The organism is Streptomyces sp. R33, from assembly GCF_041200175.1.
GTDB classification, from domain to species: domain Bacteria; phylum Actinomycetota; class Actinomycetes; order Streptomycetales; family Streptomycetaceae; genus Streptomyces; species Streptomyces katrae_B.
Genome location: NZ_CP165727.1, coordinates 4,777,501 through 4,832,908, shown reverse-complemented (window position 1 = coordinate 4,832,908; position 55,408 = coordinate 4,777,501). Strand labels below are relative to the sequence as shown.

Below are 55,408 nucleotides of genomic sequence, written 5' to 3'. Positions count from 1 at the left end.
GTCATGTCCCCTCGTGCCCGCGGCATCAGAACATCGTCGGGCACCACGGGCGGCGGGCCGTGCGGAACACCGCGTCCGCGAGCGCCAGCGCCCCCGGCCGCTCCTCCCTGATCCGCCCCAGGGCCCCGAGCCGCACCGCCGACTCGTCGCCGAGGTACAAGGAACCCAGCTCCGACACGTCGAGCCGCAGGTCCGCCGGCTCCTCGGTGACCGTGCACTCCCCCGTGCCCGCGTCGAGCCGGTAGCGGCCCGCGGCCGGCCCCGCCGCGTCCGTCACCTCGAGCACGAGGACCCCGGGCACGGCGTACGTCCGCGCGCCCAGGGCCCGTACGACGTCGATCACCCGCACCCACAGGAAGTCCGAGGCGGTCACGATCGTGGCCGCGCGCGGGTCGGGCAGCAGATGCGGGACGAGGTCGTCTGGGGCTCGGTAGCCGGTGCGGACCTTCAGCACCCAGTCGATGGAGCACAGGAAGTGCCACAGGGCGCGCTCCGCTTCCGGCGTGAGCGCGATCAGCTCCTTGACCTGCACGGTGTTGAGCGGGACCTTCGCGTCCGTCCAGTGGTCATCGGCCGTGTACACGGCGATGCCGGCCGGCTCGCCGTCCGCCGTCCGGTACACGGCGTGGAACTTGTCCTTGTACGGGCGCAGCGACGTCTCCTCCAGCCCGCAGGCCAGGCGCCACCAGCGCGCGTCCCGGCTGACCGCGCCCGGCGAGACCGCCCGCAGCCGCTCGTGCAGCCCGGGGCCGAGCGCGTGTGCCTCGGCCACGTCCACCAGCTCGATGCTCCCGCCGTCCGCGGGCCCGGACCAGCGCGGATCGAGCCCGGTGCGGCTCACGTCGATCTCCCACTCGGCGATCGAGGCCGCGGACCCGAAGCCGTACCGCCCGTAGATCGGGTACTCGGCGGAGATCAGCGTGGCCACCACGTCGCCGCGGGCCTGCGCGGCCGCCAGCTCGGCGGCCATCATCCGGGTCAGCAGGCCTTGGCGGCGGTGCGTGGGCAGTACGGCGACATTGGTGACGGCGCTCGCGGGCACGGCCGCGCCGCCCGGGACGGTCAGCTCCTGGGCGAAGGAGCGGAAGGTGGCCACGCAGCGGCCCGTGCCGGCGTCGAAGGCGCCCAGCGTGCGCTCCAGGTCGGTGTGCTCGGCCCGCTGGGCGACGTCGGACTCGGTGACGCGCTCGGGGCGCAGGAAGCCGGTGTTCACGGCTCGGAGCCACTCGGGGAGTTCGGATGCGGCGATCGGCCGGACGTCTGCACTCATAACCGGCCACGCTAACCGCAGCCCCGGGCCCAGTCGCCTGAATTTCCCTGCGCCCGGACCGCCTACACCAGCAGGTCGTCCACCTGCGCCTCGCCCTCCCGGTAGCGCCGGGTGATCTCCGTACTGCAGTCGTCCGCCGTGCGCTGCAGTTGCTGCCGGCGCCGCGAGACCTGCTGCTCGTACCGCACCAACCGGCCCATCGCTTCGTGCAGTTCGCCGTCGGTTCGGGCGTCCAGGTCCGACAGCTCCACGTCGGACAGCATCTCCGCGGCCAGCAGCCGGAACTCCTCGCTGTGCGGGGTGCCGAGCGTGACGTGCCGGGCGGAGGCGCTGCGGCTGGAGGGCGCGTCGGCGAGGATCTCCGAGAGCCGGTCGACCACCGGCGGCTCCGGGGTCACCGGCGCCTCCGGGTCGCTGCGCCGGGCCAGTTCGGCGCGCAGGATGTCGATCCGGCCCTGGAGGAGTCTGCGTACGTAGCTCAGATCGGCCTCGTCGCGCTGCGCGTCGCGGCGCAGCGTGCGCAGTTCCGGCAGCCCGAGCGCGGTGGCGGGCGTGGTCGGCGCCTGCTCCTCGCCCGTGCGCTGCGCGGGCGGTCGGACCGCGCCGGCCGCAGTGGCCGCAGATGATGCAGGTACGGGTGATGCAGGTACCGAGGTACCAGAAGTATTCATGTGAACGTGTCCGTCCCCTCGACCGGTGCATGGGGTCTCGCCCGGCCCGTGGGACCGGAGGGAAGCACCGCCTGCGTGCATCGTGCCACTCTCCGTGGTGCAGGTGCAGTCCCACTCCACCCGATCGGCCCCTGATGGGTGCACGCCTGATACACAGGTGGTATGCGAGCAGTGGTGCAGAGGGTGGACGGCGCGAGCGTCGTCGTGGCCGGCGAGACCGTGGGCGAGATCGTCGGCGAGGGGCTGTGCGTGCTGGTGGGGGTGACCCACGACGACACCCCGGAGAAGGCGGCGCAGCTGGCGCGCAAGCTGTGGTCCGTGCGGATCCTGGAGGCGGAGAAGTCCTGCAGCGACATCGGTGCGCCGCTTCTGGTGATCTCGCAGTTCACGCTCTACGGGGACGCCCGCAAGGGCCGGCGCCCCACGTGGAACGCGGCGGCGCCCGGCGAGGTCGCGGAGCCGCTGGTCGACGAGGTCGTCGCGCAGCTGCGCGCACTGGGGGCGACGGTGGAGACGGGCCGGTTCGGCGCGGACATGCGCGTCTCGCTGACCAACCACGGCCCGTTCACCATCGTCATCGACATCTAGACGCCGTTACGGCGCCACGACGACCTCCTGCGCGGCGGCCGTCTTCCCGGCCAGCAGCGGGGCGTCGACCGGCACGTTCCGCTTGACCAGCGCCAGGGCGATCGGGCCCAGCTCGTGGTGGCGGACCGCGGTGGTCACGAAGCCCAGCTGGCGGCCCTCCTCCCCGTCGGCGGCGAGCCGGATCGGGGTGCCGTGTGCCGGGAGCAGCACCTCGGAGCCGTCCAGGTGCAGGAAGACCAGGCGGCGCGGGGGCTTGCCCAGGTTGTGGACGCGGGCCACCGTCTCCTGGCCGCGGTAGCAGCCCTTCTGGAGGTGCACGGCGGTGCCGATCCAGCCGAGCTCGTGCGGGATGGTGCGGTGGTCGGTCTCCAGGCCGAGCCGCGGCCGGTGCGCCTCCACGCGCAGGGCCTCGTACGCGAGCAGCCCGGCGGCCGGGCCGTGCGCGGCGGCGAAGGCCTCCAGCTCGGCGCGGGGCAGGAAGACGTCGCGGCCGTGCGCGGTCTCCCGTACGGCGTACTCCTTGGCGACCTCGGCGATGGAGCCGGCCGGCAGGTGCACGACGGCGAAGTCGGCGGTGCGGTCGGCCACTTCGACGCGGTAGAAGAACTTCATCGACTCCAGGTAGGCGATCAGCGCCTCCTGGGTGCCGGGCTCCACGTGCGCCCACACGGTCTCGCCGTCGTCGACGAGGTAGAGCGCGTGCTCGATGTGGCCGTTGGCGGAGAGGATCAGCGCCTCGGTGGCCTGCCCGGGCGGGAGTTCGGTGAGGTGCTGGGTGAGCAGCAAGTGCAGCCAGCTCAGCCGCTCCGGTCCGGTGACGGTGACGACTCCGCGGTGCGAGAGGTCCACGAAACCGCGGCCGTCGGCGAGCGCGCGTTGTTCGCCGTACAGCTCTCCGTAGTGGGCGGCGACGCCCTCGTCGCGGCCTTCGGCCGGTACGGCGCCGGGGAGATGGAGCAAGGGGCTGCTGGTCATGCCACCAGCCTACGACCCGGCCCGGCCCGCTCCTATGCCGGAGCGTCGTGCTGCTTCGCGGCGCACTTCCTGCAGAGTCCGAAGATCGCGAAGTGCTTCATGTCGGTCTCGAAGCCGAAGGTGGCGCGCAGCTTCGCGGTGAACTCGGCGGCGATGTCCACGTCCGCCTCGATCACCTCGGTGCACTCGCGGCAGACCAGGTGGATGTGGTGGTGCCGGTCGGCGAGGTGGTACGTGGGGGCGCCGTGCCCGAGGTGGGCGTGCGAGACGAGCTTCAGCTCCTCGAGGAGCTCCAGCGTGCGGTAGACGGTGGAGATGTTCACTCCGGAGGCGGTCTTGCGCACGTGCGCGAGGATCTCGTCCGGGGTCGCGTGCTCCAGCGTGTCGACCGCTTCCAGCACGAGCTGGCGCTGCGGGGTCAGCCGGTATCCGCGCTGCCGCAGGTCGGTCTTCCAGTCAGCACTGCCGGTGTCTCCGATGGTCCCCACCCGGCCAGTGTAAGCGCGAGAAGGGGACCACGGGCCGGCCCGTGGTCCCCTTCTTGCACAGTCTGTGGAAAGCCGTTCGACGCGTCGCAGGCTCAGCGGCTCAGCGGAAGAAGGCGATGCCGTCGTCCGGCATGTCCGGCAGGTTGCGCGCCATCTCGGCGACCTCCTCGGGCGTGACGACCTTCTTGAGCTGGGCCGACATGTACGGACGCAGCTCGACGTCCGGCGTGGCCTTCTCGCCGACCCACATCAGGTCGCTCTTCACGTAGCCGTAGAGCCGCTTGCCGCCGCTGTACGGGCCGGAGGCCGCGGTGCGCGCGACGGCGTCCGTCACCAGGTCGATCTGCGGCTTCTGGTCGGCGAGCTCGCCGTACCAGACCTCGACGACGCCCTGGTCGCGGACCATGACGATCTCGACCTTGCGGTCCTTGTCGATGCGCCAGTAGCCGGACTCGGACTCCAGCGGCCGCACCTTGTTGCCGTCGGCGTCGAGGACCCAGCTGTGGGAGGTGTACTCCAGGAAGTCCCGGCCGTCGTGGCTGAAGACGACTTCCTGGCCGAAGTTGCACTTCTCCTCACCGGGGAAGTCGAAGACGCCCGCGCCCTCCCAGGTGCCGAGGAGGAAGGCGAGGGGGACGAGGCCCGGGTTCAGGTCGGACGGGATCTGGATCATGTGTGGCTGCTCAGGCGATCTGTGGGGAGGGGTTCCGGGTCCGGGAGGGCGGCCGATCGGAGATCAGCGCTGGCCCTGGTACAGCTTCTTCACTGCGAGGCCGGTGAAGGCGAGCACGCCGACGCAGACCAGGATCAGCAGGGAGGTGAAGAATGCCTCAAGCACGGGGTGCTCCTCGGAGTGATGGGGGCGTGTACGGGGCCGGTCCCCAAGCCTACTGGCCCGGGGACCGGCGCACTCCGTGAGGTAGGCCGCAGCCCCCTCCTGCGAGCGGTCAGCCCAGCAGCTGGTCCTGCAGGACCACCGTCTGGTGGAAGGGAACGGCGGCCACCTCGCCCTTGCGGGTCTGGAGGATCACGGCCTGGACGTCACCCGCCTGGAGGCATCCGAGCTTGGTCTGCTCGCCCCCGCCCGCGGACTTGGGCTCCTGGTACAGGCTGATGGCGCTGCTGGTGAGGGTGCCGGCGTAGCCGACCGCCTGCCCCTCCATGCTGGGCTGCGTGGACCTGACCTTGCTCCAGGTCAGGTCCATCTCCAGGACCGGGGCGCCGGCGAGCTGCGTGTTGATGTTGCAGCCGCGGAAGGCGTTCACGAAGCCCGAGGAGTGGAAGCGCAGCAGGTAGATGCGCGTGCGCGTGCCGTCGGGGGTGGTCCAGCCCCGGCCGGCGATCTGGCGCAGCCCCTCGTACTCCAGGCCCTCCTTCAGCTTCGCCCGGCTGTCGGGGGCGTACTCCTCGAGGAAGGCGTCGGTGGACACCAGCAGGTCCTTGTCCGCCTTGAGCCCGGCATCCGGCTCGGCGCCCTCGGGGGCGGGCAGGAGCAGACCGGTGAGCGGCGCGTAGTGCCTGTCGTCCTTGTTGTCCTTGCCCGCGGGCAGCGGGGCGCCGGCGGGCAGGGCGGGCTTGGCCAGAGCGGGGTAGACCCAGCGGCCGTCGTCCTTGGTGGACAGGCCGGGGAGGTCGGTGCGCTCGGCCCGGCTGATCCCGTACGTGACCCCGGTGCCGACGGCGGCGAAGACCACGACGGCGGCCGTCCACCGCAGGGCGGCGAAGAGCTTGCGACGGTCCTTGGGGGCGGTCGGCGCCGCTGCTTCGGCCGGTGCCGATGCCGGGGCCGGGGCCGGTGCCGGCGGCTCCGCCACGGCAGTGGTGTCGGCGGTGTTCTGCTCGGTCACACGGACTCCCCGGGGGACTTCAGGTGGTTCAGCTGCTGCTTGAACAGGCCGGCGGCGTCGTTCGCGGAGAAGGGCTTCGGCCCGTACATCCGGAAGCTCACCAGCACGTCTCCCTGGAGGGCTTCGCAGTCGATGGTGTCGATCTTTTGCTGCTCCTCCTTCTTCTCCTTGCCGAGGACCGAAAGGGAGCACTTGGCGTCGGGGAAGCCCTCGATCTTCGGCGCGTCGCGGTCACCGCCGAGCAGCTCGAGGATCTTCTTGCTGAACTCGGAGAACTTCGCGAGGGCCTGCGGGTCGGCCTGGGTGAGCTGGATCTCCATCACCTGCTGGTCGCGCAGATGGTGGTAGCTGCGGGCGGCCACGCCTTTGAGCTTCAGTCCGTCCAGCGCCTTGTCCCGTTGCGCCCGCTCCTCGCCGGAGAGCCCGGTGTCCGCGTCCTTGACGGTCTGGAGCGCCCGCTCGCCCGACACGTAGAAGTCGTTGCCCTCGGCGTCGAGGTCGGGACCGAGCTCGAAATCGGCGGACAGCGGCAGCAGCTTGCCCGTCAGGTCGTTCGGCGGCACGGTCGGGACCGGCTCCGGCGTACCGGTGGGCCTGGAATCGGCGCTCTCCGCGACCCAGTACCGGGTCGGCGCGGTGCGGTCGGCGTCGGCCATCCGCCCGGCGGCCCAGAGGGCGCCGCCGGCGAGGACGGCGATGCCGAGCCCGCCCGCGATCAGCGCCACGGTCCGGCGGCTCCGCGCCCGCGGCGCGCCGGCGGACGCCGCCTCGGGGGCGGTCACCTCGGCCGGTGCGGCCGGTGCGGTCGCCTCGGCCGGTGCCGTCGCCTCGGCCGGTGCGTCCGGCGCAGCCGTCCCGGTTGCTGCGACCGCCTCGGCGGCCTCAGCAGGCTCGGCCGCCTCCGCCGTCACGCCCTTGCTGTCCTGCGGGTCGCTCACAGCCGCTCCAACTGTCGCTTCGCGATCTCGACGATGTCCTTCTCGTCGAGGACACCGCGGTTGTTCATGTAGCTGACCTCCATGACGATGTCCCCGCGCCGTGCGAGGACCCGGGCCGCCTTCACCGGGAGGTAGCCCGGCTTCTCCCGCGGCGCGGAGTCCACCCACAGGTGGCCGAAGTCGGCGGGCACGCCGGGCAGGTCCTTGCCCGAGTTGCCCGTGTACCTCTCTTCCGCCAGGTAGTCGTGGGCGTGCTGGTACCAGTCGGCGCCGGAGCGCTCCCGGTACTGCAAGAGCCGGACGGTGACGAAGTTCCGGTCGTCCTGCGCCCATCGCAGTTCGGCGATCCGCCGTACGTCGTGCCGGAGCTGGCCTCCGAGGCCGCTGCCCGGCTTCTCGTAGTAGTCCGCCGAGAACTCGTCCGGGGACACCGTCCCCGAGGAGCGGACCTCCGCCCCGGCCGGGGCTTCGATCAGCAGCTTCGCCAGGTCGTCGTCCGTCTTGTGCCAGCGGCTGGCGTTGAGGGAGCGGGCGCTCGTCGACTCGTTCGGAGCCTGCGGCTTCGGCTGGTCGATCTTCTGCTGCGCCAGCGGCGGCAGCGGGGTGGGCTCGCGGTCGTACTGGATCGCGTAGCCGGTGACCGTGCCCGCGAGCACGCCGAGTACGGCGGCGCCGGCGATCAGGAGGACCGTACGGCTGCGGCCGCGGGGGCGGCGTGCTGCGGTCTCCTCCCCTTCCGGCTGCTCAGGAAGGGTCTGTTCGTGTTCCAAAGGAAGTCCCCCCACAGGACGTGAGGCACTGGGTGGGTACCCGTGCGTACCCATGACCCGTCCGTGGGGGGAGCGGTTGTACGAATGCTTGTCACGTTTTGATGTCTGGGGGTTTCAGTCCTCGTGACGCCGTTTTCCGTCCAGTTCGTCCCACCACTCGTCGGACTTCGGGTCGCCCGAGGGGTCGTCCCACCAGCGGTCGTCCGGCCCGCGCCGGTTCGCGATCATCGCGGCGACCGGCGGGATGACCATGGCGACCACGCACAGGGCCACGGCCGCCTCGACCGAGAACAGCCGCACGAAGGACCAGGCGGAGACGAACAGGAAGATGCATCCGCCCATGAGGAGGAAGTAGACGCGGCGCCGCCGGGCGTACATGCCTCAAGGGTAGGGCCGGAGGCGGGCGATGCGCAGGGCCGGGACGGCGCGAAGGGCCGCACCCCGTTCCAGTGGCGTCCAACCCCCTGGGGTGCGGCCCTTCGGCCGGTTCAGCTGCCGCTGCGTGCGCAGCGCGGTCGTCAGACCGCGATCGCCACGTCCGTCACGCCGCCGGCCTCGGCCACGACCACGGCGCGGTCCGCCTGGGCGCCGGGGACCAGCGCGCGCAGGGTCCACGTGCCGGTCGCCGCGTAGAAGCGGAACTGGCCGGTCGCCGAGGTCGGGACCTCGGCCGTGAACTCGCCGGTCGAGTCGAGCAGGCGCACGTACCCGCTGATGGGCTCGCCGTCCTTGGTCACCTGGCCCTGGATGGCGGTCTCACCGGGCTTGAGCGTCGCGAGGTCGGGCCCGCCGATCTGTGCTCCACACATGTTCTCTGTCCTGTCCTAGAGAGGTCGTACGGTCTACGGGGCGTCGCGTGCCCGGGAACTACTTGTTGGCGCCGAGCTCGATCGGCACGCCGACCAGGGAGCCGTACTCGGTCCAGGAGCCGTCGTAGTTCTTGACGTTCTCCTGGCCCAGGAGCTCGTGCAGCACGAACCAGGTCAGCGCGGAGCGCTCACCGATGCGGCAGTACGCGATGGTGTCCTTCGACAGGTCGACCTGCTCGGCCTCGTAGAGGGCGGTCAGCTCCTCGTCGGACTTGAACGTGCCGTCGTCGTTGGCGTTCTTCGACCACGGGATGTTGCGGGCGCTCGGCACGTGGCCGGGGCGCTGCGACTGCTCCTGCGGGAGGTGCGCCGGGGCGAGCAGCTTGCCGGAGAACTCGTCGGGCGAGCGGACGTCGACCAGGTTCTGGGCGCCGATCGCGGCCACGACGTCGTCGCGGAAGGCGCGGATCGAGGCGTCCTGCGGCTGGGCCTTGTACTGGGTGGCCGGGCGGTTCGGGACCTCGGTGCCGTCGACCAGGTCGCGGGAGTCGAGCTCCCACTTCTTGCGGCCGCCGTCGAGGAGGCGGACGTCCTGGTGGCCGTACAGCTTGAAGTACCAGTAGGCGTAGGACGCGAACCAGTTGTTGTTGCCGCCGTAGAGGACGACGGTGTCGTCGTTGGAGATGCCCTTGGCGGAGAGGAGCTTCTCGAAGCCCTCCTGGTCCACGAAGTCGCGGCGGACCGGGTCCTGGAGGTCCTGCTTCCAGTCGATCCGGACGGCGTTGGTGATGTGGTTCTTGTCGTACGCGGACGTGTCCTCGTCCACCTCGACGATCACGACGTTGGCGTCGTTCAGGTGGGCCTCGACCCAGTCGGCGTCTACGAGGACGTCGCTGCGGCTCATGGTGTTCTCCTCCGGGGCAGTGTGCGGCGGGGCGTGCTGTTGCAGGTGCAGTGCAGGTGCTGCGGAGCGGTCTGCAAGTGCTGGGTGCTGCGGGGGCGTGCCGCTGCGGGCGGCGCCCTCGGACACTGCGCGGGGAGGCGTCAGCGGGGAGGAGGGGGCGGCTGCGGTGCGGTCACGCGGGAAGGACGGTCGTCCGGCTGATGGAGCGGAAGCGCTCACAGGTCACATGGATCGACAGAGCATGGCGGCGACGCGACACAGGTCTACTGCCCGTCGCTTCGTGAGGTCCGCCTGCTGATGCTTCATAGCCATGGATCGTAGGGACGAATCGGCCGCCCTGTCACCGGCGTGTCATATTCCGAGACGGGATCGTCCGAATATTGGGATGCACATGCCCCCGGGTGGCTGCCGCACCGCCTCCGGGGGCCTTGGCAGGGCCCGTCCTTCTAAGGATCGGACCGCGCCGTCTCACGATCCGGCCAGCACCACGTCCGAGCCGCTCAGCGTGAGGTGGACACCGGCCTCGTCCGAGGTCAGCGTGGTCAGCTTGAGCCCGGACGGCAGTCCGCCGTCGAGCCGGCGGTCGAAGTCGGTCTTCTTGCGGACCGCGCTCTCGATCCCGGGCAGACCCTCGCCGGGCACCTCGTCGGCCCGGACCCGGACCATCTTGCCGCCGCCCGGCGCGTCCACGAGCGTGACGGTCGACACCACGCTGGGGGAGAGCCTGCGGCCGAGGACCTCCACCGCCGCCGTGACCTTCACCTTGCCCGGCGCCCCGCCGTAGGTGACCGTCACACCGGTCTGCGAGGCCTCGGTCAGGTCCCGGTACGTGACGAGGGCCGTGCCCTCGGCCCGCTCGGCGGTGCCCCCGCTGTAGTCCCCGTTCAGCTTCACGCTGCGGAAGCTGGCGTCGAGCTGCGAGAGCCGCGTCTTGCGGCCGTCCGAGACGGCCTCGACGCCCTTCAGCTTCACGTCGACGCGGTCGAGGTCGTGGCTGAGCGCCTGGGTCAGGAACGGGAACCCGTGGATGTCCACCTCCGTGCTCCCCGCCAGCCCCTGGCGGGCCTGGATGCGCTCGGCCAGCCGGTTCTCGGCATAGCTGACCGCCCAGCGGTCGGCGCCCGCGAACAGGGCGCCCAGCACCACTCCGATGATCACAACAACACGCAGGAACCGCACGTGCCCCTCCCCCTGTAGATCGGTACGTGCGTTCTAGTGGACCATGATCGGCCGTACGGAGGCCGTCAGCGGCGGTGTGATGCCCGCCGCGGCCGGCCGGCCTTGGGGAGGTCCGGCCTCAGCCCACCACCCGCCCGATCAGGTAGACGGCGGGAGCGGCGGCCGCCAGCGGCAGCGCGACACCGGCCGTCATGTGGACGAACTTGGACGGGTAGTCGTACGCGGCCACGCGCAGCCCGATCAGCGCGCACACCCCGGCGGCCAGCCCGACCAGCGCCCCGCCCACCCCGACGGAGGTCAGTCCGCCCACCGCGATCCCGGCGCCGGTGGCCGCGGCCAGCGAGACGCCGACGGAGGCCGGCGTCGGCAGCGGCAGCGCGCGGGTGAACACGGCGACCGCGACGGCCGCGGCGCCGACGCTGACGGCGGCGGAGTCGGCGGCGAGGTAGCCGGCGCAGACGATGGCCAGCGCGGCGGAGGCCACGGAGGCCATCAGCCCGTACATCCGCTCGTCGGGGTCGGCGTGGCTGCGCAGCTGGAGGACCAGCGTGAGCAGCACCCAGGCCCCGAGGGTGCCGATGATCGCGCCGGGGCCGTACGGGTCGTCCAGGGCGAGCACGGCGGCGTCGGCGACGAGCGCCCCGAGGAAGGCGAGGGCGATGCCCTGCCGGGCGGGCCACATGCCGTTGAGCCGGAACCAGCCGGCCGCGGTGAGCGCCTGGAGGGCGACCAGCGGGGCGAGCAGCGCGAGGTCGCCGAAGGCGGCGGCACCGGCCAGCAGCAGCCCGAGGGCGGCGGTCAGTATGGCCGGCTGCGGGCCGGGGTCGATGATCGGCGAGCGGCCCTCGGCCCGCGCCTGGGCGGGATCGACGGCGCGCAGGGTGTTGCCGGCGAGGGTGGGCGGGGAGTACGCGGGCTCCTCGCCCGGGATCTCGGAGCCGACGGGGCCCGCGGGCTGCTCCGCCGGAGCGGGGGCGGCCGTGGCGGCCGGCTCCTCGGCGCCCGGGCCGGGGCCGGGGCCGGGGTACGGCGGCAGGAAGGCGGTCTGCTCGGCGGCGTCGCCCGCGGGGGCGGCGGCCTGCGGCGGGAGATAGGCCGTCTGCTCGGCGGCGGAACCCTCGCCCCAGGCGGCACCCCCGCTCGGCGCCCAGTCGGGGGCGGGAGCCTGGGCCTGGGCCTGGGCTTCGGGAGCCTCGTCGCGGAACCAGCCCTCGGGCGCCATGGGCTGCGCCTGCGGCTGCGGGTCGGCCGCGGCCGGGCCGGGGTACGGCGGCAGGTACGCGGTCTCGGCGGCCGCCGGGGCCCCGGGGCCGGGGTACGGCGGGAGGTAGGCCGTCTGCTCGGCGGCACCGGCCGCCTGGGGCGGGAGGTAGGCCGTCTGCTCGGCGGCGGAACCCTCGGACCAGGCCGCGCCCGGGCCACCGCTCGGCGGCCACTCGGCCGCGGGCGCCTGGGCCTGCGCCTGGGCCTGGATCTGGGCCTGGGCCTGGGCGGCGGGGGCCTCGTCCCGGAACCAGCCCTCGGGAGCGACCGGCTGCGGGTCGGCCGCGGCCGGGCCCGGGTAGGGCGGCAGGTACGCGGTCTGCTCGGCCGCGGCGCCGGACCCGGCCGGCCACGACGTGCCGGCGCCGCCCTCGGACCAGCCCTCGGCGGTCTGGGGCTGGGCCTGGGCCTGGGGCTGTGCCTGCGCGGCCGGGGCCTCGTCGCGGAACCAGCCCTCGAGAGCCACGGGCTGGCCGGGCAGCGCCCCCAGCGGCGGCTGGACCGGCTGGACCGGCTGGACCGGCTGGACCGGCTGGTAGCCGGTGTCCCAGGTGTCCGACTGCCAGGTCTGGGTCCCGTACGGGTCCTGCCGGTCGTTGCGGGGCTGCTGCTGGTGCTGCTGCTGGTGCTGCTGTTGTTCCTCGGGAGTGCTCATCGGTTTCCGCTCACCCGCCCGCGAACGGCGGGAGCACCTCGACGGTGCCCCCCTCGGTCAGCGGAACGGCATCGTGCGGGCGCTTGCCCACGGGCTCTTCGTTCACGAGGAAGGAGCAGCGCTGCAGGACCCGGGTCAGCTCCCCGGGGTGGCGCTCCCGCACGGCGTCGAGCGCCTCGGCCAGTGTCTGCGCCGAGTACGGCTCCTCCGCCGTCTTGGCCGCGGCCTTGGCCGCCGCCCAGTAGCGGATGGTTCCGGTTGCCACTGCAGCTCCTATCGTCGGCTCTCTACCGTCGGCCTCCATCATGAACCCTCCGGAGCGCTGATCCGGTGTGCCTCCGCGCGCCCGGCGTGCGCCCGGGCGGCCCGCCGTACGTCCATCGATCCGGTGAAACCGGGGCATAAGCTGGGCGTAAGGGTGGCAGGAACCACAGCAGAGGCGGTGCCGAAGCCTCGGCCCCGCACCGGCGGGTGGGCTATTCTGCTGGCGAGAGGATCCGGGCAACGTTGCCCCCGGGTCCTTTTGTGCTTTCAGCACGTTGAACGGACCGAGAACAGTGGCGTCCGTCCGGACCTCAGGGCGCGGGGACCGGCAAGGCGCCGCACGCACCACGTACGAAGCAGTACCGCGAAAGTCCTCGACGGGACCGAGGAGGAACCGACGTGATGGACCAGCGAACCGTGCAGAACCGCCCGACCTGGGCAGGTGGTCGGGCATGAGCTCACTCCTGCTGCTGACCAATGCCCTGCAGCCGTCCACCGAGGTGCTGCCCGCCCTCGGCCTGCTGCTGCACAACGTCCGGGTGGCCCCCGCGGAGGGCCCCGCGCTCGTGGACACCCCCGGCGCGGACGTCATCCTCGTCGACGGCCGCCGCGATCTGCCGCAGGTGCGCTCGCTGTGCCAGCTGCTCCGCTCCACCGGCCCCGGCTGTCCGCTGATCCTCGTCGTCACCGAGGGCGGCCTCGCCGCCGTCACCGCCGACTGGGGCATCGACGACGTCCTCCTCGACACCGCGGGCCCGGCCGAGGTCGAGGCGCGGCTGCGCCTCGCCACCGGCCGCCAGCAGCTGGGCTCCGACGACTCCCCGATGGAGATCCGCAACGGCGACCTGTCGGTCGACGAGGCGACGTACTCGGCGAAGCTGAAGGGCCGGGTCCTCGACCTCACCTTCAAGGAGTTCGAGCTCCTCAAGTACCTCGCGCAGCACCCGGGCCGGGTCTTCACGCGGGCCCAGCTGCTCCAGGAGGTCTGGGGGTACGACTACTTCGGCGGCACCCGGACGGTGGACGTCCACGTACGGCGGCTGCGCGCGAAGCTCGGCCCCGAGCACGAGTCGCTGATCGGGACGGTCCGCAACGTCGGCTACCGCTTCGTCACGCCGGAGAAGGTCGAGCGGGCGGCCGCGGAGGCGGCTGCCCAGGCCGCGGCCAAGGCAGCGGCCCAGGCGGCGACCGGCGTCCCCCGTATGGAGGAACCTCCTGTGATCGTCCAGTCGGCAGGACGGCCTGCCCAGAGGTAGGTCACCCCGCGTAGACTCCCGAGCGTGGCCAAGGTGACGCGGGATGACGTTGCACGACTTGCGGGTACGTCTACCGCCGTCGTGAGCTACGTCATCAACAACGGACCCCGGCCGGTCGCCCCGGCCACGCGCGAGCGTGTACTCGCCGCGATCAAGGAGCTGGGCTACCGCCCGGACCGGGTCGCCCAGGCGATGGCGTCGCGGCGCACCGACCTCATAGGCATGATCGTCCCCGATGCGCGGCAGCCGTTCTTCGCGGAGATGGCGCACGCGGTCGAGCAGGCCGCCGCCGAGCGCGGAAAGATGGTCCTGGTCGGGAACTCCGACTACCGGGACGAGCGCGAGGTGCACTACCTGCGTGCCTTCCTCGGGATGCGGGTCTCCGGGCTGATCCTGGTCAGCCAGGGCATGAGCGAGCGGGCGGCCTCGGAGATCGAGGCGTGGGACGCGCGGGTCGTGCTGCTGCACGAGCGGCCGGAGGCGATCGACGACGTCGCCGTCGTCACGGACGACATCGGCGGCGCGCAGCTCGCCACCCGGCACCTGCTCGAGCACGGGCACGAGTACGTCGCCTGCATCGGCGGGGTGGAGAACACCCCGTCGGTCGGCGACCCCGTCGCCGACCACGTGGAGGGCTGGCGCCGGGCGATGCAGGAGTCGGGCCGCTCGACGGAAGGCCGCCTCTTCGAGGCGCCGTACAACCGGTACGACGCGTACCGGGTCGCGCTGGAGGTCCTGTCGGGCCCGGACCGCCCGCCGGCGATCTTCTGCGCCACGGACGACCAGGCGATCGGCGTCCTGCGCGCGGCGCGGGAACTGCGCATCGACGTGCCGGGAGAGCTGGCGGTGGCCGGCTTCGACGACGTCAAGGAGGCGGCCCTGACGGACCCGCCGCTGACGACGATCGCCTCGGACCGCCCGGCGATGGCGCGGGCCGCGGTGGATCTGGTCCTGGACGACGCCCTCCGGGTGGCCGGCTCCCGCCGGGAACGCCTGAAGCAGTTCCCGTCGGCCCTGGTGATCCGCCGCTCCTGCGGCTGCCACTAGCCCTTTTCAGGTACCCCTCGCACCGCTCGGGCCGGCCGGCTCATGTCGGGCATACGCGGTTCTGTCGGGGTTCTCAGGGGGGACTCAGGAAGCTCTCATGATCCGCGGACAGAGTCGTGGTCATGACCGAGAGCTTCCGCCGCGACGGCGAGTACCCGCAGGAGAACGGCCCGACCCAGAGCGCGCCCCTCGGCGGGGCCTACCCGCCGCCGCCCGCCTACCCGCCCCCGGCGGCACCCGGCTGGCACGAGGCGCACCAGCCCCCGGCAGCCCAGCCCCCGGCAGCTCCCGCACCCCTTGCGGGCCCCGCGCACGCGGCCCGGGCCCGGCGGCCCGTGGCACTGCTCGCCGCCGTGGCGCTGGCCGCCGCCGTCGTCGGGGGCGGCACCGCGGCCGCCGTGCAGCAGCTGCTCGGCAGCCAGGTCCGCAGCGGCGGCGTCAACGGCACCAACGTCTCGCAGTCCAGCAGCGGCACGGTCTCCGGAGTGGCCGAGCAGGTCAGCCCCTCCGTCGTGCGGATCGACACCCGCACCGGCTCCGGCCAGGGCACCGGCTCCGGCGTCGTGGTCACCGCCGACGGCGAGATCGTCACCAACAACCACGTGATCGACGGCGCCACCGAGATCCAGGTGACGATGAGCGACGGCAAGAAGTACACCGCCAAGACCGTCGGCACCGACCCCGACAAGGACCTCGCCCTCATCAAGCTCCAGGGCGCGACCGGCCTCAAGCCGGCCAGGCTCGGCGACTCCGACGGCCTCAAGGTCGGCGAGCAGGTCGTCGCCATCGGCTCCCCCGACCGCCTCACCGGCACGGTCACGAGCGGCATCGTCTCGGCCCTGAACCGCGAGGTCAACGTGCCCAAGTCCGAGCAGCAGGCACCCCAGCGGCAGCGCGGCAACGGCGGCGGCTGGCCGTTCTCGTACGACGGTCAGCAGTTCAACGGGAACACCGGGTCGAACACCACCTCGTACAAGGCCATCCAGACGGACGCCTCCCTCAACCCGGGCAACTCCGGCGGCGCCCTCGTCAACATGAACGGCGAGATCGTGGGCATGCCCTCCGCGATCTACTCCCCCTCGAGCGACAGCTCCACCGCCGGCAGCGTCGGCCTCGGCTTCGCCATCCCGGTGAACACGATCAAGGCCGACCTGGCCTCCCTCCGCAAGGGCGGCGCCGGTGGCAGTGACAGCGTCGGCGACGGCTTCGGGACCTCGTCCTAGGGCCGCCGTGCGAGCCTGGTACGACCGACCACGACCCCTGGGGGACCACAGATGATTCCGGCCGAAGGCGACCCGCACCGCATCCTCGTCGTCGACGACGAGCCCGCCGTGCGGGAGGCGCTGCGCCGCAGCCTCGCCTTCGAGGGGTACGCCGTGCAGACCGCCGTCGACGGGCTCGACGCCCTCGACAAGGCGGCCTCGTACGAGCCCGGCCTGATCGTCCTCGACATCCAGATGCCCCGTATGGACGGACTGACGGCGGCCCGCCGGCTGCGTGCCGCCGGCAGCACCACCCCGATCCTGATGCTCACCGCCCGCGACACCGTCGGCGACCGCGTCACGGGCCTCGACGCGGGCGCCGACGACTACCTCGTCAAGCCCTTCGAGCTCGACGAGCTCTTCGCCCGCGTCCGTGCCCTGCTGCGCCGCAGCGCGTACGCCGCCCCGCGGCCCGGCGGCGTCGAGGCCGAGGAGACGGACACGCTGGCGTTCGGCGACCTGCGCATGGACCTCGCCACCCGCGAGGTCACCCGCTCCGGGCGCCCGGTGGAGCTGACCCGCACCGAGTTCACGCTGCTGGAGATGTTCCTGGCGCACCCGCGCCAGGTGCTGACCCGCGAGCAGATCCTCAAGACCGTCTGGGGCTTCGACTTCGAGCCCAGTTCCAACTCCCTGGACGTGTACGTGATGTACCTGCGCCGCAAGACCGAGGCCGGCGGCGAGCCCCGCCTGGTGCACACCGTGCGCGGGGTGGGCTACGTCCTGCGCGCCGCGGGGGCCGGCGACTCCGGAGGGCACGAGTGAGCCCGGTCGCCCGGTTCCGTGCGCTGCCGCTGCGCTCTCGGCTCGCACTTCTGGTCACGGTCGCGGTGGCGGTCGCCGTCGCTGCCGTCGCCGTCGTCAGCTGGTTCATGGTGCGTACGCAGCTGAAGGGCCAGCTGGACAGTTCGCTGCGCTCCACCAACGCGAGCGCCCAGGCCAATCAGACGCTGCCCCAGCTCGGCTGCCGGGAGCAGGTGCCCGGCGCGATCGTGAACAACCTGAGCGCGCAGGTGCAGATCGTGCTGCCCACGGGCGGGCGCTGCTGGGTGGACGGCAAGAACACCCTCCCGGTGACGGGGTACGACCTCGAGGTCGCCCGGGGCGAGCGCGGCCCGGTGCTGTACGACGGCCACACCACGGACGGCACGCCCGTACGGGTCTACACCCAGCCGGTGAACGTCACCGGCCCGGTGGGCGGCAGCGTCGCCATCTCGGTCGCCAAACCGCTCGCCGACATCGAGAAGCCGCTGTCCACGCTGGCCTGGGTGCTGCTCTTCGTCTGCGGGGTCGGTGTCGTCGGCGCGGGCGCGGCCGGCCTGTGGGTGGCCCGTACGGGGCTGCGGCCGGTCGACGAACTCACGGGCGCCGTCGAGCACATCGCCCGGACCGAGGACCTCACCGTGCAGATCCCGCACGACGGCGACGACGAGATCGCCCGCCTGTCGCGCTCCTTCAACTCCATGACGGCGGCGCTCGCCTCCTCCCAGGAGCGGCAGGCCCAGCTGATCGCGGACGCCGGTCACGAGCTGCGCACGCCGCTGACCTCGCTGCGGACCAACATCGAGCTGCTCGCGCGCAGCGAGGAGACCGGCCGGGCCATCCCGCCCGAGGACCGCAGGGAGCTGCTGGCCTCGGTCAAGGCGCAGATGACGGAGCTGGCCGCGCTGATCGGCGACCTCCAGGAACTGTCCCGTCCGGACGCGGCCCCGCCCGCCAGGCTGGAGGTGGTGGCGCTGCAGGAGATCGTGCGGACCGCGCTGTCCCGGGCCCGGCTGCGCGGCCCCGAGCTGGACTTCACGTCCGATCTGGAGCCCTGGTACGTGCGGGGCGAGGCGGCGGCGCTGGAGCGGGCGGTCGTCAACGTCCTCGACAACGCGGTGAAGTTCAGCCCGCCCGGGGGCTCGGTGGAGGTCTCGCTGCGGGCGGGCGAGCTGACCGTACGCGACCACGGTCCCGGTGTCCCGGCCGAGGACCTCCCGCACGTGTTCGAGCGGTTCTGGCGGTCCCCGTCGGCCCGGGCCCTGCCGGGCAGCGGACTCGGGCTGTCGATCGTGGCCCGTACGGCGCAGCGCGCGGGCGGCAGCGCCGAGCTGCGCGCCCCCGCGGACGGCGGCCCGGGCACGGAGGCCCTCCTGCGCATCCCGGGGGCCCCGACCCCGCCGCCGGCCGACCGGCCGGACCCGGCCGCCTGACCGGGGCCGGCCCGCGGCGGCCCTGCCGGGGGCCGTCCCGGCCGGGTACCGGGCTCAGTTGTGCCGGATCAGGGAGGCGACCAGGCCTGACCGGGTGTTCGGGAAGTCCATCGGGACGATCCCCAGCCCGGTCCCGCCGGCCAGCTCCCCGCCGTCGACGAAGGCGTGCACCTGCGGGTTGAGCCGGTCGGAGTTCCAGCGCGGCGGCATGTAGGCGGCGGTGCTGACGTAGTTCACGAACAGCTTGCCGGGCTGCTGGACGGCCTTGCGGAAGTGGTTCTCGATCCGGCCGCGTTTGGCGAAGGGCTCGGTGTTGTAGTCGTCCTGGATGTCGAAGAGGTTGCCGTCGCCGTAGCGCAGTCCGGGCAGGCCGCCGTTGTCGGCGAGGAGCACGACCTTGCCGCGGGCCTGGCCGAGGGTGGGCAGGCTGTCGGCGATGCGGAAGAGCGGGCGCCAGCCGCGGTGGTCGAGGTAGTCGTCGAAGACGGCGCGGAAGGTGGCGTCGCTGTCCTCGGAGTACTCCTGCTTGAGCCGCATCAGCAGGGTCTCGGAGGGGTGCGCGGCAAGGAAGTTCGCGCAGGCGACGAGGACGTCGCCGAACATCAGATCCTGGAAGAAGGCCGCGTGGTGGATGGCGAACGAGCCGCCCGTGACGCGGCAGCGGACGTCGAGGAAGCGGATCCCGGAGTCGAGCTGCTGGGCGATCGAGGTGTTCTGGCAGGCGACGTAGAGCCCGCCCTTGGTGGCGCCGGAGTCGTGCGTGCCGGGGATGGTCATGCGCTGCAGGGCCGTGGAGTCGCCGAGTCCGGCCATCCAGTCCTGCGTGCCGAGGGCCGCGCGGGTGCCGAGCGTGCGGGCGGAGGCAGGGGCCGCCGCTCCGAGGCCCGCGGCCGCGCCCGCCGCCATCGCCCCGACCAGAAATGCCCGACGATCCAGTGCCATGTCCGCCCCTTTGCCGACCCGGTGATGGATTCCCAGCCACGGCTGGGTGCCCCCGGATTCTGGCGTGCGGGACCTGGCTTTACTACCCTTCGGTAGCACTCACCTTTCGAGCAACTCGGCCATGATGCGCAGCCCTTGGGCGAGCTCCCGCCCGTTCGGCGCCTGCTCCGGGTCGGTCAGGGTCTGCACCATCACCCCGGTCAGCAGGGCGATGTGCACCGACCCGAGGGCCCGTACGTCCTCCTCGGCGACCGCGTCCTCCGGGACCCCGCGCAGCTGCGCGGCCACCATGCGGCGGGAGCGGCGCTGACCCTCGGCGAGGGCCGCGAGCAGCTCGGGCGAGGACTGCGCGTGGACGAAGGCCTCGACGTTGGCGATCCAGAGCCAGCGCATGTCGCCGAAGTCCTGGATCTTGCGGTCCCAGGTGTCGGCGTACCGCTCCTCTGTGGTGTCGCCCTGGCCCGCGAGTCGGCCGGACCCGGCGGCCCATTCGTCCATGGCGGCGAACAGCGCGAGGTTGAGCAGGGCCTCGCGGGAGCCGAAGTGGTAGCCGATCGCGGCCATGCTCACCTTCGACGCCGCGGCGATGTCGCGCACGGTCGTGCGCGAGTACCCCTTCTCCTCCAGGCAACGGCGCGCTCCGGCCAGCAGGTCCTCGCGATTTCCCATGCCGGGATCGTAGCCGCGCAGCGACTTGGGCAAGCGCCCAAGACAAACGTATTGCACGCTTGCCCAAATCCTGGCAGTCTTCGTTGGGTCACCGCCACAGCAGGACACACAGGGGAGAGCGGAACCATGCGCCACACGATGACGATCGACGGCCGCACACTGTCGTACCGGGACTTCGGCGGCCCGGGCCGCCCGCTGCTCGCCCTGCACGGGGGCATGTCCGAAGGCCTCGCGTTCGCCGGCCTGGCCGGCGCCCTGGACGACGGCTGGCGGGTCATCGCCCCCGACCAGCGCGGCCACGGCGACTCCGACCGGGCCGCCGACTACGGCCGCGCCGGATACGTATCCGACGCCGTCGCGCTCCTCGACCACCTCGGCCTCGATGCCCCCGTCGCCCTCCTCGGCTACTCCCTCGGCGGGCTCAACGCCGTCCACCTGGCGGCCGCCCACCCGGACCGGATCTCGGCGCTCATCGCCGTGGATTCCACCGTGGAGGTCCACCCCGTCCCGCAGGGGGCGGTCTTCGACTTCCTCCACGGCATGCGGTACACCGCCCCCACCCGCGAGGAGCTCCTCGCCGCCGCCGGGCCGGTGGGCTCCCAGTTCGTCGAGCGGGTGCTGCGCCCGCTCCCGTCCGGCGAGGGCTGGCGGCTGCCGTTCCACCCGCAGGACATGCTCGACTCCATCGAAGGCTGCCGCGGCGACCACTGGGACGCCTGGCTCGCGAGCAGCTGCCCGGCCGTGCTGATCCACGGCACCGGCAGCCAGGCGCTCACCCGGGACACGGCCGACGCGATGGTCGCCCGGCGGCCCGGGACCTCGTACACGCCGCTGGACGGGGACCACTTCGTGCCGTTCACGGACCCGGCGGGCTTCAACGCGGCCGTGGGGAAGTTCCTCGCGACGCTCTGACGGCCGTGTCCGTCCCGTCACGGGGGTACGGGGCAGATGCCGAAGGGGCGGCGGGCCGCAGGGCCCGCCGCCCCTTCGGGCGTGGCTGTTGCGTACAGACCGTCGCCGGTGCTGTCCGCGGGTGTTACTTGACGACCGTGATGCGGTCCGCCGCCGGCGGGGCGATCGGGGCCGCCTGGGTCGACTTCGCCAGGTAGGCGTTGAACGCCTCCAGGTCGGGCACGCCGACCAGCTTGTTCTTGTGCTCCTTCAGGACGGTGAAGCCGTCACCGCCGCCCGCGAGGAACTCGTTCATCGCGACCCGGTAGGTCTTGGCGGGGTCGATCGCCGCGCCGTTCAGCTTCACCGAGTCCACGGCGATGCGGTCCACGCCCGTCTTCGTCATGTCCAGGGTGTAGGTGAAGCCCTTCGAGACCTGCAGGATCTTCGGGTTCGCACCGTTGACCGGGCCGCTGACCTGCTGCTGGAGCGCGGTGATCAGCTGCGCGCCCGTCAGGTCGACGATGTTCATCAGGTTGTTGAACGGCTGGACCGTGTAGGACTCGCCGTACGTCACGACGCCGTCGCCCTCGGCGCCCGCGGCCTTGTAGGCCAGGTCGGCGCGGATGCCGCCCGGGTTCATGATGGCCAGCTGCGCGCCGCCCTTGGCCGCCGGGGCCGTGGCCTCCAGCTGCGCGTCGGCGATCAGGTCACCGAGCGGCTTCTCGGGCGCCTCGGAGCCGCGGCCCGCGATGTCCGCCGAGATGTAGCCCATCGGACGGCTGGCGACCGGGGCCGCGAGCGCGTTCCAGCGGGTGATCAGCTCGGTCATGTCCGGTGCCTTGGGCTGGTCCCGGGTGACGACCTTGTTGACCGGCTTCGGCGCGAGTGCCGCCGTACGGACGATGTCCTTGGTCTGGCGGTCGTACGTCAGCGTGGTGTCCGTGAACAGGCGGCCGTAGGAGGCGGCCGAGGTCACCATGCGCGGGTTGCCCGCCGGATCCGGGATGTTGCAGGCGTACGCCTGGTGCGTGTGGCCGGTCACCAGCGCGTCGACCTTCGGGTCCACGTTCTTGGCGATGTCCACGATCGCGCCCGAGATGCCGGCGCCGGCGCCCGGGGTGTTGCAGTCGTAGTTGTACGCGCCGCTCGCGGGCAGGCCGCCCTCGTGGATGAGCGCGACGATCGACTTGACGCCCTGCTTGTTCAGCTCGGCGGCGTACTTGTTGATCGTCTCGACCTCGTCGCCGAACTTGAGGCCCTTGACCCCTTCGGCGGTGACGACGTCCGGCGTGCCCTCCAGGGTGACGCCGATGAAGCCGATCTTCACGTCCCCCTTCTGCCAGATGAACGTGGGGTTCATCATCGGACGCTTGGTCTTCTCGTCCGTGACGTTCGCCGCGAGGTACTTGAACTCGGCGCCCGTGAACTCCTTGCCGAACTCGAAGCAGCCCTCGACCGGGTGGCAGCCGCCGTACGCCATGCGGCGCAGCTCGGTCTTCCCCTCGTCGAACTCGTGGTTGCCGACGCTGCTGACGTCCAGCTTCAGCTTGTTCAGCGCCTCGACGGTGGGCTCGTCGTGGAAGAGACCGGACAGCATCGGGCTGCCGCCGATCATGTCGCCGGCCGCGGCCGTGACGGAGTACTCGTGGCCCTTGCGGGCCTCGCGCAGGCTGGTCGCCAGGTACTCGACACCACCGGCGGGTATCGCCTTGGTGGTGCCGTCCGGCTGACGCTCGCTCACGGTGCCGGAGGAGCCCTGCGGCGGCTCCAGCGTGCCGTGGAAGTCGTTGAACGACAGCATCTGCACATCGACGGTGCGGCTCTTGCCCGCACCGCCACCACTCGCGGCACCGGCCGGCAGTGCGGCCGCGACCATCGCTCCGGCGCCGGCCGTGACGGCGATGGCGGCGAAGGTCAACCGGCGGGTTCGGCGGTGCCGTTGTGGCGTCGCTGACATTTAGTCCCCTTTTGGACAGCGGTGAAACTCGGGAGGTCGGCGGCAGCCTATGGTCAACGCGCGTAGCACGACAGGGGGTACGGGTGTCAGCCTGGTTACACGCAGAAGACGGCTCACCGTCGGTCCGCTGCACGCACACCACCGCAGGCGCCTCCCGCGGTCGTACGCTCGACGCATGACTGACGACGCAGCAGCGGCCCTGGAGCCGGGACGCCAGATTGAGACCCTCGACGAGCTGACGGAAGAACAGGCAACGGCCGTGCTCGCCCTCATCGAGGACGCGGCGCGCACGGACGGCACGACCGCCGTGTCCGAGCAGGGCCGCCTCCAGCTGCGCGGCGGACGCCGCGAGGGGATCCGACACTTCCTGCTCACCGAGAAGGGCCGGCTCGCCGGATACGGGCAACTGGAGGACACCGACCCGGTGGAGGCCCCCGCCGCCGAGCTCGTCGTCCACCCCGCGCTGCGCGGGCGCGGGCACGGGCGGGCGCTGGGCTCGGCCCTGCTGGCCGCCTCCGGCAAGCGGATCCGGGTGTGGGCGCACGGCGGCAAGTCCGCCGCCCGCCACCTCGCACAGGTCCTCGGCCTGACCCTGTTCCGGGAGCTGCGCCAGCTGCGCCGCCCGCTCGGCCCGGAGGGGCCCCCGCTGCCCGAGGTGGTGCTGCCGGCAGGAGTGACCGTACGCACCTTCGTGCCCGGCCAGGACGACGCGGCCTGGCTCGCGGTCAACGCGGCCGCCTTCGCCCACCACCCCGAACAGGGCGCGCTGACCCAGCGGGACCTGAACGACCGCATCGCGCAGCCGTGGTTCGACCCCAAGGGCTTCTTCCTCGCCGAGCGGGACGGGGAGCTCGTCGGCTTCCACTGGACGAAGGTCCACGCCGAGGAGCGGCTCGGGGAGGTCTACGTGCTCGGCGTCCGCCCCGGCGCCCAGGGCGGCGGCCTCGGCAAGGCCCTCACCGCGATCGGCCTGCACCACCTCGCCGGGGCGGGACTGCCCACCGCGATGCTGTACGTGGACGCCGACAATCCGGCCGCCCTCGCCGTCTACGAGGGCCTCGGCTTCAGCACCCACGAGGTCGACCTGATGTACCGCACCGAGAGCTGATCCGCAGCCACGGGGGAAGCCCGTACGGGTGCGCCGGAGGCGCGCGGGGCCCGTACGGGTGTATACCGGGCGCGGAAAAGACGTACTCGTGCACCACCCGGAGCCTGGAAGCCATGCGCCATTCACCGGACCTTAAGACGCGCTTGCGACTCTCCCCGCATGCAGCCCCGACTCCGACTGACGGCGACCACTTCCGACGCGCCTGTCCTGCCGCTTGCGCGGAACAATGGAGTCATGAGCCACCAGCCCAGCGCAGGCCCCACCGAGGTCCCCGCCCAGCACCCGTCTCACACGTCCACCGCAGCCTCCGCCGGCCCGGCGCCCAAGCCTGCGCGGATCGGCTCCATAGCCGCGCACCGCCCGCATTCCGGCCAGGGGCCCGGGCTGGCACCCGATCTCGACGCCGATCTGGACGCCTACGACGACAAAGAGGGCGGCGAGCTCCCGCCGGGGCGGTTCCTCGACCGCGAACGCAGCTGGCTGGCCTTCAACGAGCGGGTCCTGGAGCTGGCCGAGGACCCGGCGACCCCGCTGCTGGAGCGCGCCAACTTCCTGGCGATCTTCGCGAGCAACCTCGACGAGTTCTTCATGGTCCGCGTCGCCGGCCTCAAGCGCCGCATCGCGACCGGCGTCGCCACCCGTTCGGCCTCCGGGCTGCAGCCCCGCGAGGTGCTCGACCTGATCTGGACGCGCTCGCGCGAGCTCATGGCGCGGCACGCCGCCTGCTTCCAGCAGGACATCTCCCCGCAGCTCGCCGAAGAGGGCATCCACCTCATCCGCTGGCCGGACCTCACCGAGAAGGAGCAGGCCCGCCTCTTCACGCTGTTCCGGAACCAGATCTTCCCGGTGCTCACCCCGCTGGCCGTGGACCCCGCGCACCCGTTCCCGTACATCTCCGGGCTCTCCCTGAACCTGGCCGTCGTCGTCCGCAACCCGGTCAGCGGCCACCGCCACTTCGCCCGCGTCAAGGTCCCGCCGCTGCTCTCCCGCTTCCTGGAGGCCTCCCCGCAGCGCTACGTCCCCCTCGAGGACGTCATCGCCGCGCACCTGGAGGAGCTCTTCCCCGGCATGGAGGTGCTCGCGCACCACATGTTCCGGGTGACCCGAAACGAGGACCTCGAGGTCGAGGAGGACGACGCCGAGAACCTGCTCCAGGCCCTGGAGAAGGAGCTCATGCGGCGCCGCTTCGGCCCGCCGGTGCGCCTGGAGGTCGAGGAGTCCATCGACCCCGGCATCCTGGACCTCCTCGTGCAGGAGCTGAACGTCTCCGCCGCCGAGGTCTACCCGCTGCCCGGCCCGCTGGACCTGACCGGCCTCTTCGGCATCGCCTCCCTGGACCGGCCCGAGCTGAAGTACCCCAAGTTCGTCGCCGGCACCCACCGCGACCTCGCCGAGGTCGAGTCCGCGTCCGCGCCCGACATCTTCGCCGCGCTGCGCGAGCGGGACGTGCTGCTGCACCACCCGTACGACTCCTTCTCCACCTCGGTGCAGGCCTTCCTGGAGCAGGCCGCCGCCGACCCGGACGTCCTCGCGATCAAGCAGACGCTGTACCGGACCTCCGGCGACTCCCCGATCGTGGACGCCCTGATCGACGCCGCCGAATCCGGCAAGCAGGTCCTGGTGCTCGTCGAGATCAAAGCCCGCTTCGACGAGCAGGCCAACATCAAGTGGGCCCGCAAGCTGGAGGAGTCGGGCTGCCACGTCGTGTACGGGCTGGTGGGCCTGAAGACCCACTGCAAGCTGTCGCTCGTCGTCCGCCAGGAGGGCGACACGCTGCGCCGCTACTCCCACGTCGGCACCGGCAACTACCACCCCAAGACCGCCCGCCTGTACGAGGACCTCGGCCTGCTCACCGCCGACCCGCAGGTCGGCGCGGACCTCTCCGACCTGTTCAACCGGCTGTCCGGGTACTCGCGCCGCGAGACCTACCGCCGGCTGATCGTCGCGCCGCGCTCGCTGCGCGACGGGCTGATCTCGCGCATCGACAAGGAGGCCGCCCACCACCGGGCGGGCCGCCCCGCGTACGTGCGGCTCAAGATGAACTCGATCGTCGACGAGGCCCTGATCGACTCGCTCTACCGGGCCTCCCAGGCGGGAGTGCCCGTCGACATCTGGGTCCGCGGCATCTGCGCCGTGCGCCCCGGGGTCCCCGGGCTCTCGGAGAACATCCGGGTCCGCTCGGTCCTCGGCCGCTTCCTGGAACACTCCCGGGTCTTCGCCTTCGGCAACGGCGGCGAGCCCGAGGTGTGGATCGGCAGCGCCGACATGATGCACCGCAATCTCGACCGCCGCATCGAGGCACTGGTCAGGGTCGCCGACCCGGCCCACCGCGCGGCACTGGACCGGATGCTGGAGACCGGGATGTCCGACTCCACCTCCTCCTGGCACCTGGGCCCGGACGGCGAATGGACCCGGCACAGCACGGACCACGAAGGCCAGCCGCTGCGGCACGTTCAGGAGATGCTCATAGACGCCCGGAGGCGCCGGCGTGGCTCTGCCAAACCATGACCTGACAGCGCGTGGAGAGGGCTCCGCGGGGGACGTGCTCGGCACGTACCTGCGGGCCCAGGCCACCGCCTTCCTACGCGGGCTCCGACTCCACGAGGAGAGCGGGGCCGACGCCGCGGAGGGCGGCGGTGCGGCGCGCAGCCTGCGGGGGGCTGCGCGCCGGATCAGCGGGTCCCTGACCACCTTCCGGGTGGTGACCGAGTCCTCCTGGGCCGACGGGCTGCGCACCGAACTGGTGTGGCTGTCCTCGACCCTCGCGGACGAGCACGCGTACGCCGCCCGGCTGACCCGGCTGCTGGACGCCCTGCACCGGCTGTCGGGCTCGCCGGAGGTGCCCGCGCCCCGCGGCGCCTCGGGTGCGCTGACGGTGGGCTCGGCGCGGGCGGCCGCCCTGCTGGAGCGGCAGCTGACGCTGGCCCGGACCCGCGCCCACTCGGCGACCCTGCAGGCGCTGGGCTCGTCCCGGTTCCACGCGGTCGCGGACGCGGTGGCGGTCCTGGCCTCCGAGGTGCCGCTGGACCCGGTCGCGGCCCGGGGGCGGGTCGACGAGGTCCTGGTCCCGCTGGCGGAGGTGGCCCGGACCCGGCTGGCGACGGCCGTCTCGGCGCTGCCGCACGCCGCCGAGGCCCACCCGTACAACCCCGACCAGGACGGCTGCTGGCACGAGGTGCGCCGGCTGCTGCGGGTCCACCGCTACGCCCGGGAGGCCCTGGGCGAGGACGTGGCCCGGCTGGCGGCGGCCGGCGACGCGCTGGACCGCCACCGCGACGCCGCCGAGGCCGCGGCCGCCTCGGCGACGGCGGCCCGCACCCCGCGGATCGCCCCGGCGACGGCGTACGCGCTGGGGGTGCTGCACGCGGACCAGCGCCACGAGGTGGAGGCGGCCCGGTTCACGTTCCAGGACCTGTGGCAGCCGGCGGCGGCCCCCGCCGGCTGACCGAAAGGAATCAGCCACCCCCGGCCGGTCACATAACGGTAACGGCGGGACAACGGCGGATGACGCTGCAGCGCAAACCGGCCCCTCCACACCAGGCCGTCCGCCATGGTTCACCGTCCGTTCATTTGCCCCGGTCGGCCACTTCACCTGATCTGCCTAATTTCATTGGTGCACGGAGCGCGTCGCCCACCGGGACGAGCGACACGTCGTGCACCTGACGTAGTCCTCTTCGCACGCCGCCCCGATACAGAAAGCGGCCGGCGGCTTCTGGAAGGAACACCCGAAAGTGAAGCTTCAGCGCAAGAACATGCTTCGTGCCTCCGCCCTCGGGGCGCTTGTCGTGTCCGGCGCCCTGGTCCTCACGGCGTGCGGCTCGGACGACAACACGAAGGACGGCGGCGCCGCCAGCGGCAAGCCGTCGGCCGCCGCTGCGGGCGACATCAAGTGCGACGACGCCAAGGGCAAGCTCCTGGCCTCCGGCTCCTCCGCCCAGAAGAACGCCGTCGACCTGTGGGTGAAGGCCTACATGGCCGCCTGCTCCGGCGTCGAGGTCAACTACAAGTCCTCCTCCTCCGGTGAGGGCATCGTCGCCTTCAACCAGGGCACCGTCGGTTTCGCCGGCTCGGACTCCGCGCTGAAGCCCGAGCAGGTCGAGGAGTCGAAGAAGATCTGCACCGGCGGCCAGGGCATCAACCTGCCCATGGTCGGCGGCCCCATCGCCATCGGCTTCAACGTCTCCGGCGTGGACAAGCTGACGCTGGACGCCCCCACCCTCGCCAACATCTTCAACGACAAGATCAAGAAGTGGGACGACGAGGCGATCAAGAAGCTGAACCCCGGCGTCACGCTTCCCTCCACCGCCATCCAGGCCTTCCACCGCTCCGAGGACTCGGGCACCACCGAGAACCTGGGCAAGTACCTCAAGGCCGCCGCTCCCGCTGAGTGGACCTACGACGCCGCCAAGAAGTGGCCGGCCCCCGGTGGCCAGGCCGCCTCCGGCTCCGCCGGTGTCGCCTCGCAGGTCAAGGCCGTTGACGGCGCGATCGGCTACTTCGAGCTGTCCTACGCCTCCGCGCAGAGCATCAAGACGGTCGACGTGAACACGGGCGCCGCCGCTCCGGTCAAGGCCTCCGCCGACAGCGCCTCCAAGGCCATCGCCGCCGCCAAGATCGCCGGGACCGGCTCGGACCTGGCTCTTAAGCTTGACTACACCACCAAGGCCGAGGGTGCCTACCCGATCGTCCTGGTGACGTACGAGGTCGTCTGCGACAAGGGCAACAAGCCCGAGACGCTCGCCACCGTCAAGTCCTTCCTCAACTACACCGCCTCGGACGCGGGCCAGAAGGTCCTCTCCGAGAACGGCTACGCGCCGATCCCGGCCGAGATCAACACCAAGGTCCGCGAAGTCATCAAGTCGCTGTCCTAATCACTGAATCCCAGGTGCCGGGCAGCTCCCGTCCGAGCTGTCCGGCCTCCGGGACCCTCCCCTCCACCCAGGGGATCCGGTGCACCGCCGCCAGGGGGCCTTCCCCCCACCCAGACCGGAAAGATCATGGCTTCCACCACACCCACCCAGATAGACCAGGCTCCGCCTGTCTCCAAGAGCGCGAGGTCCACCGGTCGTGCCGGTGACAAGATCTTCGCCGGGCTGTCCAAGGGCTCCGGCATCCTGCTCCTGGTGATCATGGCGTCGATCGCCATCTTCCTCACCTACCGTGCCTCGATCGCACTGTCGAAGAACGAGGGCAACTTCCTCACCACCTTCGACTGGAACGCGTCGGCCAACCCGCCCGTCTTCGGCATCGCCGTCCTGCTCTTCGGCACCGTCGTCAGCTCGATCATCGCGATGGCCATCGCGGTTCCGATCGCTGTCGGCATCGCCCTCTTCATCTCGCACTACGCGCCGCGCAAGCTGGCCGCCCCCCTCGCGTACGTGGTCGACCTGCTCGCCGCCGTGCCGTCGATCATCTACGGCATCTGGGGCGCGCTCTTCCTCGTCCCGCAGCTCGGGGGCCTGAACCTCTGGCTCGACGAGTACATGGGCTGGACCTACGTCTTCGACAAGACCCAGGTCGGCGTCGCGCGCTCGCTCTTCACCGTCGGCATCCTGCTCGCGATCATGATCCTCCCGATCGTGACCAGCGTCAGCCGCGAGGTCTTCCTGCAGGTCCCGCGCATGAACGAGGAGGCCGCCCTGGCCCTCGGCGCGACCCGCTGGGAGGTCATCCGCATGTCGGTGCTGCCCTTCGGCCGCTCCGGCGTCATCTCCGCCTCGATGCTCGGCCTCGGCCGCGCCCTCGGCGAGACCATGGCCGTCGCCACGGTCCTCTCCCCGAGCTTCCTGATCAACGGGCACATCCTGGACCCCGGCGGCGGCACGTTCGCGCAGAACATCGCCGCGAAGTTCGACGAGGCCAACGAGTTCGGCCGCGACGCGCTGATCGCCTCCGGTCTCGTGCTCTTCCTTCTCACCCTGCTGGTCAACGGCGCAGCCCGGCTGATCATCGCCCGTCGCAAGGACTTCTCGGGGGCGAACGCCTGATGAGCCACGCACTCCAGGACCAGCGCCCCACCGGGGCCCGCAAGTCCGTCGCCCCCGCCGGCCTCACCCGCGGCGGCCTGCCCCGCTGGGCCCCGGCCGCCATCGCGGCCCTCTCGATCGCACTCGGCTGCGGCATCGGCGTCGTCGCCGACCTCCACAGCAAGATCCAGTGGGGCCTGATCGCCTCGATCCTGTTCGTCGCGATCACGTACACCGCGAGCGCGATCGTCGAGAACCGCCGCCAGGCCAAGGACCGCGTCGCGACCTCCCTCGTGTGGGTCTGCTTCGTCCTCGCCGTCATCCCGCTGCTCTCGCTGATCTGGACCACCATCAGCCGCGGCATGGAAGCCCTCTCCGGGGACTTCCTCAGCCACTCGATGAACGGCGTCACCAGCTTCGAGGAGGGCGGCGGCGTCTACCACGCGCTGCTCGGCACCATCGAGCAGGTCGCCCTGGCCACCGCGATCGCCGCGCCGATCGGCCTGCTGACCGCCGTCTACCTCGTCGAGTACGGCAGGGGCCGACTCGCCAAGGCCGTGACGTTCTTCGTCGACGTCATGACCGGCATCCCGTCCATCGTCGCGGGTCTGTTCATCCTGACGACCTGGAACCTGGCGCTCGGCTTCGGCCCGTCCGGCTTCGCCGGCGCCATGGCCCTGTCGATCCTGATGATGCCCGTCGTGGTCCGCTCCACCGAGGAGATGCTCAAGCTCGTCCCGAACGAGCTGCGCGAGGCCGCCCTCGCCCTCGGTGTGCCGAAGTGGCGCATGATCCTCAAGGTCGTGCTCCCCACCGCCATCGGTGGCATCGCGACCGGCGTCATGCTGGCCGTCGCCCGCATCGCCGGTGAGACCGCGCCGATCATGCTGCTGGTCTTCGGTACCCAGCTGATCAACGGCAACCCCTTCGAAGGTGCTCAGTCCTCGCTCCCGCTGTACATCTGGGAGCAGTACAAGGTCGGCAGTGACGCCTCCTACGACCGGGCATGGGCCGCAGCGCTCGTCCTGATCGCCTTCGTCATGATCCTCAATCTGGTGGCCCGCGGCATCGCCCGCTGGAAGGCCCCGAAGACCGGTCGCTGACGCGACCAATGAAAGCGAAGTGACCCCTCATGGCGAAGCGAATCGACGTCAGCGGACTGTCCGCCTTCTACGGCGCCCACAAGGCCATCGATGACATCTCGATGACCGTGGAGCCCCGCTCCGTGACCGCCTTCATCGGCCCGTCCGGCTGCGGCAAGTCCACCTTCCTGCGCACCCTGAACCGCATGCACGAGGTCACCCCCGGCGGCCGCGTCGAGGGCAAGGTGCTGCTGGACGACGAGAACCTGTACGGCGCCGGCGTCGACCCGGTCGCGGTCCGCCGCACCGTCGGCATGGTCTTCCAGCGCCCGAACCCCTTCCCCACCATGTCGATCTTCGACAACGTGGCGGCGGGCCTGCGCCTCAACGGCAGCTTCAAGAAGTCCGAGCTCGCGGACATAGTGGAGCGGTCCCTGAAGGGCGCCAACCTCTGGAGCGAGGTCAAGGACCGCCTGAACAAGCCGGGCTCCGGCCTCTCCGGCGGCCAGCAGCAGCGTCTGTGCATCGCCCGCGCCATCGCGGTCGAGCCGCAGGTCCTGCTGATGGACGAGCCCTGCTCGGCCCTGGACCCGATCTCCACCCTCGCGATCGAGGACCTGATCGGCGAGCTCAAGGAGCGCTTCACGATCGTCATCGTGACGCACAACATGCAGCAGGCCGCCCGCGTCTCCGACCGGACCGCCTTCTTCAACCTCTCGGCGGTCGGCCAGCCCGGCAAGCTCGTCGAGATCGACGACACGGACCGGATCTTCTCGAACCCGTCCGTGCAGGCGACCGAGGACTACATCTCGGGCCGCTTCGGCTAAGCCGAAGCCCCTCGGATGTGAACACGTCCTGCGGTGCTGCATGGCGGTGCCACCGCAAGGCGAAAGAAAAGGGCCGGCTCCCCCTGGGTGGGGGGAGCCGGCCCGCTTTCGTTCTCCGGCCCACGGCCGTCGTACGACTAGCCGACGAAGGCCAGGTCGACGATCCAGAAGCTGAGCGCGGCGACCAGGGCCGCGGCCGGCATGGTGATGAACCAGCCCATGACGATGTTCTTGGCGACGCCCCAGCGGACCGCGTTGACCCGCTTGGTCGCGCCCACGCCCATGATCGCCGAGGTGATCACGTGGGTGGTGGAGATCGGCGCGTGGAACAGGAACGCCGAGCCGAACATGATCGAGGCGCCCGTGGTCTCGGCTGCGAAACCCTGCGGCGGGTCCAGCTCGATGATCTTGCGGCCGAGGGTGCGCATGATGCGCCAGCCGCCCGCGTACGTACCGAGCGACAGCATCACGGCGCACACGAGCTTGACCCAGACCGGGATCGCGTCACCGTTCTGCTGCACATCGGCGATGACCAGGGCCATCATCACGATGCCCATCGTCTTCTGCGCGTCCTGGAGGCCGTGGCCGAGGGCCATGCCGGCCGCCGAGACCGTCTGCGCGATACGGAAGCCACGCTTGGCCTTGTGCGGGTTGGCCCGGCGGAACATCCACAGGATGGCGACCATCACCAGGTAGCCGACGACCAGGCCGACGACCGGCGAGACGAACATCGGGATGACGACCTTGTCGAGGACTCCCGACCAGATGACCTGGGTGCCGCCGGCCAGCGCCGCACCCACCATGCCGCCGAACAGCGCGTGCGAGGAGGACGAGGGCAACCCGAAGTACCAGGTGACCAGGTTCCAGACGATCGCGCCGACCAGGGCCGCGAAGAGGATCCACATGCCCGTCTTGCCGGTGGGCGTCTCGATCAGGCCCTCACTGACCGTCTTGGCGACCCCGCTGCCCAGGAAGGCACCGGCGAGGTTCATCACCGCGGCCATCGCGAGGGCGGCGCGCGGGGTCAGCGCGCGGGTCGAGACCGAGGTCGCGATCGCGTTCGCCGAGTCGTGGAAACCGTTGGTGTACGTGAAACCGAGCGCGACACCGATGGTCACGATCAGAGCGAAGGTGTCCACGAGGTTCAGGACTCCTTGACCGCGATGGTCTCCACCGTGTTCGCGACGTGCTCGAACGCGTCGGCCGCCTCTTCGAGCACGTCGACGATCTGCTTGAGCTTCAGCACCTCGATGGCGTCGTACTTGCCGTTGAAGAGCTGGGCGAGCAGCTTGCGGTGGATCTGGTCGGCCTGGTTCTCGAGGCGGTTGACCTCGATCCAGTACTCGGTCAGGTTGTCCATCGTCCGCAGGTGCGGCATGGCCTCGGCGGTCAGCTCGGCCGCCCGCGCCAGCACCTCGATCTGCTGCTCGACACCCTTGGGGAGCTCCTCGACCTGGTAGAGGACGACCAGGTCGACGGCCTCCTCCATGAAGTCCATGATGTCGTCGAGCGACGACGCCAGGTTGTAGATGTCCTCGCGGTCGAACGGCGTGATGAAGGAGGAGTTCAGCTGGTGGAAGATCGCGTGAGTGGCGTCGTCCCCCGCGTGCTCGGCTGCCCGCATCCGCTCCGCGATCTCGGCCCGGGCGGAGGAGTCCGCTCCGAGGAGTTCCATAAGGAGCTTGGAGCCCGTGACGATGTTGTCCGCGGATGCGGCGAACATGTCGTAGAAGCTCGTCTCCCTGGGGGTCAGACGAAATCGCACGTGAGGTCCTCGGGGTGCATTGGATTCGGTCAGGCTGATGCTAGGCGCATCCCCCGGCCACGGCTAACCGGCGGTTCCGGGCGGTTCCCCAGTGTCCTCCATCAGGCAGAGTGAGGACCACGGGCCCCTGCCCCTTCGCCCGGGGCCCGGTACCCTATACCCATGAGGGGTATGCACACCCCTCAGGTCCGGACCACGGGAGGACGCATGACTGCCATCGAGGCGGAAGGCTCCGGAGCCGACGTCGCCGCCACCGCCGGCGCGGTGCACGGCTACCACCACCAGAAGGACGAGCACCTCAAGCGGCTGCGCCGGATCGAGGGTCAGATCCGGGGTCTGCAGCGGCTCGTCGACGAGGACGTCTACTGCATCGACATACTCACCCAGGTCTCGGCGAGCACGAAGGCCCTCCAGTCCTTCGCGCTCCAGCTGCTCGAGGAGCACCTGCGGCACTGCGTCGCCGACGCGGCCGTCAAGGGCGGGGACGAGATCGACGCCAAGGTCGAGGAAGCGACGAAGGCCATCGCGCGCCTGCTGCGCACCTGAGCCCGCCGGCCCGCGCTGCGGATGCGGCTACAGTCCGAGACCCATCAGGACCTCGTCGATCCGGTCCTGGCTGAGCCGCTCCTCGTCCGCCGCGGAGGCCGCGATGATCAGTTCGCCGCACAGCTCGATCTCGGCGAGCGCCACGTGGTCCTGCACCGTCGTACCGCCAGCGGGAGTCACGCGTGTCACCTCAATCTGCCGTCATCGGTCATCGGGCCATCGGTCGTCGGCGCTCGATTTCTCAGCGTAGGGAGGACGGGGCGCTGTGCGCATGACACGGATGGACCATTTCCGGATACCGGGCCATGGCCCGATCGCGCCGCCCCGGGACCGTCCGGCCGGCTATTCGGCGATCTTCCCGGCGTAAATGTCCCCGCTCGCGGGCAATACGACGGTCACCGGCGTCCCGAACCCGTAGAGCAGCGTGGTGGAGGAGACATCGATCACGCCATTGTTGACGTAGGTGAAACGGTGCCGGACCTTCCGCACCCGGCCCTCCTCGTCGAGATAGACGTCGAAGGGGACCGCGTCCTTGCTGAACCCTTTCGCTGCCGCCTCCAGCGCCCCGCGGACCGCCGGTGAGGCGCTCTTCGCGGCCTGCCCGATGTCGGTGGTCCCGCGGTAGTGCCGCACCTTCGTGCCCGCCACCTCGGTCTCGCCCACGTACGTCGCCTCCTGTACGCCGCGCAGCAGCTCGGCGGCGGCCAGCGGATCGGTGGCCCCGCCCGTGACGAGGTTGCCGTCGGCGAGGGTCGTCGTGTCGACGCGGACCCACTTGTCGGCGGGCACGCCCGCGCCCCGGTTCTTCATGTAGAGGGCGCCGGGTACGAGCAGCTCGGTGATGGGCCGGTGCTCGTCCTTGCCGGCCGCGTCGGCCGGGAGCATCACCAGGAGTTGGCCCATCCGATTCTTGAAGTCGACCCCGCCCTCGCCGCGGATCGTGACCCGGGTCCCGCCGGTGGCCATCTCCATCGCCGTACGGGCCTGCGCGCTGCCGGTCTTCGCCAGCACGTCGGCGGCTCCCCGGACGGTCGCGGCCGGGTCGGCGGCGGGCCGGTCGTCGGCCTGGTCCGGGCCACCGCACCCGCTCATCGCGGCCACGGTCAGGGCCATGCCGAAGGCGAGCACCGCCCCACCCGCACGCCCGCGCCGCCGCCTGTGCTGGTGCACCACCATCGCCTGCCAACCCCCAACGCGTGACCGCTGTTTGCCCGAGGCCCCCACCCGCTCCGGTTAACGAGGTCCGGGGTTTCCCGTCACGGGCCGCCGCGGTCCCGGGCCCGTGCCGGACCCAGGTACCGTGGTGGTGTGGATCCGCACACCAAGGCGTCGCTCGTCCCTCCGCTTGAAGCCGTGCCGCTCCCCCGCACCACCGAGCGGCCACCCGCCGGGCACACCACGAGCACCGCCGAGCGCGGTTCGTTCTGCCTGGCCCTCTGCACCTGCGGCTGGAGAGGCCCGGCCCGCCGCTCCCGCGACCTGGCCCGCAAGGACGCGGACCGGCACACCTCGGGCTAGGGGGTCGGGGGAAGGTCCGGGGGTCTTCGGGTCTTCTTGATCGCCCGTTCGGACGGCCCGGCTGGCCGAGGCCCGCGGGAGCGGATGCCCTGGAACCATGCCAGGACCCGCACCCCGCGTCGCCGCCCTCCTCTGGGCCCTGCTCATCACCCTCACGCCCGCCACCGTCGCCTCGGCACGCCCGACGGGCTCGTCCGACGGCCCGGCCGACGTGGCCCTGGCCATCGGGGCGACCACCACCGCGTCCGTGGCCACCGGCCTGTGGCTGCGCTCCCGCTACCGACGCGAGGGCGCCCCGGAGGGCCACGGCGCGGAGGGCGGCGACCCGTGACGCCCCGCCTCCGCCCGAGAGCGGTCCGGCTGTGCTTCGGCGGAGCGGGGCTGTGCCTGCTGGCGGCCGTACTGATCTCCCTATGGGACGCGTACGGCCGACCCTGAACAGCTACGCCGCGAGGTCCTTCTCGTGCGTGAGGCAGCCCGGCGGCGGGGTCTGGGGCTGGGCGAGGTCCACCGGGCGGGGCAGGGCGCGGCGCTTGGCGCGGACCAGCCGGCAGGCGCGCGGGGCGCGGGCCACCGCCCGCACGAGCGGGTTCAGCAGCGCCATCGCGAGCGGCGCGAGCACCAGCACGACGGCGGTGCCGAGCGCGAAGCCGCCGATGACGTCGGTCGGGTAGTGGACCCCGAGGTACACGCGGCAGACGCCCTCTGCGAGGGCCAGACCGATCCCGATGAGCCCGAGCCTGCGGTTCGCGATGAACAGGCCGACGCCCAGGGCCATCGCGAGGGCGGCGTGACCGCTGACGAAGGAGAAGTCGCCCGCGCCGGCGTACGGTGCGAGCACGTCCAGGCCGCTGTGCTCGGCGAACGGCCTCGGCCGCCCGACGAAGGCGCGCAGCGGGACGTTCACGAGGAGCGCGAGCGCGGCGGCGATCGGGGCCCACACCAGCGCGGCGAACGACTCGGCGGCCGTGGACTCTTCCTGCCGGCGCGCACCGTGCCAGCACCACAGGACGAGGAGCACCAGGGCCAGCGGGATCCCGTACGCGCTGACGAGACCGACGGCCCGGTCGACCCCGTCCGGGGCGTGCCGGGCCAGCCCGTTGATGTCGTACAGCAGGCTGACGTCCACGTTCGGCCCACTACTTGTGAGTCCAGCCATGGCGATGCGGCCCCTTGCCCTTGCTCGGTTCCCCTCGGGCGCACCCCTGTGTGCGCCCCTGAACCCCCCCGTTGATCAAGCCTGCGTCCATGGAACGCCCGTTCTGAACGCCACGTTCCACTCTCCACCGAATGATCACGGCAACGTTATCGAAGAGTGACTCATCGTCGCAGCTCAGGGCCTTGGGTTGACGCAGCGTGGCGAACGGGGCAGCTAGGGGGACTTGGCGTCGGCGGTGCGGTCGGGAAGGGCCTCGGCCCCGTCCTTGGTGACACGCGTCGCGCCGAAGTAGTCGGGGGTGTCGATCTTGTCGAAGCGGATCACAGCGCCCGTGTACGGGGCGTTGATCATGAATCCACCGCCCACGTAGAGGCCGACGTGCCGGATCTCCCGAGAGTTCGTCAGATCATCGGAGAAGAACACCAGGTCACCGGGCAGCAGTTCGCCGCGCGCGGGATGCGGCCCGGCGTTGTACTGGTCGTTGGCGACGCGCGGCAGCTCGATCCCCACCGATTCGTACGCCGCCTTGGTCAGCCCCGAGCAGTCGAACCGCCCGTCCTGGTCCGGCGTGCCGTTGCCGCCCCACAGGTACGGGGTCCCCAACTGCTTCTGCGCGAAGTAGATGGCCCCGGCGGCCTGCTGCGAGGGCGCGACCCGCCCGACCGGCCGCTCGAAGCTCTTCGCGAGGGTCGTGATGGTCTTCACGTACCCCTGGGTCTCCTTGTACGGGGGCACCCCGCCGTACTTGATGACCGCGTACGCCCCCGCGTTGTAGGCCGCGAGCATGTTGCCCGTCGGGTCCCCGGGCACCCCCGCCACGTCCTTGGCCAGCTCGCAGTCGTACGAAGCGGCCGAGGGGATCGCATCGTTGGGGTCCCAGATGTCGCGGTCGCCGTCACCGTCCCCGTCGATGCCGTGACCGGCCCACGTGCCCGGGATGAACTGCGCGATGCCGCGGGCGTCGGCCGGGCTGACGGCGCTCGGATTCCAGCCGCTCTCCGAGTACAGCTGGGCGGCCAGCAGCGCAGGCGTCATGGCCGGGCACAGCGCCCCCCACTTCTGCACCAGGTTCTGGTACTTCGCGGGTACGGCCCCCTTGGCCAGCCCGAGCACCCGGCCCCCGGCCCCGGCACCCACCATGCCGGCCGCGGCGGAGTACGTACCCACCACGATCAGCACGAGGAAGCTCAGACAGAGCCCGATCCCGATCCCACTCGCCATCCAGAATCTGCGCACCCGTCAACACTCCCCCATCCCCGTCGCTTTAACGTGTGAATCGCCCGTGTCGTCGGAAGCACTACCCCACTCGGAAGCCCGTGCAGAGGATGCTTGCGTACTTCGTAGGGTCATCCTCGACGTGGTAGAAGACCACCGTCCAGTCCCCCGGGTCGTTGGCCAGGGGCACGCCGGGGTACGTCTTGCCGTTCACGTGCTCCGCGAAGTCGTCCGGGTACTTGAGCGTCAGGAACTCGCCCGTCTTCCACTTGCCGTAGATGTCGACGGGCTTGCTGGTGAAGCCCACGGCCCGGTTGTCCATGGGGAAGGGCTTGCCGGTGGACGGGTCGAGGTCGTGCGGGGACCTGACCGCCACCGACACGTAGTACGGATCGGGTTTGGTCTCGCTGTTCTCCGCATACTTGATGCGCATGCTGATGTTCACGGACTTCCCCGAGACCTCGGCGCCGGCCTGCATGTCCGCACCGGGCGGCTTCTGCTCCGGCCCCAGGTTGCACGCGCCGGTGCCGTGCGCGGCGCGCTCCGGGTCGGTGGAGGGCAGCCAGAAGTAGTGCGAGATCCGGTTGCCCTCGATGTACTCGGCAGGGGGCTTGCCGGCGCTCTGGGACACCGAGGGCGCGGCGCCGCCCGCACCCGGCGTCTGCCCGGGCGTACCCGTGACACCCGCCGCACCGTCCTTGCCCCGGCTCCCCTCGCCGTTCCCGTCGAACGGGGCCAGCTTCCAGGCCGCCAGCGACAGGGCCGCGGCCACCGCCACGGCCGCCACCCACACGCCCGTCCGCCCACGCCGCGGCGGGATCCGGGCCGTGTGCTGCGTCGGCGTGTAGCCGTACGGCAGGCCCGGCCCCTGCGTCCGCATCTCGTGCACCGGTACGGCCTCGCCCAGCGCGCCCAGCCCCACGTACACGGGATCGTCGATCAGCGCGTCCCGTACCCCGCACCGGCCGATGACCTCGGGCAGGGCCGGCCGGGCCGCCGGGTCCTTCGCCACGCACGCCTCGATCAGGGCCGCCAGCCCCGGCTCCACCCCGGCCACGTCGACCGGCTCGTGCACCGCCCGGTAGCTCACGCTCGGCGCGGCGCCCGTGCCGAACGGCGGCCGCCCGGTCGCCGCGTACGCGAGCGTCGCGCCCAGCGCGAAGACGTCCGCTGCGGCCCCCGCCTCGGCCCCGAGCAGCACCTCGGGCGCGGTGTACCCCGGGGTCCCCGGGGCCTGGCCGTCCTGGGTGAGGGCCGTCTCGCCCACGCCGCGCGCGATGCCGAAGTCGATGAGCTGCGGGCCCTGCGCGCCCAGGATGACGTTCTGCGGTTTGAGGTCCCGGTGCGTCACCCCGTACGCATGGACGCTCGCCAGCCCCTCCGCGAGGGCCGCGAACAGCCGGCGGCAGGTGTCCGCGGGCAAACCGCCGCGCTCCGCCACGGCATGACCGAGCGTCGGACCCGCCACGTACTCCGTGGCCAGCCAGAACGGCGGCGCCGCCAGCGAGGCGTCGATCAGGTTCGCCGTGTACGCCGACCGCACCGCGCGCACGGTCTCGGCCTCACGCCGGAACCGGGCCAGGGCCTCGGGGTGGCCGGTGATCTCGTCCCGGATCACCTTCACGGCGACCAGACGCCCGCCCGGCGAGCGCCCGAGGTACACCTGCCCCATCCCTCCGGCACCGAGCCGGGCCAGCAGCGCGTGCGCCCCGATCCGGGCGGGGTCGAGGTCTCTCAGGGGCTCCATTGACCCGAGCCTGCCACACCGACTGCCGTGCCACGGAACCGGGTTGACCGGGAAGGCCGCCGCGCCCGCGCCACTCCGAGCGCGCCGCTGGGATCGCGGCGCCAGGAGCGCGGTGCCAGGAGCGCGGTGCTAGGAGCGCGGTGCGACGAACAGGCTCTGCGCGCTCCGCCCGATCGGCCCCTTCTCGTCGTGCAGCCGGGCGTCGGCGAGCCCGATCCCGCCCGCGTCCACACTCGTACGGGCCTCCACACAGGCCCACTCGCCCACCGGGTGGCGGTGCAGGTGCACGGTCAGGTCGCCGTTGATGAACACGTACCGCCCGAAGTCCATGACCGAGCTGATCCCGTTGCCCGAGTCGGCGGCGATCAGGACCCGGTCCAGCGGCCTGGTCTCCTCCCCGGCGACGAGCGGCACCTTCATCCGCATCCAGCACGTGCCGGGGCCCAGCTCCACGAACGCGCCCTCGGTGAACCGGGTCTCCATCGCCGAGTGGTAGCCGGTCTCCCACGGCACCGGGAAGAACGGCGTCACCTCCACCTCCCCGGGCGGCGGCAGCTGCGGCCCCGGGGCCACCCCGGGCACGGCCTCCTCGGCCACCCGGATCCGCAGCGCCCGCGCGAGCATCACCGGCGCGGCCCCGGCCGGGGCGAGGGCGGCCTCGACCACCTCCGTGCTGCGGCCGGCCCGGAGCACCGACGTGGTGATCTCCAGCGGGCCGATCGGCACCGGCCGCAGGATCTCGTACGTGATCCTCGCGATCCGCATGTCCGCGCGGGCGCCCTCCCGCTCCTCCACGGCCCGGCCGAGCAGCGCCGCCGGCGGCCCGGCATGCTGCGAGCCGGGGTCCCACGGCCCCCGCGTGTACTCGGTGGCCAGGAACCGCCCGGCATCGACCCGTTCGAAGAACGCCTCGGAGATCGCCATGCCCGGCACGCTACCGACAGGTAACCCGCCCCGCCAGGCCTTCACCGAACAACGGGCCCCGGCCGGAACACCGGCGCGGGACCTCAGCGGGCGAAGCCCAGCCCGACCCCGAGCCCCACCAGCACCGAGCCGATCGCCCGGTTCAGCTCCTTCTGCGCCTTCAGCATCCGGTCGCGCAGCCGGGAGTTCGAGAAGAACAGCGCGACCGCACCGAACCAGCCCAGGTGCGCCGCCGACATGAACAGCCCGTACCCGGCCTGCTGCCAGACCGGCGTGTCCGGGTTGACGACCTGCGTGAACGTCGACACCACGAACAGCGTGGTCTTCGGGTTGAGCACGTTGGTCAGGAACCCGGACCGCAGCGCACCCACCCGGGTCAGCTCCGGCTTGGACTCCAGGTCCACGCTCAGCTCGGCCCGCGCCCGGAAGGTCCGGATCCCGATCCACACCAGGTACGCGGCACCCGCCAGCTTGATCGCCGTGAACAGGGCCGTGGAGGAGGCGATCAGGAGACCGACCCCGAGCATCGTGTACGAGACGTGCACCAGCACGCCGGCCGCGACACCGGCCGCCGCGAAGAGCCCGGTGGGCCGCCCGTACAGATAGCTGTTCCGGACGACCATCGCGAAATCGGCGCCGGGACTGATCACGGCGAGGAGGGTGATGACGGCAACTGCGATCACTTCTGTCATGTACGGATGCTCACCGCACCGGCCCCCGCGATCAACCGGGTTCCGCACACGAATACTCGAGACATGAACACGACGCCTTCCTCACCCTCGGCGGCGCCCGCGCCCCTCTCGCTGCGCCCGTTCCGCCCCGCTGACGACGCCCCGGCCCTCCGCCGCTGGATCACCACCCGGGCCGAGCTCGTCACCTGGGCGGGGCCGGCCTTCACCTGGCCGCTGGACGACGCCCAGCTCACCGCCTACGCCGCCGAGCCGGACCGCCACACCTGGACCGCGGTCTCCCCCGACGGACGCCCCCTCGGCCACATCTCCGTACGCGGCACCCGCCTGGGCCGCGTACTGATCGCCCCCGAGGCACGCGGCCAGGGCCTCGGCGAGACCCTCCTCACACTCGCCGTCGCCCGCGCCTTCGACGAGCTGGGCCTGCCCTCGCTCGACCTCGGCGTCTACACCCACAACACCGCGGCCGTACGCCTCTACGAGAAGCTCGGCTTCCGCACCGAGCAGGTACTGAAGGACGTGGAGGAGGTCGACGGCGTCCTCTGGTCGGCCCTCCAGATGCGGCTCACCGCCCCCGACCGGTGACAATGAAGGGGTGTCCGCAACTCCCGCCACGCCCGCCACGCCCGCCGTCCCCGCCGGGGCCGCCCTCCCGGCCCTCCCCGTCCTGCAGGCAGACTGCTCGAACTGCTTCGCGCTCTGCTGCGTCGCCCTGCCCTTCGCCAAGTCCAACGACTTCGCGGTGAACAAGGCCGCCGGAACGCCCTGCAAGAACCTCCAGCAGGACTTCCGCTGCGGCATCCACACCCGGCTGCGCGACAAGGGCTTCCAGGGCTGCACCGTCTTCGACTGCTTCGGCGCGGGCCAGCAGGTCTCCCAGGTGACCTTCGGCGGCCGGGACTGGCGTACGCACCCCGGCACGGCCGCCCGGATGTACGAGGTCTTCCCCGTCCTGCGGCAGCTGCACGAACTGCTCTTCTACGTCACCGCGGCGCTCGCCCTCCCGGCTGCCGCCCCGGTCCACGCGGACCTGAACCGCGCGCTGGCCGAGACCACGCAGTGGACCGCCGCCGACGCGGACGCCCTCACCGCCCTGGACGTGGGCGACCTGCGCGGGCGCATCAACACGCTCCTCCTGCGCGCCAGCGAGCTGGCCCGCGCCAAGGCCCCGGCCCGCAAGAAGAACCACCGCGGCGCCGACCTGATGGGCGCCCGCCTCGCAGGCGCGGACCTCCGCGGCGCCAACCTCCGCGGCGCCTACCTCATCGCCGCGAACCTCAACGGCGCAGACCTCCGCCTGGCGGACCTGATCGGCGCGGACTTCCGCGACGCCGACCTGCGCGGGGCGGACCTCCGCGACACCCTCTTCCTGACCCAGCCCCAGCTCAGCGCAGCCCGCGGCGACGCCAGGACCAAGATCCCCCCGACGCTGGCCCGCCCCGCGCACTGGCCCGCGTAACCCGCCCCCGGGAACCCGGACTCACCCCCCGGGCTCCGCCGGCCCGGGGCTCAGCCGCCGATCGCCCCCAGCCTGGCCTCGACCCGCCCGCGCAGCAGTTGGTACTCCTCCCAGCGCCGCGGCAGCCGCCCCTGCGGCCGCGGCCCCATCAGCCGCCCCTCCGTCACCACCTGGCCCCGGCGGAACTGCTCCCGCGTCAGATCCACCTGTATCCCCCCGGGGAGCACGTTCCACGTATGGAACCCCTGCTGCTCCCCCTCGAGCCAGACCTCCCCGACCATCAGCCCTCCCCCCATCAGGTCCTGCACCACCAGCGAAGTGATGTCGCAGTGCCCCCAGGCAGGGTTGTCGGCCGTCCAGGGCGCCCGCTCGACGTCATCGGGCGAACAGGTCTCGGCCGACCAACCCGCCCGGATGGCCGCTTCGATGTCCTTCAGGGTCCACGGAGTCGCAGTCGTCATCAGTCCACTGTGCCGCGCCCCACTGACAACGGCCCTCAGGGCCTGATGATGGCCGTCCACCCCGACGGACAGGTGAGCGCGCCCGTCCCCGTGTACGTGCAGTGGTTCTCGAACACGTCGCCCTGGGTCGTCAGCACCTTCACGAACACCGTGGCTCCCACGGTGTTGACCGACACCCCGCACGCGTTCCGCGGATGCCCCGGGTTCAGCGCCGTGGTGAGGTCCCGCCAGGTGTACGCGCCGACCGGCGCCGTGTCGCGCACACCGAGGAACGTCCTGCCCCGGTGCAGGACGGCACTGAACTCCAGGTCGCTCACTCCCGGGGCCGTGTCGATGTCCTGGCAGGGTCCCTGCGGCCCGCGCGGCCCGGGCGGACCCGCCGGCCCTCGGTCACCCTTCGGCCCCCGGTCACCCTTCGGCCCCCGGTCACCCTTGGGCCCGTGGGGCCCCTGGGGCCCCCGATCGCCCTTGGCCCCGGCACACGAACTGGCAGGCGCCGCCCTGCCGGCCTGCGGGGCCGGCAGCGTTCTCGCATGCGGCTCCGGACACCTGCCGCCCCAGCCGGGCGCCACCACCACGGCCGTCCCCCCGGCAGCCGCCGCCGGGACCGAGGCGCCCATGAACGCGACCGCCAGCGAAACCGCGCATCCGCCGGCCAGCCACGCACGCCGAGCGGCCTTCACTGCGGAACCCATCCGTCACTCCTTGCGTCGTCCTGTCGAACGGCCTGGAGCATCTCCCGCAACACGCCGAAGCGATGGAACGACTGACGGAATGTCGGACGAACGTCAACGGCTCGGCCCAACGACACGCCCGCACACTGCGCCGAACGGCGGCCACCCGAGCGGCCCCCCGCAAGCCGAGAGGGCAATCATTGCCCGGGGTCACCCCCCGTGATACACAGAGTGACCATACGTTCTTTCGGATGCCCGCCGCCCGTGCCCAGGTCAGAGCGCGCGAGCGGGCCAAGGGCCGGGAGATCGGGTAAAGAGAGCCGTCAAGTCGACGTACGACGACGGTTTCATCAGCGAAGATAGTACGTGACCCCTGCCGTCGGGCACGGGCGACCGGAACTACCCATACAGGGGCGGTGAGTTACATGATCCTGGCAGCCGAAAAGGGCGACATCACCACCATCATCGGCGGAATCGCCCCGAACTGGGGGCCGTTCGGCAGTCTCGGCAACGAAGCGAAGGTCATGATCGAGGTGGTCATGGCCGTTGCGATCCTCCTCTGCCTCGGCATCGCCATCTGGGGCGCGGCCAAGCAGCGCATCGGCGCGACCGCCCTGCGCGACACGTTCAGCGCGGAACAAGGCAAGGGCCTGATCGTCGCCGGCCTCACCGGAGTCTTCATCATCGGCTCCCTCGGCACCCTCTTCACCATCGTCTACGGAATGGCCGTCTAGCCGGGCCGCCCACCGGCTGCCGGACCTGATGAGGACTCACCACACCACCGTCGTACGACGCAGAGGGGGCGGACACGGAATGAGCAACGAAGACCAGTACGGCGGTGGCGACGGCTACGGCGAGATCGGCGGCACGGGCCAGACCCGCACCCGCCTCCCCGACGCCCCCTCGGACCCGTACGGCACCCCCCGACGCACCCCCCGCGCCTCCCGGGGCCTGGTCACGGTGGTCGGCGTGGTGGTCCTCCTGATCGCCGCGATCGCGTTCGCGAACCAGTCGGGCGACACCCCCACCACCCCCTCGGCAGACACCCCCCCTGCCCCCGCCTCCACCCAGGCCACAGGCACCCGCCCGGTGGACGGCAAGAACGGCGGCATCCCGAAGGGCTTCGCGCACGACGAACAGGGAGCCCAATCGGCCGCCGCCAACTACGCGGTCGCGCTTGTTTCCGCGGACATCCTGAAACCACAGGTGCGGCGCCAGATCGTCCGCCAGGTCTTCGTAGCGGACAAGGTGTCCGAGCTCGAGACCAGACTTGATCAGGCCTACGGCAAGACGTTCCTGGACCAGGCCGGACTGGACGCCAACGGAAATGCGGCGCAGGGCCTGACATACATCTCTCGGACCGTTCCGGTCGGCACCAAGACGACCAAGTACTCCGACACGACCACGTCCATCGATGTGTGGTGCACAGGCGTATTCGGCACTGCAGGCGTCGGCTCCACCAACCCGGTCAGCAACGACTGGTTCACCATGACGCTGACTCTCCGCTGGGCGGAGAACGACTGGAAGGTCGAAAGCTTCGCCCAGAAGGACGGGCCGGCCCCGGTCCACACGGACCGCACGGCCTCCACGGCCGAGGAGATCGCAAAGGCTGCAACGGAGTTCGGAGGGTTCACCTATGCCCGGTAGCCGCACCCTCCGCGTCACCGGGGCCCTGGCCGCTGCACAGGCGACAGTTGTGCTCCTGTCGGCCCGCGCCTCCGCAGCCCCCACCCCACCGACGTCCCCGTCCCCGTCCCCATCGGCCTCGCAGCCCAATGACAACCGGTGCGACCTGATCGTGGGCCCGGCCAAGGACTACTGCGAGCGCGGCAGCGGCGCCACCGGCGGAGCCCCCCGCACGGGCTTGGCGCCCAGCGACCCGGCCGACGCCCTCAACCCCCTCGCCTCCCTGGCCAAGGGCTGCGCCGACGCCGCCGCCTGGATCGTCACCGAGCTCAGCAAAGCGATCAACGGCTCCGCCAACGTCGACTTCACCAACGGCGCCTTCCTCAAGCAGTACGCCATCGTCTTCGCCGCCTCCACCATCCTCACACTCGTCCTCTGGCTCTTCGCCGTCGCCAAGCGCGCCATCCGCGGCGTCCCCCTCACCACCGCCATCTCCGAAGCCGTCGGCTTCCTCTGGCTCACCGTCCTCGCCTCCGCCTTCACCCCCCTGATCCTCTACACCGTCGTCTCCGCCACCGACGGCGTCACAGAAGTCATCGCCTCGGCGAGCGGCGGCCAGACCGACGTCTTCTTCGGCTCCTTCATCGAGGCCCTCAAGAAGGGCGACTCCATCGGCGGCGGCCCGATCATGCTGATCGTCGTCTCCCTCGTCACCGTCCTCGCCGCCGGCGTCCTCTTCCTCGAGCTCTTCATCCGGGCCGCCCTCCTCTACGTCGGCGCCCTCCTCGGCGTCGTCGTCTACGCGGGGCTCGTCGACCGGAACCTCTGGGGCCACGTCCGCCGCTGGGCCGGCATCATGATCGCCGTCATCCTCGTGAAGCCGGTCATCGTCATCGTCCTCGGCCTCGCCGGAGCCCTCGCCGGCGAGAAGGGCCCCAATGCCTTCTCCGCCGTCGTCTCCGGCCTCGCCATCATCCTCCTGGCGATCTTCGCGTCCGCGATGATCTACCGCTTCGTCCCCGGCTTCGGCGACGAGATCGCCTCCGCCCGCGCGGGCCGCAGCAAGGCCACCGACGGCGCCCAGGCCGCCGCCGTCATCAGCTCCCCGGCCTCCCTCGTCTCCCAGGGCATCAAGACGCACAGCAGCCGCGGCGCCCACCGCGGAGGCGGTGACGGCGGCGGCTCCGGCGCCCCCCGCCCCGCCAACCCCCTCTCCGGAGGCGTGGCCGCCCACAGCAGCCGCCCCACCTCCGGCGGCGGGGCCGGCGGCGGATCCGTCCCCTCCGCCGCACCCCCGCCCCGCACGAGCTCGAGTACGAGGAACACAGGAGGTGACGGGCGTTGACGACCCAGTCACACCAGCTGCACCCGGTCACGCCCCGCCGCACGTATCTCATCGGCCGGGCCCGGCCGAACGCGATCGTCGGCAAGAACCGCGAAAGCGGCGAGATCGCCCTGATCATCGCCGGCGCGTTCCTCGGCATGATGAGCGGCCTGCTCGTCCCCGAACTCACCCTGCGCATCGTCACCCTCGCCGGGTTCCCCATGCTCGCGCTCGCCGCCGTGTACGTCCCGTACAAGGGCCGCACCTTCTACAAGTGGTTCGAGATCAACCGCAGCTACAAGCGCACCCTGCGCCGCGGTACGACCTACCGCTCCGGCGCCATGGAAGCCGGCGTCCGCGCCGCCGACGGCCGCGAGGTCGAGGTCGGCCCGCCCCCCGGCATCGGCCGGATCAACTGGCTCGCCGCCCCCTTCGGCCCCGACGAGATCGCCGTCCTCCTCCACGCCGACCGCAGAACCGTCACCGCTGCCATCGAGATCGAAGGCCCCGGCGTCGGCCTGCGCGACAGCGAGGACCAGGAAGCCCTCGTCGACCGCTTCGGCACCCTCCTCAAGCACGTGGCCAACGGCGACGGCTTCGTCACCCGCCTCCAGATGCTCGCCCGTACGCTCCCCGCGGACCCGGACGCCCACGCCAAGGACGTCGCCCAGCGCGGCGACACCCACGCCCCCGTCTGGCTGCGCGACTCGTACGACCAGCTCCAGTCGATGGTCTCCACCTCCTCCGAGCAGCACCGCGCGTACCTCGTCGCCTGCATGCACTACACGCGCGAACTCGCCGCCGAGGCCCACACCATCGCCCGCGCCGGCACCCCCCACAAGGGCCGCAAGCTCGACCGCGACGCCGGCCTCGCCATCGTCATGGCCCGCGAGCTCACCGACATCTGCGCCCGCCTCGCCGAGGCCGACATCCGCGTCCGCCAGCCCCTGGGCCAGGGCCGCCTCGCCTCCCTCGTGCACTCCATGTACGACCCGGACCACGCCATCGACCACATCCAGGCCATGACCAAGCGCAACGCCTGGCCGGCCGAACTCGACGCGGTGGAACCCACGTACCTGCAGGCCAAGACCCGCGAGTCCTCCACCCGCGCCCCCTGGTGCCACGCCACGGCCTGGGTGAAGGAATGGCCGATGACCCCGGTCGGCGTCAACTTCCTCGCGCCCCTCCTCGTCCACACCCCGGACGTGATCCGCACCGTCGCCGTCACCATGGATCTGGAGCCCACCGAGGTGGCCATCGAGCGCATGCTCACCGAGAAGACCAACGACGAGGCCGACGCCAGCCGCGCCGCCAAGATGAACCGGACCGTCGACCCCCGCGACATCGCCGCCCACGGCCGGCTAGACCAAAGAGGTGAAGATCTCGCCAGCGGTGCGGCAGGAGTCAACCTGGTCGGGTACATCACGGTGTCGTCGCGATCGCCGGAGGCCCTCGCCCGGGACAAGCGCACCATCCGCGCCTCGGCGGGCAAGTCGTACCTGAAGCTCGAATGGTGTGACCGCGAGCACCACCGCGCCTTCGTCAACACCCTGCCGTTCGCCACCGGCATCCGACGCTAGCTGGAGGGAAGTGCCGCCCATGCGAGATCCCATGTCCGCTCTGACGGACGCCTTCACCAGCTTCCTGTTCGGCAAGGTCGAGACCACGCGCCTGCCCGTACGCACCTCCACCGGGCAGGCGCAGGCCGTCTACCTGCCCACCGCCGCCCCCGGCCTCGGCGACTCCGGCGTCATCATCGGCCGCGAGGTCTACAGCGGCAAGGGCTACATCTACGACCCCTTCCAGCTGTACGGGCAGCAGCTCCCGGCCCCGCACTGGCTGGTCCTCGGCGAGTCCGGCAACGGCAAGTCCGCCCTGGAGAAGACGTACGTACTGCGCCAGCTCCGCTTCCGGGACCGCCAGGTCGTCGTCCTCGACGCCCAAGGCGAGGACGGCGTCGGCGAGTGGAACCTGATCGCCCAGCAGCTGGGGATAACCCCCATCCGCCTGGACCCCATCGCCGCCAACGACGACGGGATCCGCCTCAACCCCCTCGACCCGGCGATCACGACGACCGGCCAGCTCGCGCTGCTCCGGACCATCATCGAAGTCGCCATGGGCCACGGCCTCGACGAACGCTCCGGCTTCGCCCTCAAGGTCGCGCACGCGTACGTCGTCGACGCCATCCGCGACCGCCAGCCGGTCCTCACGGACATCGTGGAACAGCTCCGCCACCCGGAGGCCGAGTCCGCGGAGGCCATGAACGTCGACATAGACGATGTCCGCGCCTGGGGCCTCGACGTCGCCCTCGTCCTCGACCGCCTGGTCGACGGCGACCTCCGCGGCATGTTCGACGGCCCCACCACGGTGGGCATCGACCTCGACGCCCCCCTCATCGTCTTCGACCTGTCCCACATCGACCGCAACTCGATCGCCATGCCGATCCTGATGGCGATCGTGGGCGTCTGGCTGGAACACACCTGGATCCGCCCCGACCGCAAGAAGCGCATCTTCCTGGTCGAGGAAGCCTGGCACATCATCAACAGCCCGTTCGTGGCCCAGCTGTTCCAGCGCCTCCTCAAGTTCGGCCGCCGCCTCGGCCTGTCCTTCGTAGCCGTCGTCCACCACCTCTCGGACGTCGTCGACGGCGCGGCCGCCCGCGAGGCCGCGGCCATCCTCAAGATGGCCTCGACCCGCACGATCTACGCCCAGAAGGCGGACGAGGCCCGAGCGACGGGCCGGGTCCTGGGCCTGCCCCGCTGGGCGGTGGAGATCATCCCGACCCTCACTCCCGGCATCGCGGTCTGGGACGTCAACGGCAACGTCCAGGTGGTCAAACACCTGATCACCGAGGCGGAACGCCCCCTCGTCTACACGGACCGCGCCATGACGGAATCCTCACCCCAGCCCCAGCTCCCCGACGACCTGCTGGCAGCCGAACTGGAGGCGGAGGAAAGAGCCCTCCTGATGGAACGCCACCGCAACGGCGGCCCGGGCTCGGCAACAACGGTGGCGTAATGCACGACGAACGGAACGGAAAACCGGGCGGCATCCCGGACGCCCTCCTCCTCGCCCTCCTCGCCTTCCTCCTGGGGCTGGCGGCCCTCGTCTGGACCTCCACGGGCCTGGCCGCGCTCTTCTCGAAGGGCGCCTGGCCGTCCACGGTGACGTTCACCCGCACCCCCGGCGCGGTCCGCGCCCTGATAACCCAACCGCACGACGTCCCAGGAGCCTGGCCCGACACGGACCCCTCGGCCCTCTCCGGTTGGGGCCTGTTCTGGGGCCTCTTCATCAGCCAACTCCTGGTGCTCTTCGTCCTGACGGTCTTCGCCATGGGCATCATCGCCCGCACGAAATCCCGCCGAGCCAACCCGGCCGGGGCACCCGTCCCAGCCGGAGCACCCGTCCCAGCCGGGACGCCCATCCCAGCCGGGGGTCACCACCCGGCCCAGCAGCCCCTTCCGGCCGGGGCGGCCCATCCAGTCCCGCCGGCGTTCGAGGCGCACGGGTCCAGGGGCAGCGCCCCCGGCAACTCCCGCCCGGCGACCCCGACCCCGCTCCCCGACCCGACCCCGCTGCCCATCCAAGCCGGGCCGGCCGATCCGGCGCCGCCGGCGTTCGAGGCGCAGGGGCCCAGGGGCAGCGCCCCCGGCAACTCCCGCGCCACCCTGACCTACGCCGCTCCCCCGGAGCGCCACCACCTGGCCACCGAAGCCCTGGCTGCAGCCCCCGGCGCGGCCCTGGTCCTCACCTCCTCCCCCGCCCTCTGGGCAGAGACGAAGGACGCCCGCGCCAAACTCGGCCCGGTCCTCCTCTACGACCCCTCGCACCTCTGCGACACCCCGGCCCGCATGCACTGGAACCCCGCCGATGCCTGCGCCGACCGCGACACCGCCGCCGCCCGCGCCACCGCGCTCCTGTCCCCCGTACGCCCGCAGGCCCGCATGGACGCAGCCGTCGCCGACACCGCGGAAACGCTCCTGCGCAGCTGGCTCCAGGCCGCCGCCCTCGACGACCGCCCGTTCAAGCAGCTGCACCGCTGGGCCCAGGGCAACAACGCCCAGGACCCGGTCCGCATCCTCCGTACCCACCCCCAGGCCGCCCCCGGCTCCGCCGGCGAACTCGAGAGCGCCCTCACCGCGCACCCCGAACGCCGCGAGCAGGCCCAGAACCTGACGGCCCGTGCCCTCTCCTGCCTCACGTCCATCCACATCCGCGAGGCCTGCAACCCGAACCGAACAGATGCACTCACCCTCGCATCGTTCGTGAGCGAAGGGGGCACCCTCTACATGGTGGGAGAACCGCTGGAAGACCCCCGCACCCACCCGGGTGCGATGCCCCTGCTCACCGCACTCGCCGCGAGCGTGGTCGAGCACGGCCGCCGCATGGCCGCACGGTCATCCCACGGCCGGCTCGACCCACCACTCACGCTGGTCCTCGAGGACGTCGCGGCCGTGGCCCCGATCCCCCAGCTCCCCGAGCTGCTCCAGGACGGGACCCTCCCCCTGCTCGCCCTGTGCCGCAGCCGCGAACAGGCCCGCGCCCGCTGGCCGGAGGCAGCTGCGCTCCAGTACTAGGGGGTGTCGTCAAAGTCCCGTCTGGCCGGCGGCCCCGCCCTTACGGGCGGACGACGCTACTTTGACGACACCCCCTAGGGACGCGGCAGCACGTACTCGAACTCCTTGGCCCCCGGATCCGCCGGCACCGGCACGACCTCCCCGCTCGCCCGGAACCCGAACCGCCGGTAGAACGCCCCGGCCCGCTCGTTGTCCTCGTGCACGAAGAGCCGTACGCGCTCCAGCGCCGGCCCCTCCAGCGACCAGGCCCAGTCCAGCGCGGCCGCGAACAGGCCGTCGGTCACCCCGGTACCCCGCTGCTCCGGCCGTACGAACACACCCACGACATGCCCCTGGGTCTGCTCGACGACCCGCTCGAAGAAGTCGCTGGTCCCGCCCTCCTCGACCAGGACGGTCACCGACCCGACCCACCGCCCGTCCGGAGCCTCGGCCACGAACTGCCGCGCCCGCCGCCCGTGCGAAGCCCCCTGCGCCCGGTCCTGCCAGAACTCATCGGGCCTGGCCTCCGCTTCGGCCAGGGTCTCCAGGAAGGCCACCGGCGCCGCCGGATCCCGCAAAGCGGCGATCCGCAACTCCTTGACCTTCTCCCATTCGTCGCCCCGCACCGCGCGCATCACATACTGATCCATAATCGCGGATCCAATCACAGGACTGATGCACACTGCATCCATGAATCCACACGTCCGGGCCCTCCGCCACGTCACCGATCTCGCGTCGGGCCCCCCACTGGACCCGACCCTCACGGTGACGCTCAACTTCCACCCGGACCGCGTCTTCGGCGACCGCCCGATCCTCACCGCGCTCGCCGAGGACGGCGTGTACCGCTCGCAATTCGTCACGGGCACCAGCAACGGCGGCCTCACCGCCCATGCAGGCGGAGCCCGCTGGCACTGGGAGAGCCGCATCTTCGCAGGCGCCTACGACGACGCGCCGGCCGAATCCCGCCCCGTCTACGGCGCCTTGAACCACCGCCGCCGCCCGGTCGGCGCCGCACCCCGCTTCGGCTCCGCGCACTTCCGCCTCACGGCGGAGGTCCTGCCCCGGACCACGTTCTGCTACCCGGACAGCTACCTCGAGCCCGAATCCTTCGGCGTCGCGGACCGCATGTCCCTGATCGCCCTCGCGGAGGCCGACGACCAAGACGCCCTGGACGACTACGTCGAGGCCCAGATCCACGCCCCCGTCCGGCTCGACCGTGACGTCGCCGCGCTCGTACTGGACCCCAGCCATCGGGGCACCGAGGTCGAGGCGGCAGCCGAGAAGCTCCCCTGCGCGCTCGAATGGCACGCCGGCTTCCACCTCACCGTCGAAGAACTCCGCCGCCACCCCGACTACCGCGGCCAGGCGTACGTCGACCTCGGCGAGGCCATCGCCGTGGCGGGCAACCTGACCCCCCGCATCCTCGGCGAGGCGGCCCGCACCGGCCGGTACGACGAACAGGCGCTGAAGCGTGTCTGGCATTACCTGGCCCGTTTCGGCCAATGCCCGTAAACGCAGAAAAGCCCCGCACCATAAGGTGCGGGGCTTTCCCACAATGATTGTTCGGCGGCGTCCTACTCTCCCACAGGGTCCCCCCTGCAGTACCATCGGCGCTGAAAGGCTTAGCTTCCGGGTTCGGAATGTAACCGGGCGTTTCCCTAACGCTATGACCACCGAAACACTATGAAATTTGAACGCTGGCATGAACACAGCTGTTCGTTATTTCAGAACTAACACAGTGGACGCGAGCAACTGAGGACAAGCCCTCGGCCTATTAGTACCAGTCAGCTCCACCCGTTACCGGGCTTCCACATCTGGCCTATCAACCCAGTCGTCTACTGGGAGCCTTACCCTCTCAAGGAGGTGGGAATACTCATCTTGAAGCAGGCTTCCCGCTTAGATGCTTTCAGCGGTTATCCCTCCCGAACGTAGCCAACCAGCCATGCCCTTGGCAGGACAACTGGCACACCAGAGGTTCGTCCGTCCCGGTCCTCTCGTACTAGGGACAGCCCTTCTCAATATTCCTACGCGCACAGCGGATAGGGACCGAACTGTCTCACGACGTTCTAAACCCAGCTCGCGTACCGCTTTAATGGGCGAACAGCCCAACCCTTGGGACCGACTCCAGCCCCAGGATGCGACGAGCCGACATCGAGGTGCCAAACCATCCCGTCGATATGGACTCTTGGGGAAGATCAGCCTGTTATCCCCGGGGTACCTTTTATCCGTTGAGCGACGGCGCTTCCACAAGCCACCGCCGGATCACTAGTCCCGACTTTCGTCCCTGCTCGACCCGTCGGTCTCACAGTCAAGCTCCCTTGTGCACTTACACTCAACACCTGATTGCCAACCAGGCTGAGGGAACCTTTGGGCGCCTCCGTTACCCTTTGGGAGGCAACCGCCCCAGTTAAACTACCCATCAGACACTGTCCCTGATCCGGATCACGGACCGAGGTTAGACATCCAGCACGACCAGAGTGGTATTTCAACGGCGACTCCACCCCAACTGGCGTTGGGGTTTCAAAGTCTCCCACCTATCCTACACAAGCCGAACCGAACACCAATATCAAACTGTAGTAAAGGTCCCGGGGTCTTTCCGTCCTGCTGCGCGAAACGAGCATCTTTACTCGTAGTGCAATTTCACCGGGCCTATGGTTGAGACAGTCGAGAAGTCGTTACGCCATTCGTGCAGGTCGGAACTTACCCGACAAGGAATTTCGCTACCTTAGGATGGTTATAGTTACCACCGCCGTTTACTGGCGCTTAAGTTCTCAGCTTCGCACGCCCGAAAGCGCACTAACCGGTCCCCTTAACGTTCCAGCACCGGGCAGGCGTCAGTCCGTATACATCGCCTTACGGCTTCGCACGGACCTGTGTTTTTAGTAAACAGTCGCTTCTCGCTGGTCTCTGCGGCCACCCCCAGCTCACGGAGCAAGTCCGATCACCAGTGATGGCCCCCCTTCTCCCGAAGTTACGGGGGCATTTTGCCGAGTTCCTTAACCATAGTTCACCCGAACGCCTCGGTATTCTCTACCTGACCACCTGAGTCGGTTTAGGGTACGGGCCGCCATGAAACTCGCTAGAGGCTTTTCTCGACAGCATAGGATCATCCACTTCACCACAATCGGCTCGGCATCAGGTCTCAGCCTTATATGAGGGACGGATTTGCCTACCCCTCGGCCTACACCCTTACCCCGGGACAACCACCGCCCGGGCTGGACTACCTTCCTGCGTCACCCCATCGCTTACCTACTACAAGTCTGGTTCGTCGGCTCCACCACTTTCCTTTCCCCGAAGGGTCCGGAACGGCTTCACGGACTTAGCATCGCCTGATTCGATATTGGGCGTTTCAAAGCGGGTACCGGAATATCAACCGGTTGTCCATCGACTACGCCTGTCGGCCTCGCCTTAGGTCCCGACTTACCCTGGGCAGATCAGCTTGACCCAGGAACCCTTAGTCAATCGGCGCACACGTTTCTCACGTGTGTATCGCTACTCATGCCTGCATTCTCACTCGTGAACCGTCCACAACTAGCTTCCGCTGCTGCTTCACCCGGCACACGACGCTCCCCTACCCATCACAGCAGGCGTTGGCCCTATTGCTGCAATGACACGACTTCGGCGGTACGCTTGAGCCCCGCTACATTGTCGGCGCGGAATCACTTGACCAGTGAGCTATTACGCACTCTTTCAAGGGTGGCTGCTTCTAAGCCAACCTCCTGGTTGTCTCTGCGACTCCACATCCTTTCCCACTTAGCGTACGCTTAGGGGCCTTAGTCGATGCTCTGGGCTGTTTCCCTCTCGACCATGGAGCTTATCCCCCACAGTCTCACTGCCGTGCTCTCACTTACCGGCATTCGGAGTTTGGCTAAGGTCAGTAACCCGGTAGGGCCCATCGCCTATCCAGTGCTCTACCTCC

57 protein-coding genes and 2 rRNA genes (2 of these 59 running past the window's edge) are annotated in these 55,408 nt (G+C 71.0%); 26 read left to right on the top strand and 33 right to left on the bottom strand.

The window, feature by feature from the left end; genetic code table 11:
• The 3 genes from AB5J51_RS22175 to AB5J51_RS22165 form a co-directional block, all read right to left on the bottom strand.
• On the bottom strand, window positions 1-5 hold the 5' portion of the coding sequence (locus tag AB5J51_RS22175; RefSeq protein ID WP_053787892.1) for a putative protein N(5)-glutamine methyltransferase. The gene continues 814 nt to the left of window position 1, outside the view; the window shows 5 of its 819 coding nt (coding positions 1-5); the start codon lies at window positions 3-5; its stop codon lies beyond the left edge, outside the window.
• Window positions 6-25: 20 nt separating this feature from the next.
• Complete coding sequence (locus AB5J51_RS22170) at window positions 26-1,270, bottom strand: GNAT family N-acetyltransferase (protein ID WP_369778456.1); 1,245 nt, start codon at window positions 1,268-1,270, stop codon at window positions 26-28.
• 62 nt (window positions 1,271-1,332) lie between these two features.
• Window positions 1,333-1,941, bottom strand: coding sequence for an AmfC protein (locus tag AB5J51_RS22165; RefSeq protein WP_136225780.1), 609 nt, complete (start codon window positions 1,939-1,941; stop codon window positions 1,333-1,335).
• A gap of 162 nt (window positions 1,942-2,103) precedes the next feature.
• Between AB5J51_RS22165 and dtd the strand changes: the two genes are divergently transcribed.
• Window positions 2,104-2,529, top strand: a complete 426-nt coding sequence (gene dtd / locus AB5J51_RS22160) for a D-aminoacyl-tRNA deacylase (protein WP_053787895.1) — start codon at window positions 2,104-2,106, stop codon at window positions 2,527-2,529.
• Window positions 2,530-2,535: 6 nt separating this feature from the next.
• On the opposite strand, the gene AB5J51_RS22155 is transcribed toward dtd, so the two are convergent.
• The 13 genes from AB5J51_RS22155 to AB5J51_RS22095 form a co-directional block, all read right to left on the bottom strand.
• Window positions 2,536-3,504, bottom strand: coding sequence for a folate-binding protein YgfZ (locus tag AB5J51_RS22155; RefSeq protein ID WP_053787896.1), 969 nt, complete (start codon window positions 3,502-3,504; stop codon window positions 2,536-2,538).
• Window positions 3,505-3,536: 32 nt separating this feature from the next.
• On the bottom strand, window positions 3,537-3,992 hold the full coding sequence (locus AB5J51_RS22150; protein ID WP_369778454.1) for a Fur family transcriptional regulator: 456 nt from the start codon (window positions 3,990-3,992) through the stop codon (window positions 3,537-3,539).
• 100 nt (window positions 3,993-4,092) lie between these two features.
• Window positions 4,093-4,665: an FABP family protein gene (locus AB5J51_RS22145; RefSeq protein WP_030300838.1), complete on the bottom strand. Its 573-nt coding sequence runs from the start codon at window positions 4,663-4,665 to the stop codon at window positions 4,093-4,095.
• A 274-nt stretch (window positions 4,666-4,939) separates the two neighbouring features.
• The gene (locus AB5J51_RS22140) at window positions 4,940-5,839 is read right to left on the bottom strand and encodes a hypothetical protein (RefSeq protein WP_369778453.1); all 900 of its coding nucleotides are present in this window, start codon (window positions 5,837-5,839) and stop codon (window positions 4,940-4,942) included.
• On the bottom strand, window positions 5,836-6,777 hold the full coding sequence (locus AB5J51_RS22135; protein ID WP_369778451.1) for a hypothetical protein: 942 nt from the start codon (window positions 6,775-6,777) through the stop codon (window positions 5,836-5,838). The genes AB5J51_RS22140 and AB5J51_RS22135 overlap by 4 nt, the downstream gene beginning before the upstream one ends.
• On the bottom strand, window positions 6,774-7,547 hold the full coding sequence (locus AB5J51_RS22130; RefSeq protein ID WP_369778449.1) for a hypothetical protein: 774 nt from the start codon (window positions 7,545-7,547) through the stop codon (window positions 6,774-6,776). Before AB5J51_RS22130 ends, AB5J51_RS22135 begins: the two co-directional genes overlap by 4 nt.
• A 114-nt stretch (window positions 7,548-7,661) precedes the next feature.
• Entirely contained in the window at window positions 7,662-7,925 is a 264-nt protein-coding gene (locus AB5J51_RS22125; protein ID WP_030300849.1) for a DUF3099 domain-containing protein, read from the bottom strand.
• Window positions 7,926-8,065: 140 nt separating this feature from the next.
• Window positions 8,066-8,356: a DUF1416 domain-containing protein gene (locus AB5J51_RS22120; protein WP_030300852.1), complete on the bottom strand. Its 291-nt coding sequence runs from the start codon at window positions 8,354-8,356 to the stop codon at window positions 8,066-8,068.
• Between the two features lie 58 nt (window positions 8,357-8,414).
• Window positions 8,415-9,260: a sulfurtransferase gene (locus AB5J51_RS22115; protein ID WP_030300854.1), complete on the bottom strand. Its 846-nt coding sequence runs from the start codon at window positions 9,258-9,260 to the stop codon at window positions 8,415-8,417.
• Window positions 9,261-9,482: 222 nt separating this feature from the next.
• Window positions 9,483-9,566: a putative leader peptide gene (locus AB5J51_RS22110; RefSeq protein ID WP_350206375.1), complete on the bottom strand. Its 84-nt coding sequence runs from the start codon at window positions 9,564-9,566 to the stop codon at window positions 9,483-9,485.
• A gap of 162 nt (window positions 9,567-9,728) precedes the next feature.
• Window positions 9,729-10,439 (bottom strand): DUF2993 domain-containing protein, encoded by a 711-nt coding sequence (locus tag AB5J51_RS22105; protein ID WP_133897623.1) that lies wholly within the window; start codon window positions 10,437-10,439, stop codon window positions 9,729-9,731.
• Window positions 10,440-10,557: 118 nt separating this feature from the next.
• Window positions 10,558-11,715, bottom strand: coding sequence for a hypothetical protein (locus AB5J51_RS22100; protein WP_369780291.1), 1,158 nt, complete (start codon window positions 11,713-11,715; stop codon window positions 10,558-10,560).
• A 652-nt stretch (window positions 11,716-12,367) separates the two neighbouring features.
• On the bottom strand, window positions 12,368-12,622 hold the full coding sequence (locus AB5J51_RS22095; protein WP_030300859.1) for a MoaD/ThiS family protein: 255 nt from the start codon (window positions 12,620-12,622) through the stop codon (window positions 12,368-12,370).
• A 451-nt stretch (window positions 12,623-13,073) separates the two neighbouring features.
• Here AB5J51_RS22095 and AB5J51_RS22090 point away from each other — a divergent pair, with 451 nt between their 5' ends.
• The 5 genes from AB5J51_RS22090 (at window position 13,074) to AB5J51_RS22070 (ending at window position 18,381) form a co-directional block, all read left to right on the top strand.
• A complete protein-coding gene (locus tag AB5J51_RS22090; protein WP_053787900.1) occupies window positions 13,074-13,877 on the top strand; it encodes a response regulator transcription factor in 804 nt (267 codons plus the stop codon).
• Window positions 13,878-13,901: 24 nt separating this feature from the next.
• Complete coding sequence (locus AB5J51_RS22085) at window positions 13,902-14,924, top strand: LacI family DNA-binding transcriptional regulator (protein WP_030300863.1); 1,023 nt, start codon at window positions 13,902-13,904, stop codon at window positions 14,922-14,924.
• Between the two features lie 122 nt (window positions 14,925-15,046).
• Window positions 15,047-16,147 carry a S1C family serine protease gene (locus tag AB5J51_RS22080; protein WP_369778448.1) on the top strand — a complete coding sequence of 367 codons (1,101 nt, stop codon included), beginning with the start codon at window positions 15,047-15,049 and terminating at the stop codon, window positions 16,145-16,147.
• Window positions 16,148-16,198: 51 nt separating this feature from the next.
• Window positions 16,199-16,951: a response regulator transcription factor gene (locus tag AB5J51_RS22075; protein ID WP_053787902.1), complete on the top strand. Its 753-nt coding sequence runs from the start codon at window positions 16,199-16,201 to the stop codon at window positions 16,949-16,951.
• Window positions 16,948-18,381, top strand: a complete 1,434-nt coding sequence (locus tag AB5J51_RS22070; RefSeq protein ID WP_053787903.1) for a cell wall metabolism sensor histidine kinase WalK — start codon at window positions 16,948-16,950, stop codon at window positions 18,379-18,381. Before AB5J51_RS22075 ends, AB5J51_RS22070 begins: the two co-directional genes overlap by 4 nt.
• A gap of 54 nt (window positions 18,382-18,435) precedes the next feature.
• Here the strand turns inward: AB5J51_RS22070 and AB5J51_RS22065 are convergent, their stop codons facing one another.
• Both AB5J51_RS22065 and AB5J51_RS22060 read right to left on the bottom strand, forming a co-directional pair.
• Window positions 18,436-19,323, bottom strand: a complete 888-nt coding sequence (locus AB5J51_RS22065) for a phosphatidylinositol-specific phospholipase C (RefSeq protein WP_369778447.1) — start codon at window positions 19,321-19,323, stop codon at window positions 18,436-18,438.
• 99 nt (window positions 19,324-19,422) lie between these two features.
• Complete coding sequence (locus AB5J51_RS22060) at window positions 19,423-19,992, bottom strand: TetR/AcrR family transcriptional regulator (RefSeq protein ID WP_053787905.1); 570 nt, start codon at window positions 19,990-19,992, stop codon at window positions 19,423-19,425.
• A 126-nt stretch (window positions 19,993-20,118) separates the two neighbouring features.
• Between AB5J51_RS22060 and AB5J51_RS22055 the strand changes: the two genes are divergently transcribed.
• Window positions 20,119-20,904, top strand: coding sequence for an alpha/beta fold hydrolase (locus tag AB5J51_RS22055; RefSeq protein WP_369778445.1), 786 nt, complete (start codon window positions 20,119-20,121; stop codon window positions 20,902-20,904).
• 124 nt (window positions 20,905-21,028) lie between these two features.
• On the opposite strand, the gene AB5J51_RS22050 is transcribed toward AB5J51_RS22055, so the two are convergent.
• The gene (locus tag AB5J51_RS22050) at window positions 21,029-22,843 is read right to left on the bottom strand and encodes a bifunctional UDP-sugar hydrolase/5'-nucleotidase (protein WP_369778444.1); all 1,815 of its coding nucleotides are present in this window, start codon (window positions 22,841-22,843) and stop codon (window positions 21,029-21,031) included.
• 175 nt (window positions 22,844-23,018) lie between these two features.
• Here AB5J51_RS22050 and mshD point away from each other — a divergent pair, with 175 nt between their 5' ends.
• The 7 genes from mshD (at window position 23,019) to pstB (ending at window position 31,826) form a co-directional block, all read left to right on the top strand.
• Complete coding sequence (mshD, locus tag AB5J51_RS22045; RefSeq protein WP_053787908.1) at window positions 23,019-23,951, top strand: mycothiol synthase; 933 nt, start codon at window positions 23,019-23,021, stop codon at window positions 23,949-23,951.
• A gap of 234 nt (window positions 23,952-24,185) precedes the next feature.
• On the top strand, window positions 24,186-26,459 hold the full coding sequence (locus AB5J51_RS22040; RefSeq protein WP_369778442.1) for an RNA degradosome polyphosphate kinase: 2,274 nt from the start codon (window positions 24,186-24,188) through the stop codon (window positions 26,457-26,459).
• On the top strand, window positions 26,440-27,396 hold the full coding sequence (locus AB5J51_RS22035) for a CHAD domain-containing protein (protein WP_136225788.1): 957 nt from the start codon (window positions 26,440-26,442) through the stop codon (window positions 27,394-27,396). Before AB5J51_RS22040 ends, AB5J51_RS22035 begins: the two co-directional genes overlap by 20 nt.
• A gap of 286 nt (window positions 27,397-27,682) precedes the next feature.
• Window positions 27,683-28,822, top strand: a complete 1,140-nt coding sequence (pstS, locus tag AB5J51_RS22030) for a phosphate ABC transporter substrate-binding protein PstS (RefSeq protein ID WP_136225789.1) — start codon at window positions 27,683-27,685, stop codon at window positions 28,820-28,822.
• A 126-nt stretch (window positions 28,823-28,948) separates the two neighbouring features.
• Window positions 28,949-29,938, top strand: a complete 990-nt coding sequence (gene pstC / locus AB5J51_RS22025) for a phosphate ABC transporter permease subunit PstC (protein ID WP_136225790.1) — start codon at window positions 28,949-28,951, stop codon at window positions 29,936-29,938.
• Window positions 29,938-31,020: a phosphate ABC transporter permease PstA gene (gene pstA / locus AB5J51_RS22020; protein ID WP_053787912.1), complete on the top strand. Its 1,083-nt coding sequence runs from the start codon at window positions 29,938-29,940 to the stop codon at window positions 31,018-31,020. Before pstC ends, pstA begins: the two co-directional genes overlap by 1 nt.
• Window positions 31,021-31,049: 29 nt before the next feature.
• Entirely contained in the window at window positions 31,050-31,826 is a 777-nt protein-coding gene (gene pstB, locus AB5J51_RS22015; RefSeq protein ID WP_369778440.1) for a phosphate ABC transporter ATP-binding protein PstB, read from the top strand.
• Between the two features lie 137 nt (window positions 31,827-31,963).
• Here pstB and AB5J51_RS22010 read toward each other — a convergent pair whose 3' ends face one another.
• Together AB5J51_RS22010 and AB5J51_RS22005 are read right to left on the bottom strand one after the other, a co-directional pair.
• Complete coding sequence (locus tag AB5J51_RS22010; protein ID WP_053787913.1) at window positions 31,964-32,965, bottom strand: inorganic phosphate transporter; 1,002 nt, start codon at window positions 32,963-32,965, stop codon at window positions 31,964-31,966.
• 5 nt (window positions 32,966-32,970) lie between these two features.
• Window positions 32,971-33,591 (bottom strand): DUF47 domain-containing protein, encoded by a 621-nt coding sequence (locus AB5J51_RS22005; RefSeq protein ID WP_030157116.1) that lies wholly within the window; start codon window positions 33,589-33,591, stop codon window positions 32,971-32,973.
• Between the two features lie 207 nt (window positions 33,592-33,798).
• Here AB5J51_RS22005 and AB5J51_RS22000 point away from each other — a divergent pair, with 207 nt between their 5' ends.
• On the top strand, window positions 33,799-34,137 hold the full coding sequence (locus tag AB5J51_RS22000) for a metal-sensitive transcriptional regulator (RefSeq protein ID WP_030300899.1): 339 nt from the start codon (window positions 33,799-33,801) through the stop codon (window positions 34,135-34,137).
• Between the two features lie 27 nt (window positions 34,138-34,164).
• Here the strand turns inward: AB5J51_RS22000 and AB5J51_RS21995 are convergent, their stop codons facing one another.
• Both AB5J51_RS21995 and AB5J51_RS21990 read right to left on the bottom strand, forming a co-directional pair.
• Window positions 34,165-34,317 carry a hypothetical protein gene (locus tag AB5J51_RS21995; RefSeq protein WP_165937309.1) on the bottom strand — a complete coding sequence of 51 codons (153 nt, stop codon included), beginning with the start codon at window positions 34,315-34,317 and terminating at the stop codon, window positions 34,165-34,167.
• Between the two features lie 162 nt (window positions 34,318-34,479).
• Window positions 34,480-35,313: a hypothetical protein gene (locus tag AB5J51_RS21990; RefSeq protein WP_053787914.1), complete on the bottom strand. Its 834-nt coding sequence runs from the start codon at window positions 35,311-35,313 to the stop codon at window positions 34,480-34,482.
• 132 nt (window positions 35,314-35,445) lie between these two features.
• On the opposite strand from AB5J51_RS21990, the gene AB5J51_RS21985 reads away from it, so the two are divergent.
• Both AB5J51_RS21985 and AB5J51_RS21980 read left to right on the top strand, forming a co-directional pair.
• Window positions 35,446-35,655 carry a hypothetical protein gene (locus AB5J51_RS21985; protein ID WP_053787915.1) on the top strand — a complete coding sequence of 70 codons (210 nt, stop codon included), beginning with the start codon at window positions 35,446-35,448 and terminating at the stop codon, window positions 35,653-35,655.
• Between the two features lie 97 nt (window positions 35,656-35,752).
• Window positions 35,753-35,986, top strand: a complete 234-nt coding sequence (locus tag AB5J51_RS21980) for a hypothetical protein (RefSeq protein WP_369778438.1) — start codon at window positions 35,753-35,755, stop codon at window positions 35,984-35,986.
• 111 nt (window positions 35,987-36,097) lie between these two features.
• On the opposite strand, the gene AB5J51_RS21975 is transcribed toward AB5J51_RS21980, so the two are convergent.
• The 5 genes from AB5J51_RS21975 to AB5J51_RS21955 all read right to left on the bottom strand — a co-directional run bounded on the left by AB5J51_RS21975 (window position 36,098) and on the right by AB5J51_RS21955 (window position 41,392).
• Entirely contained in the window at window positions 36,098-36,814 is a 717-nt protein-coding gene (locus AB5J51_RS21975) for a phosphatase PAP2 family protein (RefSeq protein ID WP_053787917.1), read from the bottom strand.
• 213 nt (window positions 36,815-37,027) lie between these two features.
• Entirely contained in the window at window positions 37,028-38,035 is a 1,008-nt protein-coding gene (locus AB5J51_RS21970) for a bifunctional lytic transglycosylase/C40 family peptidase (RefSeq protein ID WP_136225808.1), read from the bottom strand.
• A gap of 76 nt (window positions 38,036-38,111) precedes the next feature.
• A complete protein-coding gene (locus AB5J51_RS21965) occupies window positions 38,112-39,776 on the bottom strand; it encodes a serine/threonine-protein kinase (protein WP_369778436.1) in 1,665 nt (554 codons plus the stop codon).
• A gap of 129 nt (window positions 39,777-39,905) precedes the next feature.
• Window positions 39,906-40,700: a thioesterase family protein gene (locus AB5J51_RS21960; RefSeq protein WP_053787930.1), complete on the bottom strand. Its 795-nt coding sequence runs from the start codon at window positions 40,698-40,700 to the stop codon at window positions 39,906-39,908.
• Window positions 40,701-40,783: 83 nt separating this feature from the next.
• Window positions 40,784-41,392, bottom strand: coding sequence for a LysE family translocator (locus AB5J51_RS21955; RefSeq protein ID WP_369778434.1), 609 nt, complete (start codon window positions 41,390-41,392; stop codon window positions 40,784-40,786).
• A 63-nt stretch (window positions 41,393-41,455) separates the two neighbouring features.
• Here AB5J51_RS21955 and AB5J51_RS21950 point away from each other — a divergent pair, with 63 nt between their 5' ends.
• Both AB5J51_RS21950 and AB5J51_RS21945 read left to right on the top strand, forming a co-directional pair.
• Window positions 41,456-41,974 (top strand): GNAT family N-acetyltransferase, encoded by a 519-nt coding sequence (locus tag AB5J51_RS21950; protein ID WP_369778433.1) that lies wholly within the window; start codon window positions 41,456-41,458, stop codon window positions 41,972-41,974.
• Window positions 41,975-41,984: 10 nt separating this feature from the next.
• Window positions 41,985-42,848, top strand: a complete 864-nt coding sequence (locus AB5J51_RS21945) for a pentapeptide repeat-containing protein (RefSeq protein ID WP_369778431.1) — start codon at window positions 41,985-41,987, stop codon at window positions 42,846-42,848.
• A gap of 50 nt (window positions 42,849-42,898) precedes the next feature.
• On the opposite strand, the gene AB5J51_RS21940 is transcribed toward AB5J51_RS21945, so the two are convergent.
• Together AB5J51_RS21940 and AB5J51_RS21935 are read right to left on the bottom strand one after the other, a co-directional pair.
• On the bottom strand, window positions 42,899-43,309 hold the full coding sequence (locus AB5J51_RS21940) for a hypothetical protein (protein ID WP_030300919.1): 411 nt from the start codon (window positions 43,307-43,309) through the stop codon (window positions 42,899-42,901).
• A 35-nt stretch (window positions 43,310-43,344) separates the two neighbouring features.
• Window positions 43,345-43,626, bottom strand: a complete 282-nt coding sequence (locus AB5J51_RS21935) for a hypothetical protein (protein ID WP_369778430.1) — start codon at window positions 43,624-43,626, stop codon at window positions 43,345-43,347.
• Window positions 43,627-44,408: 782 nt separating this feature from the next.
• On the opposite strand from AB5J51_RS21935, the gene AB5J51_RS21930 reads away from it, so the two are divergent.
• The 6 genes from AB5J51_RS21930 (at window position 44,409) to AB5J51_RS21905 (ending at window position 51,510) form a co-directional block, all read left to right on the top strand.
• The gene (locus AB5J51_RS21930; RefSeq protein WP_008742356.1) at window positions 44,409-44,717 is read left to right on the top strand and encodes a hypothetical protein; all 309 of its coding nucleotides are present in this window, start codon (window positions 44,409-44,411) and stop codon (window positions 44,715-44,717) included.
• A gap of 79 nt (window positions 44,718-44,796) precedes the next feature.
• A complete protein-coding gene (locus AB5J51_RS21925; RefSeq protein ID WP_369778429.1) occupies window positions 44,797-45,630 on the top strand; it encodes a hypothetical protein in 834 nt (277 codons plus the stop codon).
• On the top strand, window positions 45,620-46,954 hold the full coding sequence (locus tag AB5J51_RS21920) for a hypothetical protein (protein WP_369778428.1): 1,335 nt from the start codon (window positions 45,620-45,622) through the stop codon (window positions 46,952-46,954). The genes AB5J51_RS21925 and AB5J51_RS21920 overlap by 11 nt, the downstream gene beginning before the upstream one ends.
• A complete protein-coding gene (locus AB5J51_RS21915; RefSeq protein ID WP_369778427.1) occupies window positions 46,951-48,513 on the top strand; it encodes an SCO6880 family protein in 1,563 nt (520 codons plus the stop codon). Before AB5J51_RS21920 ends, AB5J51_RS21915 begins: the two co-directional genes overlap by 4 nt.
• A 19-nt stretch (window positions 48,514-48,532) precedes the next feature.
• Window positions 48,533-49,951, top strand: coding sequence for an ATP-binding protein (locus AB5J51_RS21910; RefSeq protein ID WP_053784974.1), 1,419 nt, complete (start codon window positions 48,533-48,535; stop codon window positions 49,949-49,951).
• A complete protein-coding gene (locus AB5J51_RS21905; protein ID WP_369778426.1) occupies window positions 49,951-51,510 on the top strand; it encodes a type VI secretion protein in 1,560 nt (519 codons plus the stop codon). Before AB5J51_RS21910 ends, AB5J51_RS21905 begins: the two co-directional genes overlap by 1 nt.
• A 74-nt stretch (window positions 51,511-51,584) precedes the next feature.
• Here the strand turns inward: AB5J51_RS21905 and AB5J51_RS21900 are convergent, their stop codons facing one another.
• Window positions 51,585-52,139, bottom strand: coding sequence for a GNAT family N-acetyltransferase (locus tag AB5J51_RS21900; protein ID WP_133897604.1), 555 nt, complete (start codon window positions 52,137-52,139; stop codon window positions 51,585-51,587).
• A gap of 40 nt (window positions 52,140-52,179) precedes the next feature.
• Here AB5J51_RS21900 and AB5J51_RS21895 point away from each other — a divergent pair, with 40 nt between their 5' ends.
• Window positions 52,180-53,001 (top strand): DUF3626 domain-containing protein, encoded by an 822-nt coding sequence (locus tag AB5J51_RS21895; protein WP_053784977.1) that lies wholly within the window; start codon window positions 52,180-52,182, stop codon window positions 52,999-53,001.
• A gap of 49 nt (window positions 53,002-53,050) precedes the next feature.
• Here AB5J51_RS21895 and rrf read toward each other — a convergent pair.
• Window positions 53,051-53,167: ribosomal RNA gene (gene rrf, locus AB5J51_RS21890) — 5S ribosomal RNA — on the bottom strand.
• A 76-nt stretch (window positions 53,168-53,243) separates the two neighbouring features.
• A 23S ribosomal RNA gene (locus AB5J51_RS21885) occupies window positions 53,244-55,408 on the bottom strand; it runs 959 nt beyond the window's last position.

Excerpts from the sequence above, each read along its gene's own strand:
- AB5J51_RS22050 (WP_369778444.1), bottom strand. The coding sequence starts at position 22,843 with ATGTCAGCGACGCCACAACGGCACCGCCGAACCCGCCGGTTGACCTTC.
- AB5J51_RS21940 (WP_030300919.1), bottom strand. The coding sequence starts at position 43,309 with ATGACGACTGCGACTCCGTGGACCCTGAAGGACATCGAAGCGGCCATC.
- AB5J51_RS21905 (WP_369778426.1), top strand. The coding sequence starts at position 49,951 with ATGCACGACGAACGGAACGGAAAACCGGGCGGCATCCCGGACGCCCTC.
- AB5J51_RS22075 (WP_053787902.1), top strand. The coding sequence starts at position 16,199 with ATGATTCCGGCCGAAGGCGACCCGCACCGCATCCTCGTCGTCGACGAC.
- AB5J51_RS21920 (WP_369778428.1), top strand. The coding sequence starts at position 45,620 with ATGCCCGGTAGCCGCACCCTCCGCGTCACCGGGGCCCTGGCCGCTGCA.
- AB5J51_RS22115 (WP_030300854.1), bottom strand. The coding sequence starts at position 9,260 with ATGAGCCGCAGCGACGTCCTCGTAGACGCCGACTGGGTCGAGGCCCAC.
- AB5J51_RS22055 (WP_369778445.1), top strand. The coding sequence starts at position 20,119 with ATGCGCCACACGATGACGATCGACGGCCGCACACTGTCGTACCGGGAC.
- AB5J51_RS21965 (WP_369778436.1), bottom strand. The coding sequence starts at position 39,776 with ATGGAGCCCCTGAGAGACCTCGACCCCGCCCGGATCGGGGCGCACGCG.
- AB5J51_RS22125 (WP_030300849.1), bottom strand. The coding sequence starts at position 7,925 with ATGTACGCCCGGCGGCGCCGCGTCTACTTCCTCCTCATGGGCGGATGC.
- AB5J51_RS21895 (WP_053784977.1), top strand. The coding sequence starts at position 52,180 with ATGAATCCACACGTCCGGGCCCTCCGCCACGTCACCGATCTCGCGTCG.
- mshD (WP_053787908.1), top strand. The coding sequence starts at position 23,019 with ATGACTGACGACGCAGCAGCGGCCCTGGAGCCGGGACGCCAGATTGAG.
- AB5J51_RS21955 (WP_369778434.1), bottom strand. The coding sequence starts at position 41,392 with ATGACAGAAGTGATCGCAGTTGCCGTCATCACCCTCCTCGCCGTGATC.
- AB5J51_RS21970 (WP_136225808.1), bottom strand. The coding sequence starts at position 38,035 with ATGGCGAGTGGGATCGGGATCGGGCTCTGTCTGAGCTTCCTCGTGCTG.
- AB5J51_RS22145 (WP_030300838.1), bottom strand. The coding sequence starts at position 4,665 with ATGATCCAGATCCCGTCCGACCTGAACCCGGGCCTCGTCCCCCTCGCC.
- AB5J51_RS22060 (WP_053787905.1), bottom strand. The coding sequence starts at position 19,992 with ATGGGAAATCGCGAGGACCTGCTGGCCGGAGCGCGCCGTTGCCTGGAG.
- pstC (WP_136225790.1), top strand. The coding sequence starts at position 28,949 with ATGGCTTCCACCACACCCACCCAGATAGACCAGGCTCCGCCTGTCTCC.
- AB5J51_RS21960 (WP_053787930.1), bottom strand. The coding sequence starts at position 40,700 with ATGGCGATCTCCGAGGCGTTCTTCGAACGGGTCGATGCCGGGCGGTTC.
- AB5J51_RS21910 (WP_053784974.1), top strand. The coding sequence starts at position 48,533 with ATGCGAGATCCCATGTCCGCTCTGACGGACGCCTTCACCAGCTTCCTG.
- AB5J51_RS22040 (WP_369778442.1), top strand. The coding sequence starts at position 24,186 with ATGAGCCACCAGCCCAGCGCAGGCCCCACCGAGGTCCCCGCCCAGCAC.
- AB5J51_RS22000 (WP_030300899.1), top strand. The coding sequence starts at position 33,799 with ATGACTGCCATCGAGGCGGAAGGCTCCGGAGCCGACGTCGCCGCCACC.
- AB5J51_RS21950 (WP_369778433.1), top strand. The coding sequence starts at position 41,456 with ATGAACACGACGCCTTCCTCACCCTCGGCGGCGCCCGCGCCCCTCTCG.
- AB5J51_RS21925 (WP_369778429.1), top strand. The coding sequence starts at position 44,797 with ATGAGCAACGAAGACCAGTACGGCGGTGGCGACGGCTACGGCGAGATC.
- AB5J51_RS22155 (WP_053787896.1), bottom strand. The coding sequence starts at position 3,504 with ATGACCAGCAGCCCCTTGCTCCATCTCCCCGGCGCCGTACCGGCCGAA.
- AB5J51_RS21930 (WP_008742356.1), top strand. The coding sequence starts at position 44,409 with ATGATCCTGGCAGCCGAAAAGGGCGACATCACCACCATCATCGGCGGA.
- pstB (WP_369778440.1), top strand. The coding sequence starts at position 31,050 with ATGGCGAAGCGAATCGACGTCAGCGGACTGTCCGCCTTCTACGGCGCC.
- AB5J51_RS21900 (WP_133897604.1), bottom strand. The coding sequence starts at position 52,139 with ATGGATCAGTATGTGATGCGCGCGGTGCGGGGCGACGAATGGGAGAAG.
- AB5J51_RS22165 (WP_136225780.1), bottom strand. The coding sequence starts at position 1,941 with ATGAATACTTCTGGTACCTCGGTACCTGCATCACCCGTACCTGCATCA.
- AB5J51_RS21990 (WP_053787914.1), bottom strand. The coding sequence starts at position 35,313 with ATGGTGGTGCACCAGCACAGGCGGCGGCGCGGGCGTGCGGGTGGGGCG.
- AB5J51_RS22065 (WP_369778447.1), bottom strand. The coding sequence starts at position 19,323 with ATGGCACTGGATCGTCGGGCATTTCTGGTCGGGGCGATGGCGGCGGGC.
- AB5J51_RS21975 (WP_053787917.1), bottom strand. The coding sequence starts at position 36,814 with ATGGCTGGACTCACAAGTAGTGGGCCGAACGTGGACGTCAGCCTGCTG.
- AB5J51_RS22090 (WP_053787900.1), top strand. The coding sequence starts at position 13,074 with ATGAGCTCACTCCTGCTGCTGACCAATGCCCTGCAGCCGTCCACCGAG.
- AB5J51_RS21980 (WP_369778438.1), top strand. The coding sequence starts at position 35,753 with ATGCCAGGACCCGCACCCCGCGTCGCCGCCCTCCTCTGGGCCCTGCTC.
- AB5J51_RS22170 (WP_369778456.1), bottom strand. The coding sequence starts at position 1,270 with ATGAGTGCAGACGTCCGGCCGATCGCCGCATCCGAACTCCCCGAGTGG.
- AB5J51_RS22120 (WP_030300852.1), bottom strand. The coding sequence starts at position 8,356 with ATGTGTGGAGCACAGATCGGCGGGCCCGACCTCGCGACGCTCAAGCCC.
- dtd (WP_053787895.1), top strand. The coding sequence starts at position 2,104 with ATGCGAGCAGTGGTGCAGAGGGTGGACGGCGCGAGCGTCGTCGTGGCC.
- AB5J51_RS22110 (WP_350206375.1), bottom strand. The coding sequence starts at position 9,566 with ATGAAGCATCAGCAGGCGGACCTCACGAAGCGACGGGCAGTAGACCTG.
- AB5J51_RS22080 (WP_369778448.1), top strand. The coding sequence starts at position 15,047 with ATGACCGAGAGCTTCCGCCGCGACGGCGAGTACCCGCAGGAGAACGGC.
- pstA (WP_053787912.1), top strand. The coding sequence starts at position 29,938 with ATGAGCCACGCACTCCAGGACCAGCGCCCCACCGGGGCCCGCAAGTCC.